The organism is Gorillibacterium massiliense (assembly GCF_000455485.1).
GTDB classification, from domain to species: domain Bacteria; phylum Bacillota; class Bacilli; order Paenibacillales; family NBRC-103111; genus Gorillibacterium; species Gorillibacterium massiliense.
The window spans coordinates 1-57,438 of record NZ_CBQR020000025.1 but is presented as its reverse complement, the minus strand read 5'-3'; the positions used below and the strand labels follow the sequence as shown (position 1 = coordinate 57,438).

The window sequence follows — 57,438 nt, the reverse complement described above, 5'->3', positions numbered from 1 at the left end:
CTCCGTAATAAACATTTGGATGACGCCGGCGATCACTACGCCAACCAAAACAAATGGGATGGCCTCCATGACCATACTGAGAAAAATAGTGTTCAACTGCAGAAACGTCTTCACACGACCGGCCTCCGAGATTCGAGAGTAGGAAAACAGAAACAAAAAATGTCCAATCCGCAAAAGACTGGACATTTATATGATATTAGTCTATCACCCTACTCATTCCTGCGCAATATACGCATGGCATTCAAAACCGCCAAAACGGTGACGCCTACGTCAGAGAAAACAGCCTCCCACATGGTCGCAAAGCCAAGAGCCGAAAGGAGCAAGAAAAATCCTTTGACGCCGAGAGCAAAGATAATATTTTGCCAGACAATCCGCCGTGTTCTTTTGGCAATTTGAATTGCTGTAGGCAAACGTGACGGCTCATCGGTCATGATGACAATATCTGCCGCCTCGATTGCGGCGTCTGAGCCGAGGCCACCCATTGCTATGCCGATATCCGCCCGGGCAAGCACCGGGGTATCGTTAATCCCGTCACCGACAAAAGCGATTTTTTCCTTCCGGGATTTTTTTCGATCCCATTCTTCAATCCGCTCCACTTTCCCCTCCGGAAGCAGTTCCGCATGAACCTCATCCATTCCAAGCTCAGCGCCTACTGCGTTCCCGACTTTTGCAGCATCTCCAGTAAGCATGATGGTTTTCTTGATTCCCAACCTTTTCAGCTTACGGATCGCTTCCACTGAGTCTTCCTTGATTTCATCTGAGATATCAATCGATCCGGCGAAGGTGCCATCGACGGCAAGGTAGACAACGGTTCCTACCGCTTCTGACTCAACACAGTGGATTCCCTCCCGCTGCATCAAACGGCTGTTGCCTGCCAGCACCTTTTTCCCTTCGAATGAAACCTGAATGCCGTAACCGAATTGTTCATCGTAATCGGTCAAGTCTCCGACTTTCCACTCCCCGTTATACGCTGCGCGAATGGATTCGGCGATCGGATGGCTGGAGTGAAACTCAGCATGGGCAGCGTATCGCATCAAATCTTCTCTTGTGAAATCACTTGCCGGGTGAACGGCGGTCACCCGAAACGTTCCCTTGGTCAAGGTGCCCGTTTTATCGAATACGACATATTTGACATCGTTCAAGGCTTCCAAATAGTTACTGCCTTTTACCAGGATCCCGGCTCTCGATGCGGCGCCAATGCCTCCGAAAAAACCTAAAGGTATGGAGATCACCAATGCGCATGGGCAAGAAATAACCAGAAAAGTTAGCGCCCGGTATACCCAATCGGAAAAGGCAGCATCCGGTACGACGAGAGGCGGGATGACGGCCAAAAGAACAGCAGCGATGACGACGGAAGGCGTATAATAGCGAGCGAATCGGGTGATGAAATTTTCGGTTTGCGCTTTTTTGCTGCTGGCGTTTTGCACTAGATCGAGAATCTTGGCGACGGTCGATTCACCAAAGGGTTTCGACACTTGCACCGTCAACAGCCCGTTTTTATTTACAAAGCCGCCAAGCACTTCTCCTCCTGCCTCCACTTCTCGGGGCATCGACTCGCCGGTCAAGGCGGACGTATCCACCTGCGAAGATCCGCTCAAAACGATGCCATCCAGCGGCACCTTCTCCCCAGGCTTCACAAGAATGACGTCCCCCACTTGTACAGCTTCCGGCGATACCTTTTTCGTTTCGTCGCCGATTTTCAAGTTAGCGTAATCCGGCCGTATATTGAGAAGAGATTTGATCGAACGCCGGGAACGGTTTACCGCCATATCCTGGAACATCTCGCCGACTTGATAAAACAACATTACGGCTACCGCTTCCGGATACTGGCCTACGGCCAAAGCGCCTACGGTTGCGACGACCATGAGGAAATTCTCGTCAAAAATTTGGCCATGCCTTATATTTTTTGCTGCCCGGAGCAAAATGTCTCCGCCTGCAAACAGGTAGGCTATCACGAAAATCCCCAGCTCTATCCATAGAGAAAATCCTGCAAACATAGCGGCAGCCGTAAGTCCTGTAGAGGCAACCAACCGGATCAGATTAACCCGAAGCCCTCCACCCTCGCCTCCATGTTCGTGGCTGTGTCCTTGTTGCCCATGGTCATGCTCTTGGGAGTGCTCGTGCTCGTGGTGATCCGAATGATGGCTACCCGCTTCCCCCGGTTCAGAGTGGCTGCTTCTCGCACCTCGCGGAATGATCTCTTCCACGCGAATATGGGATTCCAATGCCTTCACTTTTTTCTTCGCTTCCGAAAAGACGGCATCCGCCGTTGGATCCTCCGTTTTCACCATTAATGTTTTCGTCATGAAGTTGACCGAACATTCGGAAACACCGGGAATCTTTTTTACTCCTTGCTCAATCTTCATAGCGCAATTGGCGCAATCGAGCCCTTCGAGGAGATATTCTTTTTTTACGGATTGGGGAACGCTCATAAACCTTCACCTCGCGATGATTCAATTCAATATATGAACAGTTACTCATATGTTCTTACAACTCCATTATATTCAACAGCTCGCCCTTTCGTCAATCATTGGAAGCGAAACATTCCGCTTTTTGAGCAGTTTGGGTATAATGGAAGTAGTTTCTTAATTCAGGCGGTGATGAATATGCGGCCGATTCAGGCTACAGAAGAGTGCGATTCCACTTGTTCCGGCTCAGAAGCGAATTTAAGCTTAATCAAATCCGGCATGATCGCAGATAAAGCAGCAGAACAAATGGCGGACTGGTTCAAGGCTTTCAGCGATCCTACACGGATCCGCATCGTCGATGTCTTGCTGCGCAATGAGCTGTGTGTTCATGATATTACGGTACTCTTGGATATGGGACAGTCCGCAGTTTCCCATCAATTGCGGTTTTTGCGCAACATGCGGATCGTCAAAAGGCGCAAACAAGGGAAGACCGTATATTATTCCCTGGATGACGCCCATATCGAGCAAATTTTCCTGCAAACGCTACAGCATATTGGGCACGAGTAAAAAGAGCCGGCTCCCTGGTTGAAGGGTGCCGGCTCTTTTGGTCTTTTAGGGTTATTTAGATGTGGTTTTATCAGGAAGCTGCTTGACATAGCTGTCCGACAGGTTCAACAACTTCAGCATCCGGTTGTACTCATCCTCGTTGGCCGGGTTCAGGGTACCGGTATCAGATGAGGATGCATGCAGCGGATAGTGGGAGCCGTCAGAAAAGTCGATTCCCGGCAAGAACAATTCCGTATCCGACAGGAAGGATCCAGATGGCAGGAAGTGACGCATCGGCAGCAGGTTGGTGCTTTGATTCAGCAGGTCTTCGCCGAAATGAATTTGATTGTCCAGGGATGCGCCGACCAGGTTTGCAACCGTCGGGAGAATATCGATTTGCCCGCCCGTTTGCTCAAGCTCCGCTGGATAAGTAACCCCAGGTATGTGCAGCACCAGCGGAATGTTGAACATATCCGTGTAGCCGTATTCGTGTCCCAGCATCTCATCCATCAATTGTTTTTCGTTTTTGTCTAAGGAGTAGAGCGGCAAGCCTTGATGATCGCCGTAAAGCAATACGATGCTGTCATCCCAAAGACCGGAGGATTTCAAATCGTCGATGAATTTTCCCAAGGCATAATCCGAATAGTTCTGCGCTTTGATATAATTGCCGACCAGCGTGTTGTCAAACTCCTTCGGCAGCTCAATCCGGACTTTGCTGTCCGGGATATGGAACGGGTGGTGAGAGCTCATGGAAATGACTTGAGCGTAGAATGGACGATCCTCTTGATCCATTTTCACCAATTCTGGAAGAGTCTTGGTATACAGCACTTCGTCAGACGCACCGAAAGCAATATGATCTTCATCACCGAAGAAAGTTTGGTCATAGAATTTATCCCAACCGACGGCTGTATACAACTCGGATCGGTTCCAGAACTCAACAGCATTGGTATGGAAAGTGGCCGTAGTATAACCGTTTGCACTCATCAGCTTGGGCAAGCTGGGCAGTGCCTTTTCCACGGTGTGATCCGTTGCAGCTTCGTGCTTCGGAACATACAGTGATGTGTTCACCACATATTCCGCATCGGAAGTGGTGCCTTGGCCGACCATCGTGTAGAAACGGTTATAATGGAAGTTCTCGGCCGCCAGTTTATTCATATTCGGAGTGATGACTTGGCCATTAACGGTCAAGCCAATCAGGAAGTTCTGCATCGATTCCATCTGAATAATGATGACATTCTTCCCTTTTGCCGCGCCGAAATACTTCGGATTCTCAACCTTTTGAACACCCTTCAGATTATTGATGGCGTCCTGGGTGATATCCTTCATTTCTACGACCGGATCATCGCCTTTGCTGTCGCTGAAGATGGTGTAGGCTTCATAATTCAGAATCCCCATCTCTTCGGCTTTCTTATTCTCGTTCATGCTGGCACGGTTCGGCAGCACGTTGAACAAGCAAAGAACGATGGAAAGGACAAACAGGAATGTAACAACAGATTTGCGCAGCGGCTTAACCTGCAGAAGACGGTGATCTTTTTTAATCCGCGCCCAAACCAGTATGGCAGCGAAGATGATGATATCGACAAAGATAAGCAAATAGTAGGGGTCAAGGAGTGAATAGGTGCTTTCTCCTACCTTCGTTACTTTATCGGCTTGGCTTAAGGCATGATAGGTAACGATGATGCCGTAGTATTTGTAATACATAAGTACCGTAAAATAAAGCAGAGTAAACAGCAAGTTTACGATATTGTAGTAAAGCAGCTTCCGTTTCCGCGCAAACCACTCAATCAAGCAGAAAACGATCCACAAGAACGGAATCTCCGTCACCAAAGTCATGTAGGAAGCTCCGTTGTCAAACACGACAAACCAAGCCAATGCTCCCTTTAACAGCAAAATAACTGTGAACAGGAAGAACCACTTGCTCACAATTCTTTTGAGGATTGACACCCCACTCATCCCTTTCCGATCTCTATCCATCTCTATAAACCTTCTCTCCGCACGTCACGCACCTCATCTATAACAACGATAATCAGAGTATGCATATTATGGAAATTCGGCTAAGGTTCCTCGCTTATTTTAACAAATCGCTCGCAAAATGGATAGGTAAAAAATTGGTATAGCCAAAAAGACAAATGACAAATAGAAGAAAAAAATATTTCATACTTTTTATACATATATGTTGAATATGTTGGCAAAGTAGGTTAGAATAGTACCAAGATAACCCAATCCAATACATATTCAGGAGGTCTTCAATAATGTCCCATCAACTTCCAGCATTGCCTTATGAAAAGAACGCTTTGGAACCGCATATCGACGCGCTGACCATGGAAATTCACCATGACCGTCACCACGCCACTTACGTGAACAACCTGAATGCCGCTTTGGAAAACGCGCCAGAATTGCAAGGCAAAAGCGTTGAAGCGCTCATCGCCGACTTGAACAGCGTGCCGGAAGGCATCCGTACCGCAGTCCGCAACAACGGAGGCGGCCACGCCAACCACAGCCTGTTCTGGGAAGTCATCGGCCCGAACGGCGGCGGCGAGCCTACCGGTGCTTTGGCATCTGCCATTGACAGCGAACTGGGCGGCTTAGCCAAGTTCAAAGAAGATTTCGCCAAGGCCGCAACGACCCGTTTTGGCAGCGGCTGGGCATGGCTCTCCGTAAAAGACGGCAAGCTCTCCGTTACCAGCACGCCTAACCAGGACAGCCCGCTTATGGAAGGCGCTACGCCGATCCTCGGTCTGGACGTTTGGGAGCATGCTTACTACCTGAAGTACCAAAACAAACGCCCCGATTACATCGCCGCATTCTGGAGTGTTGTAAATTGGGATGAAGTAGGCAAACGCTACGAAGCAGCGAAATAATCTCTCACGCCCACGGGAAGCGGCAGCGGGATGATCTATCCCCTGCCGCTTCTTTAAATTAGCGCAAATGATCCTGCTGCCAAGGGCTGCGATTCAGGGTCCCATTCGGTGAACATTGAGGTGATAGTGATATGATGAAGGAATCAGATGAACTCTCCACTCGCTATATTGTCCTTACACTGATCAAAACCAAGGGGCCGCTTAGCGCCAGCGACATCACCAAGCAGATTGGCATAACCAATATGGCTGTACGGCGGCATTTACAATCGTTGGAGAAGGACGGACTTATCGACTCTGAGCGGATGCATCAAGCGATGGGACGGCCGACAGCCGTTTACCGTTCAACGGAAGTGGCGGAAAATCTTTTTCCGAAAAATTATCATACCCTCACACTCGATCTGCTGAAGGAGCTTGTCCAGGAAACCGGTGAAGAGATGATCGATCGGTTGTTCGAGCGGCGAAAAACCAGCCTGTACCATAAATATGAAGAGATTCGTCAAGAGGAGCTTTTAGAACAGAGGGTTGCCAAACTTACGGGTATCCAAAATGACAACGGCTATATGGCGAATTGGGACAAAACCGCTGAAGGCTTCACCATGACGGAAATCAACTGCCCCATCTCGCAAATCGCCAATCATTATGAACAGGCGTGCCGCTGCGAGCTGCAGCTGTTTGAATCCCTTCTCGATGCCGAGGTAAACCGCAGCGAATGTTTGGCCAAAGGAGGCCGCAGCTGCGTCTATCACATTCGCCCGAAAACATAAATCGCGACTCCAACGTCATCAACGCTTGAGCCGCGATTTTTTATATCCGGATTGTAAGACCCTACTCTTCCGGAAGCTTGCAGGCCTCATCCGTGCAAATACCTCCGGACGTTTCCTCATGGACAAGGACGAGCGGGTTTTCATCCTCCCAGGCCTTGTTCAAGGCGTTGAGAAACACCTCGCTGGATTGGGCGCCTGATACTGCATATTTGCGGTTAAACACATAGAACGGAACGCCGCGAATGCCCAGCGTTTCCCCTTCCTTTTCCTCCGCTCGAACATTGTCCCCATAACGTCCTTCTGCGAGAGCGGCTGCCGCTTCCTCCCCATTCAAGCCGATTTCCTTCGCAAGATCGGCTAAGTAACCACGGTCGCCGATGTTGCCGGAATCCGTAAAGACCGATTGGAACAATCGCTCGGACATCGCCTGCTCTTTGCCGTGAACGGCAGCAAAATGGGTTAGCCGATGAGCGTCAAAGGAATTTGTCGGGATATAGGTCTCAAAACGAAAATCGAGGCCGACTGTTTTTGCTTGCAAGGCCAACTGATCATTGTTTGCTTTCGCCTGTTCCAGGGTTATGCCATATTTCTGAGCGAGCAACTGCTCCATGTTTTGGTTGGTTTCTACCGGCGCATCAGGATTCAATTCGAAGCTGCGGAAAATCAGCTGGACTTTATCGCGATGAGGAAATTGCTCCAGCGCCTGTTCCAGCCTTCTTTTGCCGATATAGCAGAACGGACATAAATAATCAGACCATACTTCAATTTTCATGCGGATCCTCCTAGCGGTCGGGTTATCTTCCCTCATTATTGTCAGTTATCCATCCGGAAAAAGCAAACCAAAGAGGGCGCCAGCAGCTCAGCCTCCTTGACTTTCCCTTTCCATATGCGGCACAATTAAGACATAACAAGATGAAGGGATGCATTTTTGAGAATGGGAGAAACGCAAATCGTCAAAGATATGATTGCCGTCATGTCGAAAAACGGGCTTCGGATAACGGACCAGCGTCGTGCCCTGTCTCGTATATTTGCAGAGGCAGAGGGATACTTGTCTCCAAAAGATGTATACGAGCTGCTGCGCACCGAATATCCGGGAGTCAGCTTTGATACGGTGTACCGGAATCTCCGCATGCTGAGCGAAATGGGCGCCCTTGAGCAGTTTTACTTTCTCGATGGAGGTCTGAAGTTTACAGCTAACTGCACCACCCACCATCATCACCATCTCATCTGTGTGAACTGCGAGAAAACGTTAACTTTCGATTACTGCCCAATGGAGCAGCAGTTGAATCTTCCCGGCCGTTATAAAATCATCAACCATCGATTTGAAATATACGGCGTCTGTGAAGAATGCCAACAGGAGTCCCCGGATTCGCAAAACGAAGAATAAAGCCTGTAACTGTATAAACAAGCTTGTCATAAAAAAGAAACGGCCTGAGCCGTTTCTTTTTTCTTCTCCTGCGCTATTTGGAGTTCAGCAGAATCTGATAGGTTTTATAGCCATCCTTCTGAGCTATGTCTACGGAAAAGGAAATTTGCCCACCAGTTGCCTTATAGTTGACAGGCTGGCCGTTTACCGAAACTTTGGCGCCGCTGACTGACACGCCGCTAGGCAAAGTTACCGTGACGGTCCCTCCCTGTTTCCCGGCAATGCGGCCATCGATTCGTGTCGTTCCGGTCAGCTTTGCGCTCACTCCGAAATCTCCGCCACTCCTGGCAAGTCCAAACTGGCCGTAACGGATGCTCGTCCCCTCAAAGATAGCCAGTTCGCCCTGCTGGGCATAACCGATCTTGCCGTTAAATGCCGCAGGTCCGTCTCCGGAGGAAACATTTTGAGTCGTATCGGATTGGAAGACGTACTCCTTCCCGTTCACAATGGCGCCCCATGACGCGCTTTTGGTCTGAATCGCCTTAGGAGCGACGATATGGTGCTCATCCCCCGGACCATTCTTTATCGTATAAATATTCGGCATGGGCAGCTCATGAAAGAGCCAGGAACGGTCGATGCTTCCGGACTCGGAATTGCTCGTCCACTTCACGGAGAACGCCGCTTCCCTGCCGCTCTTATGGACATAGTCAACGCGCAAATCGTAATATTGATTCGCTTTTAGCGTAACCGGAGTGCTGGAATCTCCTGAAGAATCGGCAACCAGCTTGCCGTTTATCCATAATTTTGCGCTATCGTTCGAACTGATGCTGATATTGAACCGATAATCCTGCGAAGCCGGAGGCTTGAGCTTGCCTGTCATGCGCACCGAAAAAGGATCTGCCGAGGGGAGTTTGCCCTCCGTTATCACGGTCCAATACTGCTCAAGAGGAAACCGAGCTCGTTCCACCGTGGTCTGAGGTGAACCGGTAAAGTCAGTCGTTGAATACTTGTTGCTCAGCAAACCCGTCTCTCTGTTCGCCCAGTTGAATAGTGAATCTTTGCTGCCCTTTATATCGTCGTAAATGGATACATAGTCGTCACGCAGCATCATCACACCCCGGGAAAGATATCCGGTCTTCCGGGCATCAGAAGCATCGTCGGAATCGGCTCGATAGTATTGGGCGAAGTCAAAATCATACAATACGTTGCTCACTGTCGAACTATGAAGGCCGTAACCGCAGTTCGAACAGGCTTTACTGAGCGATAGATTGTTGATGTCAAGGTAATCGCCGTTCTCTTCTCCCCCGTTCCAGCTCCACGATTGGCCTTGGGAGGTGTAATAAAGATCCCCGTTTGAGTCAACCCCGCCCCAGCGATAATTATTTCCGTTGTTCAGCTGCTGCAGGTTCAGGTACGCTTCATGAGGCCCCCCTGCGTCATAACGCAAGATCGCCCAATAGTCTTTATAAAGCCGGGATTCCAGAACCGGTTCCTTTCCTTCTTTCCCACCGGTCAAAGTCCATAAAATGCCATCGGCCAGCTTCGGATCGCTTTTCTTCATCAATTTTGCCGTACCGTAATAGATGTTGTACCACCGACCGCCCGGCATAAGCAGTTCTTTCCAGGAATGCGCCCCTTGAGGAGGAACCATGCTTTGGCCGTCCTCGGCATCTGGCATCATGGCGTACAAGTTCCATTCCAGCCAATCCTGCGCGCTGGGGCTGTTGTAAATATCCGTACCGTCAAATTGTTTCAGACTGTAGCCTGCATTATACGCGCTCTCCATGCTGGCGTAATTGTAAGTCGAAATATTTTCAAAGAAACGGCCGCCATAAGCATTCACACCTGTGTTCGCTTTTCGTACGTATTTGTCCAGAAACTCGCTCCACATGGCAAGGAAAGCATTCTTCCAGCGCACAGCATCGGGATGCTTATCGAAAACAGCGGGAAAAAGACCGAGCCCCTGCTTATACCCGATTTCAAAATTCGGCTGTCCGCCCAGCATACTGGTATGGGGAATGGCATTGTCGTCTTCCATCAAGTATGCGGTAAAAACGAGAAGCGCCCGTGCGCGCTTGCGATCCTGCTCTGCCCAAAGGGCTCGGCTGTTGGCATAAGATTCCGCGGCAGATTCCTGATACCAGCCGAAATGATTGCCTCCTAAATCACTGGAATAATCCCAATACCGGTCCGCCAGCAGTTGATAGCGATCCAGATGCTCGCCAATCCACTCTCGGTAAGACAACTGGACATCGGCAAATTGGGAGCCGGGAATGTGCAACCCCTTGCTCAAATCTTCCGGAAAATCAAAAACCATATCTTTATACCGGTTCAGACTGAAGTCATTCAGCTTCTCAGCCAGTCGCACCTCAGGACCGCCGCCGAAGCCTCGAATGTTTTTTTCAAAATAGCCGGAGAGCGTCGATTGCACGGTGTAACTACGGGGCTGAACCGCATTGCTCCCGCTGGCGACTGCCGGATCTTTTGGCAGCTCGGCTATCACGACTTCACTGCGGGGGATGACGCCCAGCGCCCAATGGCGCTCCGTTCCAGCCAGCTGAAGCTGCATATATTTGTCGGTGGCCGTTTGATAAAAATAGAGATTTTCCGGCTTGTCCACGCCCATCCAAACATATCGAGAACTCGTCTTCCAATCCTTCAAAGAACGGACTGAGAACAAGACGGCGTTCTTTCCGCTGTCTTTCCAGAAGACGGTAGCTTTATCCAAGCCCCCTGAATTTGGATTATAGATTCCTAATTGGTAGGGGAGCTGCCCTGAGTCGTTGACGTTAGCTCCATAGCCTCCGCTTAAATTGCCGGAGCTTGCCGCCGCGTTGGCATAGCCTCCGTTCTGCATGACAAGACGTCCGTCAGGGTTGATTCCATTTAGGTATGAGAAGGAAAAGAATAGTTTGTCCTTTGTGGAAATGCCGTTCATCTGCTCATCCACCAAAATGTGCTCTTCATTATGCTCTACCGTCAGATTCATCTCGTACTTGCGCCCACCGGCTAGACTGTATGCGACGCTGTACGTGATAAACAGCGGTCCCTGCTCCAGAACTTTTCCGGTGACGGAGGTAACGGTGACGTCTGATGAGGCGGAGAGACGTCCCTTCCCCAAGAGGGAGCCGCCCTCTCGGCCCAAGGCAAGAATTGGAGCATTTGCACTGGCGAAGGATACCCCGCGACTGTAGGTCTTTGTGCCATAGGTCACAAGCACTTGCTGTTCATTAGCGGCGATGACCGCCGTACCGTTCTTATTGTCTTTGATCTTCACAAGCTGCTGAAACGCAGGCTTATAAGAGGCGTCCGCTTGGACGGCAAACACTTTGCTTGCAAATTTACGCAGGTCTGTGCGAAAACTGATGACGGCACTGACCAGATAGCCGTCTTTCTCCTTGACCTGGCTCAGCTGATAGACTAAGGGAGTCTCGCTCCCGAATTGGGTAAGCTTAAGATGTTCTTTCTTTACTTTTCCTGACGGTGGAGTGATTGGGTAGCTAATCAGCTCCTCGGGAAAATCGTAGATGCCCATATCGTCTTGAATCGTCCAGGACTTGCTCCAGACCTTACCGGCAAAAGTGAATAACTTCGTATACCCGTTATTGTTTTCATTCGTCTCGCCGATCATCCCGTTCCCGTCTGCCTTGGCGGTTATAGGCAAAGTATACGCCGCTGCGCGCCATGTTCCCTCGGCTTTGATAGTCGCCGATTCACCAGGTCTTAGTACACCCGAATAAGGGGTGGATTGCGCCAACTGAGTACCCCCGTAAGAGAAAATAACCCGCTGCCCGCTGCCCGCAAGAACAGCCGTTTTGCCTTGGTTGGTTACTTTTGCCATAAACCGGACAGCATCTCCGGCCACTGGCTTGGCAGGTTCCGTCGAAATGTCGGTGACCACTAAATCTGGAGCCGACGGGTCGGAATAGATCTCGATTTCCGAAAATTTCGGCGTATTATACTTGGCTTGCGTTACCGAGATTTTTACGTAGCGGACATTGGCAGAGGGAAAGGAGATTGTCTTCTGGTTGTCCGCATTAGAAAAGGAATAAAATGCCGACTGAACTAGCGTTGAAAAGTGGGAATTATCCGTGCTGCCTTCCACCGAAAACGTCATCTCGTACCCGTCATTGGGCAGCGTAAGAGTTGCTTTGTTGATTTTACACGTCGTTCCTAAATCAATGACTGCTGTAGCCGGAATGGAGCTTGCTTCCCAACGCGATGCTAATGAAGGGTCTCCATCGGTTAGTTTTCCGCCGTCATACCCCGTTTTGTTGCTGGAAACCGTAACGGGCTTGCCTAAAGCAACATTCGTACTGACAGATGAGGAAGCAGCCGATGTCGCCGCATGAACTTCAAGAGATACCGGCGGGGCAACAGCAGAGAGCGATACGGCTAACAAGAGGCAAAGAACGAGCGTCTGCATTCGTTTCCACATTGCGATAACCTCCTCGTTGTGCAGGTGATGGGATCTCACATCATTTCCCTCAACTGGTAGATTCAGAGTTTCACGGACCCACTCCAGTTTACCCGTTTTCTTCCAGATGGACAAATGAGAAACCCCTTTCGCGAAAAAAAAAGACGCCATGCTCAGCGCATGGGCGTCTCATTCCTATCTTGATCAACTTGCATCTTCCACCAAATCAGATGGCTCGACTTCGCGTACACGTATACGGTGAATACGCAGTTGCTCGACTTCGATGATTTCAAATTGAATGTGGCCGTAAACAATCGTCTGACCCACTTGCGGCTGTTCAGCCAATTGGTCGAAAATCCAACCGCCGATGGTGTCGATCTCATCTTCTTCAATATCGATGGCGAACATCTCGTTGACCTTCTCCAGTAAAAGCCGGCCGTCGACGATATAATGGTCTCCCACCTGTTCAAAGTCAGGCTCCTCGACCTTCAATTCGTCCTGAATGTCGCCAAAGATTTCTTCAACCAAATCTTCCATGGTGATAATACCCGCTGTACCGCCAAATTCGTCGGCAACGACGACCATCTGCACCTTGGAGCGCTGCATAACCCGCAGCACTTGGCTGACCTCCATCGATTCCGGTACATAAGGAATGTCCTTTTTCAAGCTAATGAGGTCTGTTGCGTCCCGATCCTGGCGAAGCGCGGCCTGATACAGTTCCCTTGCCATCACGTAACCGATGATATAATCCTTATCTTCGGTAGCGAGCGGAAAGCGGGAGTGGCCGCTTGTCGCGATGATTTCTAAATTTTCCTCAAAGGTATTGTCGGTATATAGACAGCTCATCATCGTTCGCGGAATCATCACTTCTCTCGCTAGCCTGTCGGAGAAGTCGAATACGTTTTCCACCAACTGCAGTTCATTTTCATTTATAAAACCGCTCTTCTGGCTTTCCTTCATCAGAATGCGGATTTCTTCTTCCGTATGGCCGGAATCCTGCTCGTTCGCAGGCTGTATCCTAAATAGCTTCAAAAACAAATTCGCGAGGCCGTTCAGTACCCAAATCGCCGGATATGCGGTACGATAGAAGAACATAAGCGGTCCGCTGAGCCAGAGTGCCGTCCCTTCCGCCTTGGCAATGGCGATTGACTTCGGTGCCAGCTCTCCAAGTACGATATGCAGCACGGTGATCACGATAAAAGCGACAGCCAGTGAAATCGGGTGCACCAGCGCTTCGGAAGCGTTCAGCTTTTGCAGAAGCGGCTCCACGATCATATGCGCAATGGCGGGTTCGCCCACCCAGCCGAGTCCAAGAGAAGCAAGGGTAATGCCCAATTGACATGCAGATAAATAGGCATCCAGATTCTCGGTTACATGCTGGGCCAGCTTGGCTCGTTTATTCCCTTCGTTCACAAGCTGTGTAATGCGAGTTCCTCTTATTTTCACAAGAGCAAACTCCGCCGCTACGAAAACGGCATTAAATAATACCAATAATACAATTCCAAGAATACTCCACATAAGGCCTAGACCATCGTCCAAACGTTTCTCCGCCCCCGTATAACGGGTTTGGATATTCACCCCCAATTTTAGTAACGACTCTATTATTATATCGTTACCTATTAGGTTCAGTCAAAATCGGTTAATTACACATAGGAATGATTAGCAGCCGATAAAGGGTAAAGAATAGGAATAATCGAAATATAGCGCATGGTAACTTCACTATAGTGCGGAATAGAGAGGGATATCCAATGGAAAACCGTTTTTTGCTGAACTCGCTGAAAATAATCGCCGTACTGCTGATCATCCTTTTGCTGTCCAAAATCAGCTTTGTGTTCAATCCGCTCATATCCGTCTTTAACATCCTGGTCATGCCGTTTATGATTGCCGGTTTCTTTTATTATATCTTGCGGCCGATTGTCCGCTATCTCGTTAAAAGAAAGATGAACAAAAGTCTTGCCATCCTGCTCATTTACTTTGTTCTGACCGGCGTCATCACCGTTCTTGCCATTGGGGTATGGCCCAAGCTGTTGAACCAGCTTCAGAACCTGGTGAATAACCTCCCAACGCTGGTGGATCAATTCCGCAACCAGATCGAGGGGCTTCAAGATAACAAGCTGCTCTCTTATTTCGGCACTAACGAAACCGAGCTTTCCACCCGCCTCTCGGGATACCTGGGCAACGGAATTACAGCGGTAACCAATTATTTATCCCGCTCCCTCTCCGTGGTCACCAATTTTATTTTCGTGATGTCTACCGTCCCTTTCATTCTCTATTATTTTCTAAAAGAAGGAGACAAGCTTTCCACCAAAATCGCCCACATTACCCCGCGAAAATATCGCAAGGACAGCCTGGAGGTGCTGGGTGAGATCGATACCGCGCTGAGCGGATATATCGTTGGCCGCGTCATCATCACGAGCCTCCTAGCCCTCATGATGTATATCGGCTTTTTACTGATCCATCTGCCATACGCCCTGCTGCTCGCTGCCTTGTCTTTGTTTTTCAACCTGATTCCGTACATTGGGCAATTTATTGGAGCCGTCCCCTGTTTGATCGTCGGCTTTATCGATTCGCCCACCAAAGCGCTGTGGGTGCTGATTGTCATCCTGATCGCCCAGCAAATTGAAGGGAACCTGCTCGCGCCCAACATCTACGGCAGAAGACTGGACATCCACCCACTGACGACCATCGTTTTAATCTTGAGTGCCGGTGACGTGTTAGGGGTGATCGGTATCTTGGCTGCCATTCCCATCTATATGACCGCAAAAGTTATCGTTGTGCGCATATATCGATTGTTTCTATCGGAAAAAGTGGAAGAGTTCGTCGATTAGCAACTTCGTCGATCAGCTTCGGCTTCCATCAGGAAGCCAGATTGCGCATACATTCCGCAACCCATTCGGCATCCATTTTCTTCAAGCGGGATTTGCTCAAGTTTTCTTTCACCAGCCAGCGTATATCCGGGTCTGAGGACGTCAGCCAATGAAAGAACAGCTCTTTGCCCGGCACCGGACATGCGGCAATGGCAACGCTCCAGCCATAACCGAGGGTTTGCCGCAGAACACGCAACTCTTCCGTTCGCCTGTTCCCTTCATCCACCAAAGACGAGGTAATGGCGTCCAGAAGCCGCACTGTCCGTTCCGCTGCGGAACGATCCTTTAATAGCGCCGGTTCGCATAAAGCAGCGACGACTGCCCGGCGCTCCAGCAAACTCCCTGTCGCCCAATCATTCATCTCTGTTAGCATTCCATGGATATCCGACTTTCCGTATAACTGAAGGGCCATACTCACTCCTTCGCGAACCCGCCAGCGTTCATCCTTGGCAAAAGCCCGGAGCCTTTTCAAATAGGAACGATCATCTTGAGCTGCCAGCTTGCCCAATCCTACTATTCCGCACATCAACACGAAAACATCCGGTGAATTTCCGTCAGGATGATTCTCCTCATAGCCGAGGAACCCAAGAAAACGTTCTTCATCCCCTTCTTCTGCTGCAGCGTACATCAGCTCCAAGTTCGCCCGTGGACCAGGTAAACCCGATTGCTGCCGCAAAAATTCATCCCATTCCACCAGTTCGTTCAGCTTGTTCTTGTATTCTTCCCGTTTCGCTGCCATGAACGACCTTCCCCCTCCTGCATTTGCATTTCCTGAATGGTTTTGTAAAATTATACCATCAAGACAAGTGCACTGCCTATGAGGTTTGTCCTCGGCGGTTTAATGGAAACGTGCCAACAAGCCTGCTATATTGGAAAAATCATCTTTTTAAGCGGAAACAGGAACGGAGGCGATTATGTCCATCTTCATCTATTTGGCAGCTTTCAGCGCCTTGATCATCCTGTTTTATCTGCTGTTTGTGTTCCCTACAATCTGGCTTAAGATCGAGCGAACTCATATCGGCACAGGAATTGGCGTAAAAATCTTACAAATCAGCGATATCCATATAGAACGAAACCGCATCAAAAGCAGGGTCATCCGCCATTACCTGCAGCAGGAAAAACCGGACATAATTTGCCTGACAGGCGACTTTACAAGGCGAGACGGAAGTTTGCTCCGGCTAATTCCCTTTCTGGAAGCAGTGCGGGACAGCGGCATCCCCGCCTATGCGGTGTTGGGCAACCACGACTACCGGTTACGGCGGCTGCAGTCCCTTTTAACCGTTTTGGAAAAGTACGGGATCGTCGTACTGCGGAACGAATCCGTTTCTTTCGATGCATTCACCTTGGTGGGGATCGACGACTATTGCAGTAAGCATCATGACTTGGCGGCTTCTTTCCGAGGCGCTCGGGGGGATAAACCTGTAATTGTTATGACCCATGATCCTAATGTCGCCTTGGAGATTAAGCAACGATTTCACTTCCTTTTGGCCGGCCATCTTCACGGGAAACAGTTCAATATTCCTTACTATTTTCGGCTTTTTCCAAAAGGCGCCCTCCCCTCCCGCGGCATTTACAAAGGGTTGCATCAACTGGAGAACGGGCCGATCTATATCTCCAAAGGAATCGGACAGACTTCACTCAACTTGCGTTTTCTTGTCCGTTCCGAAATTGCTGTACATGAATTGTAAAATCCGTTAACCCTTCTATCATCCAGCAGCTGTACGGTTTCGGCGGCGGTGGAGACCCTGGAGGCTTTGGCTGACAGCAGCAAGCAAATCAGCCCCAGAGCAATAGCTCGGAGGCTGCGTCAGCCGGCATCGCGCTTGCAGCGCTTCTACTGGCATGTCTAATCTTGACATTTAATAAACGCAAGAGACTGTAACTCGTTGCACTCGTCCGCTTGCTTAAAGCTCGATGCGTTTACCAGTCTTTGCAGACTGAAGGCTTGCCTCCAGCAACCGCATATTGGAAATCGCATCGTCATTCGCAACGATCGGCGCTTTCTCCCCAGTGACAGCCCGGGCAAAATCATCCGCCTGTAGCGCATAGCGGTTCAACTTCCCACTGATCTCTTCCCGGCGCTCACCTTGAACCGTCACCACCAGGGTGGACAGCCCTTCATCATTACGGAAGGGATGCAGCACATCGATACTGCCTGTGGAGCCGACGATCTCCATAAACTGCCGATTCGCAGTCCACATGCCGCAATCAAAAGTCAAGGCGACTCCGTCGGGAAACTCCACCAGACCGGATGCCATCATATCCACGTCGCCGTGACCTTGCGAAAACTGACCTACAACGGTGGATGCCACCGGCTCCTTGCCGGTGATCCATCTGCCTGCGCTAAGAGGATAGCAGCCGACATCATAAATCGCTCCGCCACCCCAGTCGGAACGGTAACGGATGTTGGCTGCGTCTTTATCGTTATTGTAGGAAAAAGCACCGCGAATCGCTCTTAACTGGCCGATCTCGCCGCTTGCAACGATCTCGCGGATGCGGCTCATATGCGGATGATGACGGTACATGAATGCTTCCGCCAGATGAACGCCGGCTGATCTACAGGCCTCCACCATCTTTTCCGCTTCCATCGCTGTCAAAGCCAGCGGTTTCTCACAGAGAACATGCTTACCTGCCACAGCGGCCTTCAGCGTCCACTCCAGATGAAGATGGTTCGGCAAAGGAATGTAAACGGCATCGATCCCATCGTCCGCAAGGAGCTCCTCGTAACTGCCGTAAGCTTTTTCGATTCCGAAAGTGTCCGCGGCCTCCTTCGCTTTCGCCCTATCACGGCTCGCTATTGCGGCCAATTCCCCCGTCTCTGATTGCCGGATACCCGGCATCACTTGGCTGATGGCAATATTCGCTGTACTCATGATTCCCCATCGCAATTTCATCCTGTTGTCTCCTTCTTTACAGTTCCATCCATTTGTTATTACTTCCAGCCGTAGCGAATTTCCTTCACGATATCCTGTTCAAAAATAAATTCTGTCACATCTCCCTCTTGGAATTCCGCTATACCCAAAAATGTCTTCCAGGATGTGGCATCCGGTTGACCAAGACGTCCGTATGCTTTCTGCACATCTTCACGGGTAGAACCGACATGAATGCCCCGCATCGTACTGTAGCGCGGAGAATTCAACACCAGCCGCTGGAGTCCGACCTCGCCCCATGTAATCGTCATACCGTCATAGCTCTCCGTAAGTTCAGCGATCTTCCCTTTTTTCATATTATCCTCTAATTTCTCTTTCAGCTTATTAAAAATCGGGTTCAAATTCACAATGCCCGATGTTTCAAATAGCTTATTTCCAAGAAACGGAAGTCCTCTCACGATAATGGAGTCACCGTATTCCGCCGTATCGTATAGATCGCGAATCATATCCTTCGAAAAAAAGGTTTGATCCTCGTATTTCAGAATAAATGAACCGGAAGGAGCAAGCTGATAGCCTCCGTCGACGAGAATCCATTTCCCCGCCGGCACCCGAACAGCCGTCACTTGCTCGCCTCCATCGGTTGGCTGAGGCGTATTCTCTCCAACAGGTGAAGTCACGACAGCGGAGGGAGAGGGCGAGGCGACTGGAGTGGAGGTTAGCGTACCATTTGCTGCTACTGCTTCTTTCTCTTTCTGCCCGGTTGGCTTATGCTCCCCGACATATTTTCCAGACATAAACGAAAGAGCGCAAACAAGCAAAACGCCAAACCAAATTGCAAATCGAATTGTTCGCTTCATAAAACAACCCGCCCTTGATCAGGATATCCGATTAAGATTCTCTATGCTGCTCCAATCTCCTGCTTTTTCGGACGCATAAGAAAAACCAGTATATCCCATGGAATATACTGGTTCACGTCAACCCGCTAACTATTTTGCCAGTTCCTGCTCAATAGCCGCTTTAATCGCGTTATAATCGAAGGCGTTCGGCAAGAGCTTGCCGTTAACCATAAGCTGCGGGGTACCGTTGACGCCAAGATGCCCGGCTATTTTATAATCCAGCTTTACATCGTACCCATATGTGTTATTCTTGAGGTCTTTTTCAAACTGATTGTAGTCGATTCCCGATATGTTCTTCTTCACAAAATTCAAAATGAACTTTTGAGTGGCCCAAATCTCCTTCTCGTCGCCTTGATTGGCAAAGAGCTTCGTATAATATTCCCAGAACTTGTCGTTGTTTTGCTTGGCGATGGCTTCCCCGGCACTGGCTGCGAGGATCGAATCCCGGTCAATAAAAGCATAGTTCATGAAGTAAAGCTGTACTTTGCCGGTATCGATGAAATCCTTCTGAAATTTATCCATGAATTGCTCTTCCCATTTTTTGCACATCGGACATTTGAAATCGGCGAATTCAACGACTTTAACCTTCGCGGCGGCATCCCCTTTATGAGGCTGCTTATCATAGTCGATATCCAATTTAGTGAAATCGCCTTTTATTTGCGTATAATTAGGCAATCCTTTCAACTCACTGGAATGCTGCAGCTTCACGATTACAGCAAACGCCAGAAAGACAATAATAATCCCCGTTATAATAATCGGCATTGTGTAATCCTTTTTTTTCCCGACTGTTTTTCTTTCCGTCACACTGTATTCCCCTTTATCGTTTATTTTCCATCGCTAACACTATTCTTCATCTCACGGTATTTTCCTCTGTGCCGCCAATACTGTTTTATTATGGAATTATGAACTTTGTTTCCGGGAGACGACATGCTGCCTAATAAAGAAGATCGCGATGAGAATCATTAGAAAAATCGCATATAAAACAATGAAGACCGTGATGTTGACATCCGTCTGAACCACAGACAAACTAAGGATTCCGAAGAGCAAAATACTAGACAAGTTGCCCAGGATATTCGACCATATGTAAGGAACCAGCTTGATATTCGAAATGGCAGACATAAACGAGATCACATTATTAGGAACAATCGGCACTGTTCTCAAAAAAATAATCGCCCATACGCCATACTTATCGATATAATGCTGCCATTTTCCATATTTAGCCAAGCCTTTGGCGAATTTCCGGTTGATCCAATCGGCGAAAAAAAAGCGGCAGATGAAATACACGACGATGGACGCTACCGTTCCCGCCAACCAACTGGATAATAAGCCGGCTGTAACATTCATGACCGCAATGTGGATGAAAACTAGGGTGGCAAACGGGAATACACCGAACAAGCCTTGAATAATCGCTAGTGGAATCGTTAGCAATAGTACGGAAGGGCCGCTAAGATTAGCCGTAGTCAACAGCCAGTCAATCCATTCCTCAAATCGGTAAGACATCGCAAGACTCTCCATTCTGCTAATTGACTAAGCCCTATCCTACCATATCGTATCTTGCCATTTTCCGCAATTCGACAAGCTGAAAATAAAAAACCGCCTGGAAGGCGGTGGAAATAATCGGATGTTTTATCCGGTTTCAACAACGCGATCGGCGGATTCAGCAGCGCGGCTGTCCATCACTTTTTTGATCTGGCTAACTCTGCCTTGGGAAATCCCCAGCATTTGGGCCAGTTCCTTCTGGGTCGATCCAGGGTTGTTACGCATAGCCTCGCGGAGTGATGATTCCAGATCATCGCGTTTGTGTCTCTTCTTTAAGGGTAAGACAGCTTGGCTTCGGCAATCCTCGCAAATATAGAAGTTGCGAAACAGGATCAAGTGATCCGAACTACTGCAAAATAAGCAGGCGGTGGTTCGGTATTGCCGGAGGATGACACCTGTGTCACCGTAAAAAATCTCAATTGGCGTACCTTCGGAAATTGCCATGCTGTCCCGTAATTCTTTGGGCAATACAATTCTTCCTAAGGAATCCATTTCGCGGACGATACCGGTTCTGTGAAACATCAGTCATCACCGACCCAACAAATAAATTTCCTTCCTTAGTTTTCTATTATATCTCACAAAACTGGCATTGAATAGCAGATATGCGTTCTTATTAAAAAAATGATTAGAAAATAATTAATAAAGACTTGTGCTGATTAGGAGACCCGATAAACAGAAAAAACCCGCCCTCGTCATTGGACGAGAACGGGTATTTTGAATTTACTTATTGAATAACGCGGGTACCGGAAATGAATTTCGTCTTCCAGGATCCGCTCGTCAAATCACTAGTGATAACGTCGTACTTCGGACTCAAGTTATGGATGAATTTACCATCGCCGATATAAATGCCAACGTGGCCAATCTTTCCTTTCGTTGCAACGCTGAACATGACCAAATCACCGCGTTTCAGGTCGCTGATTTTGGTAATTTTTTTACCGTAGTTCGTTTGAGCGTTGGCACCCCAGCCGATATATTTGTTAATCGCTTGTCCATAAACATACTGAGTATAAGAAGAGCAGTCAAAAATCATATTTTTCGTATCGCGTACGCCCCATTTGTAGCTAACTTTAGGAGCGATGCTCTTCGCGTAGTTTACAACTTTGGAGGCTTTCTTTTCGGCAGCCGTCACGTTGTAGGTGCTGTAATTAGCGCCGGAGGACATATACCCTTTTTTACCGTCTGTGGTCTGAACATAGAGCCAACCGTCGTTTTCCAAATAAATCACGTGAACTTTCGTTCCCGGTTTCAGCATTTTGATAACTTTGGACGGCGACGAAGTACTAGGCGTTGTACGGAAATTTACATTCGCCTCGATTTTCGTTTCATAGGTGGTGGCCGCAAATACGGAGCTTGCTGTAGCCATGAACATGACACAAGCAACGAGTAGTGCAGTAAGCTTTTTCATTACGTCATCTCCTTTTCTGACACCAAGGTTATCAAATTCTCATAGACGATTGAAACCGGAAAATCCGGGAAAATCGCTTTCTTTTCCAAAAAGTGACAAACCCGATCCGTTTAGGAGCTGCTCTCAATTGCAAAAAAATAACCGCCTGAAAACCGGTGTGCGGTTGTTCAGGCGGTATGGGTATAAGCCAACGGGGACAAGGGTTCCCGCAAGCCATCGAAATTGAAATTCCTGCGATCTATTCGTCCATCGGGTGATCGATCACGCATTCCTCCGGCTTCAACACTTTTGTCTTATATTTCCACTTGTATCCGAGCCAAAAAACGAGGAATAGCGGGATTCCGATATACGACGCTGCCAAGGTCATCCAGTCGATGCCGTCTTCGCTAAAGGCAAAATAGCCCTGTCCCACGATGACGATGGCGCACAGAATGAGGGCAAAAATCGGTCCAAAGGGGAACCATTTAGCGCGATAAGGCAGATCGGAAAGCGAATTGCCTTGGGCGAGATACGCTTTTCGGAAGCGGTAATGGCTGATGGCAATGCCCAGCCAGGCGATGAAGCCCGCCATGCCGGACGCATTCAGCAGCCAAATATAGACTTGTCCTTCACCGAAAAAGGATGCGAGAAAAGCCAGCAGTCCAAACGCGGCCGTCATGAGCAAGGCCGGGACCGGAACGCCTCTCCCGCTGAGCTTCGACAGAAACTTAGGCGCCTTTCCTTCCTTGGCGAGTACCCAAAGCATCCGGGTAGAAGCATACATCCCCGAATTCCCTGCTGAAAGCACGGAGGTTAGAATAACGGCATTCATGACCGAAGCCGCGAAGGCGATGCCGACTTTTTCGAATACGATGGTGAACGGGCTCATGGTGATTTGCTCAATGTCGCTGATCGCCAGCTTCCCGTCGTTAAAGGGAATCAACATGCCGATGACGAAAATAGCCAAAATGTAGAAAAACAGGATTCTCCAGAAAATGGTTCGGACGGCCCGGGGTACGTTTTCCTTCGGGTTTTCGCTTTCGCCGGCAGCTATGCCCACCAGCTCCGTTCCCTGGAAGGAAAAGCCTGCTGCCATAAAGACGCCTAGCACTGTCAGAAATCCCCCGTGAAAAGGAGCATCCCCTGCCGTGAAGTTGCTGAAGCCGACAGCCTTGCCTCCGACGATGCCGATAATCATGAGGACACCGACGACGATAAAGACGATAACGGTGATGATTTTGATGATGGCGAACCAATACTCTGACTCTCCGTACCCTTTGACAGAAAGCAGATTAAGGCCGAGCATAATTGCAAGGAAAAGGGCACTCCACAATATGGATGGACTGTGGGGAAACCAGTATTTCATGATCAACGTGGCGGCGGATAGTTCTGCCGCAATGGTGATCGCCCAGTTATACCAGTAGTTCCACCCGATGGCAAACCCGAAAGACGGATCGACGAACCGGGATGCATAGGTGCTGAAGGTGCCGGAGACGGGCATGTATGTTGCCATTTCTCCCAGACTTGTCACGAGGAAATAGACCATGATGCCGATCAAGAAGTAAGCTAGCAGAGCCCCTCCCGGTCCCGCGTCATGGATAGCCGTTCCGCTTGCCAGAAACAGTCCCGTTCCGATGGCTCCTCCCAATGAGATCATCGTCATGTGGCGCGCTTTTAGGCCGCGCCGGAGTTGCCCGCCCGTCCGCTCATTGGACGGTGTTACAGATTTTTGCGTCACTGCAGAAACACTCCTCATAGAATTGTGTGTTCACGTCCGGAAGGAAAGGAGTGGACAAGATGTTGAATGTGCCAGAAATAAAAAATACCGGGAAGTAATCTTCCGCGGCTCATTGTATCACTGAAACTTATCCGCATCGTGCCTTCCGAAAGATAGCGCAACATACCCGCCATGGAATAGAGCGAGTATGACAGTTCCGCTCCTTTCGGATACGGACCCAGCCTGGAGCCTGAGCAGACTCGCAAACTTCGGCGGTGATTCCATTCCCGCGGGCTCATTGGCTTGCTCTCGCCTAACCCGCCGTACTCATAATAACCGCAACCTCTACCTCATCCGTTGTCGATGAGGATTAGCTATTTAGTTGACGTAACGAAAAAAGTATAGCGTTTTCACAGTCAAAATACAAACACTAAAAGGTGAAAACTTTACACTTGGTTACATTCTTGTAGTATTAACAAGGATAAGCCATCTTATTTTTATCCGTTCACAAGAAAAAAATAAGCCCCGATTCGGGGCTGTTACGCTTTCTCAACGGTTATCCGCTCTGCCTCGCATTTGCGTATGGCAATGCGCTGTCCCATGGCATCAATAGTCATCGGTCCACCAAAAGGAAGAGCCTTTATTAATGAAACGACGGTACCTTCAACGATGCCGAGGTCGATCAAACGTCTACGTACAAGCTGGTTCATCGCTTCCAAGTTAACGATCCGCACTTTGGTTCCATTCAGGCTTTGAGCTAAGGTCATAGTAATCATCCTCTTCCGGTTGATAACGATTATCATTATAGCATGATAATAACCGATTATGCGACACAAACAATATGATTCACATCACACAATTGATAAATCTTCTCAATACGTCTGAAAACAAGCCGTTTTTCTCGCAAAAATGAAAAGAAGCCCCTTTTCAGGAGCTTCTTTTAAAACCTGCATCGAATATACCGGACTCCAAATCAGCATTAGCCGTGTTCGCTTAGTTGCCGACCACTTGATCCAGCTTGCCCTGAAGCTTCACCATATTCATTAGAACCGCCGCCGCTTCGGCTTTTGTTACGTAATCTTGCGGGCGGAAGTCCCCGCCGCTGGCGAAAATGCCCAATTGGGCTGCAAGGTATACATCCGCTTTTTTGGCGATTTTTGCAGCGTCTTGATAATTTGGCGTCACCTTCCCATTAAGCTGATCAGCCAATTTTCCATACCGTAAAATGCCGATAACGGACTCCGCTAAATCTTCCCGTGTCAGCTTTTTCTCTAAATTCGGCATTGCCGTATCCTTGGAAGGTATCCATCGGTATTGTTTAAAAGCGGAATAGGCGTTGTAATACGGGCTACTCGGGGACACCGCCTGACCATCGGTATTTTCGGCTTCCGTTACTTGTTGACCGTAATAGGAATAGTCGGGACTGAGCGCCTTGGTCATCATAACCATCCAGTCTCCCATCAGGATGGTCTCGTCAGGTTTGATCGACCCATCGGCATCCGGTTGCAAAACCCCATATTTCACCATGGCACTCAGGCTGTCGGCCGCCCAATGGCCGGCGATATCCTTCGGCTCGACACCGTTTGCATCTGATTGGGGAACGACACTCTTGCTTATCCATTTGCCGCTTACGGCATCGAGATAAGTCACGACATCGTACGGGTTATCTAGAGAACGTTCATATACGAGCTTTACCTCGTGATCGACGAATTTGGTAGTGGTGTAGTACCCACCGATGCTTAAGTAATGAAGTTTCGTTTGCAAAGCGTCCTCATACACTTTCTGCGCTTCCTCTTTCTTCATCTTGATAGCAAGCTTCGCTTCCTTTTCCCCCGGACCAGGAGTGTTGTCTGCCGAATAATTGAGGACTTTTCCCGACGAATCTACCATTACATTCACTTCTTTGCCCGATACCGGATAACCATTGAAGTAATTCCGGTACGTAAAATTGAAGCTTTCCGTGTCTGCGCTTCTCACCACCGGAACATAGCCTTTCAATTTGGTTGCCGCATCCGGATACAATCGGCTGACTAAATCGTCGGCAATGACTTGCGCTTTATCCGCGCTGATAGCCTGGGTTGACGGCTTCTCGGTTTGGGCTGCCGACTGTACGCCGGGATACGACCCGTAAAACCGCGTTTGGCTACCATTGAAAAAGCTGATAATCTGCCCTGTCAACGCATCTACGGTTGCGGAAAAGTACGCATTCGTAAACAAAGCCGGATCAGGGTTAGTCCAACTCAGAGACCAAACGGTTCGGCTCTTATCCAAATAGTACGTGCTCAAATTTTTATTCAAGCTGAAATCATCCGGTATAGAAAACACTTTTTTCACGGCTACGGCTGCTTCATCCCCGGTCAATTGACCTTTCGGCCCCGTCCCTTTCACCGCAGCGAATGGAGTTTTCGGTGCTTCGAGAGCGTATTCCCTGGGTTCGGACACGCTTTGGACCATACCCATGAAATCAATGATATCGCCGGACTTGGCATCTACTAGCATATTGCCGGCATTATCGGGTATCCAGGCGAGAATCCATTCTCTATTGGGATCTTGGGAAAAGCCAGGCTGTACATATTGGGCTGACAAGTGCAACAAACTTTTCAGCTTTTTCTCCGCGTCCTCCTTCGTTACCTTCGGAGTTGCGGAGACCGAATTATCCATCTTATAGAAACTATAATCCATCACCTTGCCATTGCCGTCCAGCGTCAAATAGATAGATTGTCCGGAATTGGGCAAGCCATTCAGCGGGACATCGAAGCTGACGCTGTAAAGCACCGGACTGAATAACGACTGGTACCGGAGATAAGATCTGCCAGGGAACTCGATTATTTTCGTGACATCGACGTTGGGCGACGCCTTTTGCACAAAGCTTTTCGCCAAATCCAAAACTTGATTGTCTGTCAGTTTGGGCGGGTAATATTGATTTTTCAATTCATCATACAGACTGCCTGACGAAAAATTGATCAAATCGCCGGTCTGGGAATCCAGCGTTGAACCGAAGCCGTAAGACCCATTGCCTCTGGTGATATTCCAATCCAATGTCCAAACGTTAGGCTGCTGTGGATAGGAATGCGGAGTGCCAAGGGTGATCTGCTGCAGCGTCGCATCCTTCAGAACATCCGGAAACAGCTTGCGCATGATCGCTTCCGCTTCTTTTTCGGATATCTTCGGCGGTAGGGATTGAACCGTTTCTACCGTTCCGGATTGCACCGTTCCCGCGGACGCGCTGCCGCTTACCGTTACTTCACCCGCTGCGATCTTAAGCATATCCTCAGGGCTCATTGCTCCTGCCGCTGCAGGCAGCAGGGTCAAGCCAAGAAGGGAAACAAGGGCTGTTTTTATGCCCATGCTGCGCCATTTGTTCACGTTCATCAATCTCATTCTCTCCTTTACCGATTGGAATCTTGCGATTACTGATCAAGGTTGGAGTCGTTTCTCGATGAATAAACAATAGATAATTCCGGCATCTTGCTGGTCATTCGATCCTCGATTTCTTTGCGCCACTTTGCTGCCCCGGGAAGCATGGTATCAGTTACCCGATCCATTTCAACCACCTGAAAGTTCCGCCAATTGTGGAAGCTGATAAAAGTCGGGGTAAACCGTACGTTTTCTATAGAGGTCGTACTCTTGTCGCCTTTTACGGTTTTGACCAAATCCACGACGGCGATGCCGCCAATCTGCCGCAAGGGTGACTTCTGCTCCTGCGCGGCGAGAAAATTGCCCAACGAATAGATAGCAAGCATCCGTTTTCCGGTTGACGAGACCACCCAATCCATCGGCTGAAGCACGTGGGGATGGGTGCCAATGACCAAATCGGCGCCAGCGTCCGCGGCGATTTGCGCCCATTTTTGCTGCTCCTGATTCTCTTCCGTCTGGTACTCAATACCGAAATGCATGCTGACGGCGACGAAATCCGCCGATTCTTTAGCAGCCGCAATGTCCTTGGCGAGCCTGTCCGGATCCAGCAGATTGACCAAATAAGGCTTGTCGGCGGGAACTGGTATGCCATTGGTGCCATAGGTATAGGCAAGAAAAGCGACCTTGATGCCGCCCCGCTCGATGATCCGCAGCCTTTGATTGTCCTCTGGGCTATCGCCGGTGCCCACGTATTCCATGCCGATTTTCCGGTACTGCCCGATGGCGCTGCGAATGGCCGCTTCTCTTCGATCCATAGTGTGATTGTTCGCCATGGACACGATATCAACACCGGCATCCTGCAAAGCGTCGCCAATCTCAAATGGACTGTTGAAGCAGGGATAATCCGACAACCCAAGCCCCTCGCCGCCCATCATACTTTCCTGATTGGCGAAGGTGATATCCACTGCCGCCAAAATCGGCTTCACCTGCCGCAGCATCGGCTTAAAATCAAATCCCCCCTTCGTCTTCGCGTCCTTCCAAACCGATCCGTGCAGCAGCACGTCGCCGATTGCCGCCAGGCTGACCCGGCTTTCTTTCTCCTGCTCTTCCTTGACCGTCGGAACAGTAGACGGGCTTGCTGCCGGTGTTGCAAGTGCTGCACTGGCCGCCGTCTCAGCAGAATTCCCGTTCTTGGTAGCTTTCGCGTTCACGGCGCATCCTGCCGTAAGCAGCACAAACAGAAGCAAAAGCATGATGCCTGAGCTTAATCTTGACTTACTCTTCACTTTACAAGATCTCCCCATTTCTTCTCTCTCTCAAGGTGTTAGACGAATAAACATGGGCAAAGTTTCAGACTTCTGGAAAAAATGTGCTTTTTCTGCTTCCGCGCTATAATGTACAATCAGATCAGGCGAAAAAAAGGAGACTTGGCGCATGAACATCATCAAAGTAAAAGACCGAGAGACGCTGGAGAAGAAGATCCCCGAGATGCCCTGGTACGTCGAAAAATTCATCAACTACAAGCTGCCGGACCTGTCTCCCTCCTCGCTCCTCGAGTACGTACGGGACTACGAAACATTCCTCTCCTTTCTTCTTGCCGAAGGACTAGCGGAGGGTGAGCGGGTCCGCGACGTTCCCATCGAGGTTTTAGAGCGGCTGCACATGGAAACCATCGATCATTTCCGCATGCATCTGGCCTCCAAAAAGGACGGCGCCAATACGAAAACAACCATATCCCGTAAGCTTTCCTCCTTGCGCTCGCTTTTTCATTATTTGAGCCAGATTGCCGAGGATGACGACTTCTACCCTCTCTTAAAACGCAACGTGATGGCCAAAGTTGAGATCAAGCGCACCCATAAACCGAAGGATACCGCCGCCAAGCTGGAGGGCAAGTTGCTGCAGGAGCACGAAATCGCCGATTTTATCCATTACATAGCTGACGGCTACCGTGAGGATGTCGCTACCAATAAACAAGCGCTCTACTTCCATGAATTGAATAAAGTGAGAGATTGCTGCATCGTCAGCTTGATATTGAATTCGGGGCTGCGGGTATCAGAGGTTATCAACTTGAACGTGGATGACTTGGATCTGAAGAAAAAGCTCGTTCATGTCTACCGCAAAGGTAAAAACGACGACACCTTCAAGACGCCTGTCTATTTTCGCATGGATGCCCTTGAGGATCTGACCCGTTACTTGGAACAGCGTTCTGTCCATTATAAGGCGCCAAAAAAAGAAAAAGCGCTGTTCCTCGCCATTCCCAACGGGGAACAGGCCGGAAAGCGCATGACAAAGCGGGCGATTCAGGAAATGGTGATCAAATATGCCAAGCGTTTCGGCAAACCTTTTCTATCGGTCCACAAGCTCCGCCATTCCTTTGCTACCGATTACTATTTGCAAAATGACCTATACCGTACCCAGGAGCAATTAGGACACGCTTCTCCGGACACGACGCAGATCTATGCCCATCTGACGGACAAAACCATGTCAACCGCCATCGATAAACGTCGCGACGAGGAATAAAACGGCTGAACTCCCGCCAATTCACCAAATCGTATTCTTATTATTGCCACAAACTGCATAGCCTCCCGGTGATGAACCTGTTATTATAAAAAGATTGGCCCCAATGCTTTGATTTGCACAACATGAGGTGACCTGCTGTGGATGCGGCGAATCGGCTGCTCAGACAAAACGTCAAAAACAACTTTAAAACCGGTATCTTTTGGGCGCTCGGCTTCAACTTCACGACGCCCTTTTTCGCTGTTGTCGCCGCACGTTTCGGCGCAACCAACACCCATTACGCTCTGTTGAATTCTGTTCCCGCCTTGCTTACGATTCTTTCAACTATTCCCGCTTCGTCTATCATTGAGCGCTTCCGCCACCAGAAGCGGATCTCGGCAGGCTTCTTGCTGCTCAGCAGGCTCTGTTACCTGTTGATCGCTCTCCTGCCGCTCTTGCCCTTCGACAGCAGGATAACCGGATTGATCTTGCTTGTTGGCATATTCAATGCCACCAGCTCCATTGTCAGCGTTTGCTGGCAGGCGATGATCGGGGAAATCATTCCACTGAAATACCGCAACAAAGTATTCGCCAAACGGAATTTTTGGAATACGCTAACCGGTATGGCCGCTACCCTTTTGGCCGGCTTTTATATCGACAGTCTTCCCTTCCCTATCGGTTACCAATCTATCTATATTCTAGGCTTTGTCGCTGCTATTTTTGAAACTTGGTATTTTTTGCGGCTTAGGGTTCCCAGCGAGGAAAGCGAACTGGCCATCCAAAGAAAAGCCGGGGAAGTCGTGCGCGGCGTTTCTCTAACGACCAGGTTAAAGGAATTTATCGGTGGCTATCGGTTTCAGGCGGACCGATCCTTCTATCTCTTCTGCCTCTGCTCGGTTATCTTCAACTTTACCTGGATTGCGGCTTGGCCGATCTTCACGAAAGTAAAAGTCGATATTTTGCATGCCAGCAACTTCTGGATCAGCATCGATACCGTTGCCGGCGCGTTAGGCTCGTTGATGGCCTTCGCCCTGTGGGCGCGCCACGCCGATTGGAAAGGAAACGGCCATACGGTCTTCCTCTCCACCTTGCTCATGTCCATGAATCCGCTCATGTGGCTGCTCGCGCATAACATGGTGTGGGTCAGCTTCATCGATATGGCAGGCGGTCTGGTTACGGCAGGGTATACCCAGTCCAGCTTCAACCGCTTGTTGGAACTGGCGCCAAAGGATGCTCGGCAAAAAGCCCTCGCCTTCTACACCAGCATCACCCAAATCTCCGCTATCATCGCTCCGCTTGTCGGTATGCGGGTCTACGAGATGATCGGGTATGAGAAAATGATGATCGTGACCACGGGGGTCCGCTTAGTAGCAGCCGTATCCTTCCTTCTGATTTTGTACCCTGCCGGTGCCGGGTTTGCCCGTAAAGCCGCCAGCCGCTTTAAACGCAACGGATAACCAACCATCAAGGATAAATTATAGTGCCAAACCTATATATTCTTTCTTATGAAGAGAAAAATCCGGACACATCCGACTCCATTGGGCGCGAGGCCTGAAACGGGGAGTCGATGCTGTCCGGATTTTTTATATGCCAACGATTCGATTTAGTGGATATCTTTCTTCTTGAAGCGGCCGCCTTTTACATCGTGGATATTTCCGATTGCTAAAAACGCGTTGGGATCCCAGTCGTCTACGATGGATTTAAGCTTAGCTTCCTCCAGCCGGTTGATGACGGTGAAGATGACTTTTTTCCCGTTGCCGGTATAAGCCCCTTCCCCTTTGAGAAAGGTTGCGCCGCGGCCCAGCCGTTGTGTCAGCGCCTTGCCGATTTCCTCGTTCTTCTCGCTGATGATCCACACCGATTTCGACTGATCCAGCCCTTCAATGGTAATATCGATCACCTTAATGGCGATATAGTAGGCAATCAAGGAGTACATAGCGTGGTCAAAGCCGAATACGAAGCTGGCGCTGCCTAAAATGAAAATATTGATGAACATGACGATTTCGCCTACGGAAAAAGGCGTTTTTTTGCTGATGAGGATAGCTACGATTTCGGTACCGTCCAAAGAGCCGCCTGAGCGGATGACGAGGCCGACCCCGGCACCAAGAATGATGCCGCCGAAAACAGCGGAGAGCAAAGGGTCGAGAGTAAGAGGTTGAACCGGAATGAGGAGCGTTGTGCCGATGGACATCAGCAATACGGCGAAAAGCGTAGAAATCGCGAAGGTTTTGCCGATTTGCTTATAACCAAGGAAAAGAAACGGCAGGTTCAATAAGGATAGAAAAATGCCCAACGGCCAGGCGGTTTCATGAGAGAGAATAATGGAAATCCCTGTGATGCCGCCATCGATGATGTTATTGGGAACCAGGAAAATCTCGAGTGCTACTGAAACGAGGGCTGCCCCGAAAGTAAGGCTGAGAATACGGATGAACAGCTCCCATCGGGACAGTTTGCGGTGTTGTCGGATTGTCGTTACGTCTTCCATCGACTCACTCCTTCTTTCATGGTCTATATTAAAAGCATACCATGTTTAGCAAACCATTAAAACCCTTAATTTCATTTTAAAAAATCTCCGAAAATGCCGGAAAACAATCGATTACGATGATTTTCTGGTTAATTTCCAATTGACAGGCAAAAACATAGTTGGTTGCAGTTCAAACGTTGTCGATTTTGTGAAGTTACAGCCGATTTTTGCGCTTGCCTGGGAAATACAAAGGACTGTTATTTCCACAGCCCTCTGGACAATTCCCTTAGCTCATGTATAATAATTAAGTTTTCATACCATCTCGGAGTTGATCGATCATGTCTGTTCGCACGAAACCGTCCACTATAACCTTAAGTCTGCTGTTGCTAGTGGGGATTATCGCCATTTCCTTTTCCTCCATCTTCATCCGCTGGTCGGCTGCTCCCATATCCGTCATTGCCATGTACCGCCTGTATCTGACCAATTTGATCATGCTGCCTTTTCTGATCAAATTTTGGCCGGAGATCAAAGCCATTCCTCTTCGCAACTGGCTCTTGCTGCTGGTAACAGGTGCAGCTCTGGGCGTCCATTTCCTCTTCTGGATGAGTTCTCTACGCTATACGTCCGTAGCGAGTTCAACAGCCATTCTTTCTCTGGAGCCTGTCCTGGTGCTGCTGGGCTCCATTCTCGCCTTCCGGCAGCGCAATCATCCCCTGGTTGTTGTAGGCATGATCGTAGCGGTAATCGGAACCGCGCTTATCGGCTGGGGCGATTTCGGTTTGTCCGCCCGCTATTTACAGGGGGATGTTCTCTCTTTGCTTGGCACGGCTGCAGTAGCGGTTCACATGCTCTTGGGACAAAAGCTGCGCGCAACCATGTCCGCTTACGTTTACAGCTTCTTTTCCTTTTTTATGGCGGCAAATGTGTTGGCTCTTTATAATCTCATTCTTGGCTACTCCTTTGGTGGCTATTCTGCCCGGGAGTGGGGGATTTTTGCACTCCTTGCTATTATCCCTACCCTCATCGGCCATTATCTCTTCAATTGGCTGCTTAAGTACATGAAAGCCTCTTCGGTTTCCATGAGCATACTAGGCGAGCCTGTCGGCTCGACGATCCTTGCCTATTTCATGCTGAAAGAATCGGTTCCCATCATTACCGGGGTAGCAGCCCTGCTTCTGCTCCTTGGCGTTTGGCTGTTCATGAAGGGCGGAGAACGGGAAAAAATCAACCTTCGTGAACCAGAAGCGGCACAGGAACAAATCGCCTAAATTGACCAAACAAAAAGCCGGAAGCGCAGATGCGCCGCCGGCTATTTTTAATGGAGAGTATGAATTTCATGTGCTTAAAAGCTACGACCGCTTATCCTTCAGCTTTCACGGTGCTAGCTTCTTTAATTTTGTACAGCCCTTGTATCAATCCGTCAGACGGGTCGCGGTTCATCAGATAAAAAGCGATCAACAAGTGCAGAGGCATCGCCACCACGTTGTTGCCTGCGGTAATGGTAGGGAATCCTGCTTCAAGCACGGGACCATGCTCGGGATGCAAATCCAGGTCTACATGCACCTCTTCCGGTGCAAACTCTTCGCGGACGCTGGTGGCACAATGAGGAACAATCACATTATCTACAAGGTGTTTGAACTCTTCTTCCGTTTGCGGCGGAGCAGGCAGCGGTCTTGGTGTTTCTTCCCGCAGCATATCAACAAAGAAAGAAGAAACCCAAAGTACCGGATTGCTATTATTGCGGAACTGGTGGATCAATTCATTCAAAAAGAATCCGGTTGCGTAAGATTTTCCGTCCTTCGCCAAGGAATAGGCTAATAGCGGTCCATACGCAGCATGCCGAGCGACCTGCCCTTCCACTTTGCACTCGGGAAACTGGTTTTGTAGAAGATCGCGGATCGATTGAAACCAGGTGTTTATCGCTTCTACTTCTTCTTTGGAAATTGTATTTTGGTCATGTTGTTCGTTTTCGTTTTGTGTATTTTGTTCATTTTGTCCGTCGTTTTGATTAGTCGTCATTCATTCTCACTCCTCATTCCCCTATTGTACACGAATGAGGACAAAGGAGCCAACTATTAAAAAGCCAGGATAGATCAGCTGGCAACCGGCTCCTTACGACGTAAAACCGCAACGGTTCCAGCAAGAAGGACCACAATGAAGAGGATTGCCGTCACTAAAGGCAATGTTACATGAGCTCCCACATGACCCTCATTAATAAACGAATAGGCATGGGAGGTCAATTGAGAAGGACTCCATTTCATGAAACGCGGTAGCGAGCTGGACACGACGGACAACACGATGGCAAATAACAGGGAAACCCCAGCCGCAGCCGCCCCGGAGCGTAATATCCCGCTCATCAACAGTGTAGCCGTTACGACAACGGTGATCCATAAACCGTATATAAGAGATCCGAGGATGACGTTGGCAAAGCTGATAGTCGATACCAGCTGAACGGTGTAATACCAGGCGCCAATCATTCCCAGCAAAAACGAAGACCAGGCCAACACCACAGCCGCAGCCCATTTGGACAGAATGTACGATGTGCGGGAGATCGGCTTAACCAGCAAATTAGCCGCCATGCCGGAAGCTCTTTCTCCGGACAACGCACTCATGACCGCCAAAGCTAAAATGAGCAATCCGACTTGTCCGAAATTCCCTAGCGTCTTTACCATCACGTCCGCCGCTGTAGGAGTGGGAAACGTAAAGCTCTCGGGCATATCTCCCGAAGCCTTGATAATCTCCGGAAGGAAATACGTGGTTACGGGCTGCATGATCCCCAGCAAGAGAAATACGATGGGCACCCACAGCATTTTGAAATTGCGACGCATTTCCATAAGTTCTTTACCAAATAGAACCAGCCATGTTTTCATTGGGTCACCGCCTTCAGGAATACATCTTCCAGCGTCGTATAAGCAGCTTCAAAGCGGATGACAGGCACGTCTTTTGCCGTCAAATCCGCCAGCAACACCCGCCGCGCCTCCACCGGATCGGTTACGCTGATGACGGCGGCGCTGCCTGAATATTCCACATGTTTGATAAAAGGCAACTGGCGGATGCTCTCCACCCAATTCGAAGTCGCATCGTCTGCGTCCACAATGAGTATAGGGCTGCGGTGCTCCCGGCGTATTTCGTCGAGAGATCCGGCCAGAACGAGGCTGCCGTTTTTCATAATGAGGATATCGTCGCTCAGCTGTTCCGCATCGTGAAGAACGTGAGTGGAAAACAGCAGCGTCGTCTCTCCTTTAATCCGGTTCATCAGCTCCAGCACTTCCCGTCTGCCTACAGGATCAAGCGCTGAAACCGGCTCATCCAATATCAGCAGCTTCGGACTATGGATCAGCGCTTGAGCGAAACCAAGGCGCTGCTTCATGCCCCCGGAATAACCGCCAATTCGGCGATTGCGGGCATCCTTCAGACCCATCAGCTCCAGTAGCTCATCTGTGCGTTTACGGAAACTGGCGGGCTTCATGCCATATAGCTTGGCGGTGAAATGAAGATACTCCTTCCCGGTCATCCAATTGAAGAAAACGGGAGTTTGTGGGAGATAGCCGATTTGCTCCCTGCGGTCCTTCCCTTCGAGTCCGGCGAAGACAATGTCTCCCTTGGTAGGCGTCAACAAGCCGGTCAGCATGTTGAGCGTCGTCGTTTTGCCTGCACCGTTCGGACCGAGCAAAGCTGTGCATTTCCCCGGCGCAAGGGAAAAGGATATGCGGTCCACGGCAACGGTATTGCCGAAATGTTTTCCTAAATTGTCTACACGAATGATCGGCTCCATTAGTCCCTTCTTCTGCCGGCGACAAAATAGGCTACCGGCCCAAAAATATTAATCGCCAAAATAACCAAAGCCCAGGCCCATTTCGGCCCTCTTGTCCGTTCACTGCGGATGCAATCGACTAGCGCGACGATCATCAGAACCATTTGCAAGATGAACAAAGGCAGAAAAAGCTGCCAATGGTCGCTTAGAAAGGTTTGTAGATCGGACGATTTATTCATTTTCATTCCCCCTTAACTTGGATAGTAGCCTAGCTCCCGCCTTTCGTACGACAAATAGATAAACGACGAAGGGAGTCGGGCATTGAATCAATCCCCAAATGCCCCATAACCACGGATAACGGCTTCTCCCGCGGGCATCGAGAAACAACCACGTTCCCTGACCGAGAAGCAGAACGCCTACCAGAATGATCGCCCAGAGGGGAAGGGCGTTCGTCTGTTCCGTCACCTGCGATCCACCCGCTTTCCCCGCCGATCTGTCTTGCGGGTAAGGGCCCCCAGCAATGCAAGCAACGGCACAAGGAGGACCGTCCCCTGTACGGCGAGAAGGGATGCGGGCAGATTCATATACAATGCGATGCTCGCGGCGATAATCACCATACCCATGGCGAGAAAAAGAACAAGCTCTCGCTTCAACTTGCGGCGTTCCACCTGCTTGTGCTCTTCCAGTGCTTGCTGCAGGCTCATGACGTCCGGTTCGGAGGCCATGTACATATCGTCAAACTTTTGCAGCCCGTCTATCAAGCGCTTTTCCAAAATGTCGTCTTTCGTCAGCATCTCTTCACGCCGGGAGCCGACTTCAGCGGCTTTTGGCATCGCGGAGACGGATGTCTGGTTCTTTTTCCGGCTCATGAAGAGTCAGCTCCTTTCGCAAATGGCTAAGACCGGCATGAATCCGGGATTTCACAGTTCCTTCGGGAATGTCCATCATATCGGCGATCTCCCGTTGGGTAAAGCCGTAATAATGTTTCAGAACGACGGGCATCCGGGTTTCCTCCGGCATTCGGCTGAGGGCGTCGAGTACATCGGACCATTCCCCGCCGGCCGCTGTCAGCCGCCACTTCATGCTCTCCGGAGAAGGTTCGGACATGCGGCGTTTTTCTTTCTCCAGCCATATCCATTCCCTCTTCTTGCGCCTTTGTGCGTCCAAATATACCCGGGTCGCGACAGCGATCAGCCAGGAAGAAAACTTGGCCCTTCCGTCAAATTGGCGGATTCTATCGACGGCCTTCAGCATCGTTTCCTGGGCAAGATCTTCCGCAGCGTTTGGGTTCATCGTCACCTTCGCCAAATACTTCAAAAGAAAGGAATAGTTCGCGCTGAGCAATTCGGACAACGACTTCGTATCTCCGCCTTTAGCCCGCTTGACCAAGTCCTGTTCATCCATCTGTTCGACTCCCTGTTTTTTTCCCTCTAGCGATAAGACGCCCGGGAGATGTGTTTCGTTCAGTGAACTTTCATTTTTTTCGTCAATGGATCAACGCCAGCATTTGCCGGACAACACGGTTGTCCCCCGCTAAACGGACGCCTTTCGCACGCATTTGTGAAGAACCGTCTCCGTCAAGAAAGATGCCTTCGCGCAGGGACGAGCCCCCTTTCTCCTTCAGAGCGGTGCGGAATTGCTCCGCTGTGCAAAGCGTCGGCGATACCACCAACCATAGCTGTCTGGCATCATCATATAAGACGGCGCTGCGCATGTGGGTTTCATCCAGTCCAGGCATATGTTCCTCTTCTGCAGCCGCATGCCAGTTCAAATCATCCTGCAAATTCATACTGATGCCACCTTGAGCCCAATAACGGTTCGTATCGGTTACTTGAAGCTCGTCCGCACTTAGCACCCTTTGGATGGAAAAACGACCGACCGACCGATCCCAAACAAGAGTGCCCCGCGGATATTTCACGTTATACCATCCGGATCCATAGCCATTTGGTTCTCCCTGGGCGGGATTATGATCATTCACAGCGATGCTAAGCATTTGTTCCCCATCGAAAAATCCGCCATTTATCCCATACTGCTTGGTGCGGATTACATTGTCGTCGATCGCCTTCAAGACGACATTTTCCGGATCGGTTTGAATGATGTGCAGCTCTACGCCATTTGTTGCGGTAGAAGTGTCGTATTTATAATGAGTCGGCAACGGATTCCGTATGTGCAAATATCCCAGAATGGCGATAGCGATCAGCAGCGCCGAAGCGGAGAGTCCTCCAACTGCTAACCAAAAAATACGATGTCTAAAGAAAGGTATGGATGGTCTGAGCTGTACAGGAGATTCAACCATGTTCAGGCCCCACTTTACGATTATTTTAGACACTATCTTCTGCATGACCGACAAATTTCCTCTTTTCAGGAAAAAAAGCCAAGATGTCCCTCGCTGTTTTCACCAGCTTGAGGACAATCCCGGCTTCTCTTTTTCTGTGAATATTCTGGTACTGACTGCGAGCATTCAGTCTTTTTCCAGCTCGATTTTCTCGGAAACGGTATCGCGGACCACAGACATCACCAGCTGCAGCAAATAGTTGATGTCGCTTTGGGACTGTTGGAATTCCTGTACGATGGGGATGGCATCCAACTCGTCTTGCAGCGCCTGAATCTCGCCTTCAATTTTCTCCACCATCTTCTTGTTGTTGAACGTTTCAAAGGCGACGATTTCTTTCTGCTTTTTCTTAATAGCATTAATCAACGTCTGAACATTGGAGTTGCCCTCGATTTGCTTTTCCGCCCGCTTGTAAAACTCGATCTCCGATGAAGTGCTCATCAGCGCGGCCAATTCCTTCGCTTTCGCTAAAATATCTTCGCGAACGATCATCTCGGTATTGGTGAATACAGGAATATCTTCACAGCCGCCTCCTGATTGGTTGTGACTGTGGTTATGATCACCTTCGTGCTTCAGGTCATGCTGTCCGCTCTTTGCTTCGCTCATCTTCATCCCCCGTTTCCTTTATCAACTAGATCGATCCTACACATCCTTAAGAAACGCAGTAACAACATCCTGGCGTCTAATCGCTAGAACGGCGAGACCGCCGGCTCTTCCAGCCATTCGGCCATAAGCAGCCAAGTCTTCGGCTGGGTAATTTTGACCATGGCCCGTTTGCCGATCAAATCCTTCGGACCGCTAAAGTGAACCAGCTTGTTGGTCCGGGTACGTGCGGAGAGAATGTCCGGATTGTACTTGCTTTCTCCTTCAACCAGAACTTCTACGACCTTTCCGGCCATGGCATCGTTGCTGGCTTTGCTCAACTCAGCCATCGCGTCGTTCAGCCGCTTCAGACGAGCTTTCTTCACCTCTTCCGGCACGTTGTCCTCCATGGCTGCGGCAGGCGTTCCTTCGCGGGGTGAATAAATGAAGGTATAGGCTGCGTCGAAACCGACCTCTTTTACAAGAGACAGGGTGTCTTCAAACTGCTCCTCCGTCTCGCCGGGGAAGCCAACGATGATATCGGTAGTAAGCACAGCATCGGGAATGGCGACGCGAATTTTGCCCACCAGCTCCAGATAGCTCTCTCTCGAATATTTGCGGCTCATCCGCTTCAGCACTTCCGTGCTGCCGGATTGCACCGGGAGATGGATATGCTCCATCAGATTGCCTTTTTTGGCCAGCACTTCAATGAGCCGGTCGTCAAAATCCCTGGGATGAGAGGTGGTGAACCGCACCCGGGGAATGTCTATTTTACGGACGTCATCCATCAGATCGCCCAATGTATAGTCGATGTCTTCAAAATCCTTGCCATAGGCATTAACGTTCTGGCCGAGCAGCATCACTTCCTGGAAGCCTTGACGGGCCAAATCCCGCACCTCGGCAAGCACGTCCTCAGGACGGCGGCTGCGTTCTTTCCCCCGGGTAAAAGGCACGATGCAGTAGGTACAGAACTTGTCGCAGCCGTACATGATGTTGACCCAAGCCTTGATTCCTTCCCGCTTCTTAGGCAGGTTCTCGATGATGTCCCCTTCTTTGGACCATACCTCGATGACCATTTCCTTGCTGAAGGCCGCTTCTTTCAAGATGTGCGGCAGACGGTGGATATTGTGGGTGCCGAAAATCATATCGACAAAAGGATGCTTGCTCAAAATACGATTGACCACCGCCTCCTCCTGAGACATGCAGCCGCATACTCCCAGCATCAGTCCGGGACGCTGCTGTTTCAGCACCTTCATATGCCCCAGCTCGCCGAAAACCTTGTCCTCTGCATTTTCCCGCACCGCGCAGGTGTTGAACAGAATGAGGTCTGCTTCCTGCCGGTCTTCCGTGGACGTGTAACCCATAGCATCCAGCAAGCCTTTTATCGTTTCGGTATCATGCTCGTTCATTTGGCAGCCATAGGTTTGAATTAAATAGCGCTTGCCTGCGCCAAACTCCCGCATCTCTTCGGGAATGGAAAAATCATAATGTACCTGAATCTCTTCTTTGCCGCGTTTTTTTGCATCCTTCAAAGAAGGCGGCTGGAAATAAGCGGAGTAGTCCTTTACGCCCGGCGCGGATTTTAAGTCCGTTGAGCTTTGGTTCTCCCTTGTCATGTTTGTCACCTCTATGGAATCGCTGTGTTTGATAAGTTTGCATACAACACCCTATTATAACATCTGGGTTGCGGCATATCCATTGATCTGGCGGCTGCTTTCGCTGCCTACGCAAAAAGGCCGCATCTCCTCCTATTGGAAGAAATGCGGCTTTACGCTTGACGATAATTAGTCGATGATTTCTGCCATTTCGCCGTTTTTCACTCCGGCTGCGTTAGCTTCATCGGTGTCGATATGCATATCGAGGGCAAAATCAGGAGAAACACGGGCAATAACATCTTCAAAAATAAGCGGACGCGTGCCGTTTACTTTCACTTTCAACTTTTGTTTATCCGCAATTCCCCATTTCTCCGCATCGGAGGTGTGGAAGTGAATGTGACGAGCAGCGACGATCACGCCTTCCTCCAGTTCCACTTCGCCGGCAGGACCTACAACTTTAACGCCAGGGGTTCCTGCGATATTGCCGGATTCCCGTACGGGAGGCTTCACGCCGATGGAAAAAGCGTCAGTTTGAGAAATTTCAACTTGGGATGCTTTGCGGGCAGGGCCCAGAATCCGAATTTTATCGAATTTTCCTTTCGGACCGATAACCGCTACGGTTTCGTTGGCGGCATACTGGCCAGGTTGGGAAAGATCCTTCATTACGGTCAATTCATATCCTTGTCCAAACAGGATTTCTATATGTTCCTTGGTCAGATGGATATGCCGGGCCGACACGCCTACGGGCACTTGTTTCACAATAATTCCACTCCTTTTACGACTGTTCGATTGGCGTTATCCATAACGCCCCTAACCTATTTTACCCCTTTTTCGGTAAAAGAAAAGGCAAAGAGGTCTCTCTTCGCCTTTTTTTTACACTGTTATTTAAATTCCGCTACCAATTTGTCGAATTGATCGGACGAGAGCATGACGTCCTGATTGGCCAAACCTTCCGGTTTGAAGCCATAAACACTGTCCTCATAGCTGGGACGGGTTTTATCCTGATAGATGAGCCCGGTGATCAAGCCTTCGGTTTCCATTAGCTTCATCATCGCTTGAGCGCGGTTGGATGGATCATAGCCCTCAAACTCGCTCACGTCATGAAGATTCTCTTTAAACCAATCGTAGGTGTTCACTTTATTGAAAGTTACGCACGGGCTGAAGACGTTGATGAACGAGAAGCCTTTGTGCTTGATGCCTTCTTCAATGAGCTCCGTCAATTGCTTCAAATTGCTGGAGAAAGATTGGGCGACGAAGGTTGCCCCGGAAGCGATAGCAATTTCCAACGGTGCCAAGGTCGATTCGATGGAGCCGTTAGGCGTACTCTTCGTCTTGAAGCCGGCAGCGCTGCGGGGTGACGTTTGCCCCTTGGTCAGACCATAAATCTGATTATCCATGACAATATAGGTCATATCGATGTTGCGGCGAATGGCATGCACTGTATGCCCCATGCCGATGGCGAAGCCGTCACCGTCGCCACCGGAAGCAAGTACCGTCAGTTCGCGATTGGCCATTTTAAGACCTTGAGCAATAGGCAGCGAGCGGCCGTGTATGCCGTGGAAACCGTAAGCATTAACGTAGCCGGAGATTCTACCGGAGCAGCCGATACCGGATACGATCGCGAGATTCTCCGGTTCCAGGCCGACATTAGCAGCTGCCCGTTGGATGGCAGCTTGAACGGAGAAATCGCCGCAGCCGGGACACCAGTTAGGTTTGACGTTATTGCGGAAGTCCTTTAGCGTTGCCATACGAACATCTCCTTGCATTCCGAGTAGATTTCTGACGGCAGGAACGGATTGCCGTTATATTTCAAGTGGCTGTGGATTTTTTCTGCGCTGCCCTGAACGTTCAGCTTGATCAGGTTAGCCAGCTGGGCGGTGGCGTTATTTTCGACGACAACAACCCGTTTGGCTTTTTCGATATAAGGCCGGAGCTCTTCAGCCGGGAACGGATGCAAGAGGCGCACCGTCACGTGGTTGGAGGTGATGCCTTCATTTTGCAAGCGAGCCCGAGCTTCGTCGATGGTACCGCCGGTAGAGCCCATGCCGATGAGAAGCACATCAGGCGTCTCATGAGGAGCGTCAACCAAGATCGGATTGGTCACCTGCAGGTTGCTGAGCTTACCAAGACGTTTATCCATCATTTTCTTGCGGTTCAGCGGGCTTTCCGAAGGGCGTCCATCCTCTCCGTGCTCAACGCCAGTCACGTGGTGGATGCCGTTTTTCACCCCGGGGATCACCCGAGGCGAAATGCAATCCTCATTAAGGGCGTAACGCTTGAACAAGCTGCCGTCTTCGCGATCCGGTACTTCCGTAACCAGCTTGCCCCGGTTGATAACGATTTTGTTATAGTCAAAAGGAATCGCCGATTGCTTGCCCAAGCTAAGCTGCAAATCCGTTACCACGATAACCGGGCACTGGTATTGCTCCGCCAGATTGAAAGCTTCAATCGTATCGTAGAAGCATTCCTCCAATGTACTGGGCGAAAGGACGATCTTCGGAATCTCACCGTGCGTTCCGTAAATCATGGCGTTGATATCACTTTGCTCCTGTTTCGTCGGCAGGCCGGTAGATGGTCCGCCCCGCTGAGTATCGACGATGACCACAGGCGTTTCCGTCATGCCGGCAAGGCCGATAGCTTCCATCATCAGCGACAAGCCGGGGCCGGCAGATGCCGTCATCGTCCGGGCACCCCCAAAATTGGCACCGATTGCCATGGTAATGGCTGCGATTTCATCTTCTGTCTGAATGACAGCTCCGCCCAGCTTCGGCAAGGTTTTCGTCATATACTCCATAATTTCCGAAGCAGGGGTAATCGGGTAGGCAGACATGAACCGGCAGCCTGCCGCAACAGCTCCCAAAGCGATGGCATCGTTGCCGATCATGAACAGCTTTTGCTTGCCATCCGCCGGCTCAAGCAGGAACTCATCCAATGGTCCACCGGCATGCTCCAGAATGAACTGAGCGCCTCTTTCGACGGCTTGAATATTTTTATCTACAACAGCGGCGCCTTTACGGCCGAACTCCTCTTGCACCGCCTTTTTGAATACATCCAGGGGTAAACCGAGCAGCGCCCAAGAAGCACCTGAGGCCACCATATTTTTCATGAGCGAGGTGCCCAGCTCTTCGGCAATCGCAGTAATCGGAACCGCAAACAGGCGGGCTTTAACGCCGTCCGGCACAACCGGAGAAAATTTCTCGTCAGCGACAATTACACCTTTATCCGTGAGCTCTTTGGCATTCAAATCGATGGTTTCCTGATCAAAAGCGACCAGGATGTCCAGGTCGTCGGATATTGCACGAATCGGTTTGGTGCTGATACGAATCTTGTTGTTGGTATGACCGCCTTTAATTCGCGATGAAAAATGCCGATATCCGTACAAATAATACCCGAGGCGGTTTAACGCGGTAGAAAAAATACGGTCCGTACTCTCCACACCTTCGCCCTGCTGTCCGCCAATCTTCCAAGACAGTTGACTTTTCACAATTTCCATCCCCTTTTGGTTGTCCACGTACCTTACTTCGTACGCCGCAAGCAAAATGGACTGTACGAAGTCTATTACCCCAATCTGAAAACATGGAAGCAAAAAATAGGTCAACCTGCACGCCAAAACTCGTCGCACTCGCTCAAGTATCAGCGCCGAGAAACACTTTGACATCCGGTTAATATTTTTTATCGGGACGTCAAGGATTTTTATCACTATTCTCACTAAAAGCTTATGAGAATCACTATTAAAAAGCAAGTGAAAATGACGATTTAAAGCATAGTTTTATTAGATGAAATTGATATCAAAATTAGATTGATTTTAATAGAATTACGTAAAATGGAAACGGTTTCTTAGCTTTTCCATTCTTTTTCAATCATTCCCTATATACATGTCAGGTTTCGGCTTAATCAACGGGAAGGTTGTTCAGCAAAAAGCTGTGCCAGTTTCTAGAAAAAAATCCTTCCACTTCCCGCTCGCTGAAGTGCTTTAGCAGCAGCTCGCCGAATGCCGGGTAATCGGATGGATTCGTTAGTCCTGGAAGTTTCTTGTCGAATCCGTCAAAATCAGAACCAAAGCCGATGTGATCCACAGCCCCGAGGGCACAGAAGCGATCCAGATGACGCAAAATATCCGTGATGACCGGCGTTTTCTCCCGGATAAACCAAGGGACAAAGGTTAGACTGATGCAGCCGTTTCTTTGTACGATCATCTGGATTTGCTCATCCGTCAGATTGCGGGGATGGTTACAAATGCTGCGTGAATTGGAGTGGGATGCGATGAAAGGACGGTTCGAAAGCTCCGCCAGTTGCCAAAACCCGTTGTCCGAGAGATGGGACACATCGAGAATGATTCCGAGCCGGTCGCACTCCGCGATCAATCGCTTGCCTGCCACCGTGAAACCACCTTGACGCGGTTCCATCACCCCGTCTGCCGCCCAGTTGGCATGGTTCCAGGTTAATCCAAGAAAACGCACGCCCAGTTGGAACAACGTTCGAAGGTTCACCAAATTGCCTTGCAGCCCCTCCGCTCCTTCCAATGACAGCACGCCGGCGATTTTACCGCTAGCCCATGACTCTTCAGCCTCTTTGACAGTTCTCACCGGCACGACTTCTCCACTTGCCAGCACTCGCTCCCGGTAGAGGTCGATCATCTCCAAAATTGGACCCATCCCGGCATCAGCGAAACGCTCCGACAAGTACAAGGCAAAAAATTGCAGCCGCAGGCCCCCTTGACGAAGCCTCGGCAAACAAACGTCAGCCCCCGTAGATTCGATCGCGAATGAAATCGTAGGATCCGCAAGCATCCGGCTCAAAATATCGCAGTGGGTATCGATCACATGCATAACCAATGTTTAACCCCCTTTGTCTCCAAATTTCTATGCACATGGAAAAACGGCTTGCGCCGTTTGAAGATAAAACTATTCATCCCAATCATTCCATGCAAGGAGCAATCGATTGTCCGCTATTAACGGGGCTCTACGATCAGTTTGATGGCTGTCCGATCTTCACCATCGATAACAATATCCGTAAAAGCCGGCACGCAGATCAGATCCACGCCGCTAGGCGCAACAAATCCGCGGGCTATCGCTACCGCTTTAATCGCCTGATTCAAGGCGCCTGCGCCAATAGCTTGCAACTCGGCGGCCCCACGCTCGCGCAATACGCCGGCCAATGCGCCGGCAACGGAATTTGGATTGGATTTTGCTGAAACTTTTAATACTTCCATGAAAAGTACCTCCTCGGGAATGGTGGTTGGGATTCCTATACCCTAATCTATTCGCCGCCTTATACGAACATACCAAGTGGCAAGCCCTTGGAGAAAATGACTTGAAATATTTTCCATGGTCTTGCACAAAAAAGAGAGCAAGCCATTAGGCCTGCTCTCTTGATCCTCTATTCCATAATGAATTGGTCTTCGTTCAAACGAATCAGCTTGATGCTCTTGGCGAGCCCAGTGGCATCGTCAGTTTCCACGGCTACGCCATGAAAATGCCATTTGCCTTCGTCGACTACAAATCGCACCGGCAGCGATGTCTTGAACTTCTGCAACACGGATTCCTTCTCCATGCCAAGGATGCCGTTCATTGGTCCGGTCATGCCTACATCGGTCACATAGGCGGTTCCACCGGGCAGCACCCGTTCGTCGTGACTCTGCACATGGGTGTGGGTACCGACAACGGCGGCTACGCGGCCATCCAGATGCCAGCCCATGGCGATCTTTTCGGAGGTCGCCTCAGCGTGAAAATCAACAAACACCGGACGTTTCCGATCCGGCAGCGATTTTAAAATATCGTCAGCTTTCTGAAAAGGATCGTCGAGTGGCGGAAGAAATGCTCGACCCATCAAATTGATCAGCACCAATTCTTTTCCATTCAATCCTTTTATCGTCGTCCAGCCTCTTCCGGGAGTTCCCGGCGGATAATTAGCCGGTCGAACCATTCTCGGTTCATCGTCAATGAAATCGAAAATCTCTTTCTGATCCCAGGTGTGGTTGCCCATAGAGATGCCGTGTACGCCCCACTCGAAAAACTCCCGAGCAATTTGACGGGTAATGCCCCGGCCGTGGGCGGCATTTTCACCGTTGACCAGAATGATGTCCGGCCGATATTTGGTTTTCAGCGACGGCAGCTGCTGTTTAAGCGCATTTCGCCCTACAGCCCCAACGATATCGCCAATAAAAAGAATGTTCATTCAGGTCCTCCTGCAGTAAAGGTATTCGGCTAACACCGTCTAATGGAAGAGAAAAGTGGCCTTACGGCCACTTTTCCTTCGCTTCATGTTATTTGGCGTATTCCACCGCGCGAGTTTCACGAATGACTGTGACCTTAATATGGCCTGGATAATCCAGTTCATTCTCGATCTTCTTCGTGATGTCACGGGCTAGGCGGAACGCTTCCGTATCGTCCACTTTTTCCGGTTGTACCATAACGCGGATTTCCCGACCAGCCTGAATTGCGTAGGATTTTTCGACTCCTTCAAAGGACTCAGAAATTTCCTCCAAACGCTCCAGACGCTTGATATAGGTTTCCAACGTTTCTCTGCGTGCTCCCGGTCTTGCTGCGGACAAAGCATCCGCTGCACCAACGAGCATCGCGATAACGGACGTCGCTTCCGTATCACCGTGGTGAGAGGCGATACTGTTGACGACAACCGGGTGCTCCCGGTATTTCTTGGCGATTTCAACGCCGATTTCCACGTGAGAGCCTTCCACTTCGTGGTCAAGGGCTTTGCCGATGTCGTGCAGAAGTCCGGAACGCTTCGCCAATGTCACGTCTTCCCCGAGTTCTCCTGCCATAAGACCTGCCAGATAGGCCACTTCCATGGAATGCTTCAGCACGTTCTGACCATAGCTGGTACGGAAACGCAGTCTGCCCAAAATCTTGATCAAATCCGGATGCAATCCGTGAACGCCAACCTCGAAGGTGGCTTGCTCGCCGTATTCGCGAATCCGTTCGTCCACTTCCTTGCGGGATTTCTCCACCATTTCCTCGATACGCGCCGGATGAATCCGCCCGTCCGCCACCAGTTTTTCCAGTGCGTTACGGGCAATTTCTCTGCGGATCGGATCGAAACCGGAGAGGATAACCGCTTCGGGAGTATCGTCGATAATAAGATCGATCCCGGTAAGAGTTTCCAGAGCCCGGATGTTTCGGCCTTCCCGACCGATAATCCGGCCTTTCATTTCTTCATTCGGCAAGGTCACGACAGATACCGTCGTTTCTGCCACATGATCAGCTGCGCAGCGCTGAATCGCCAGCGTAATGATCTCCCGTGCTTTCTTATCGGCTTCTTCTTTAGCTTGTTGTTCGATTTCCTTAATCAACTGTGCCGTTTCATGGCGTACTTCTTGCTCAACATTGGTCAGGATGATCTCTTTTGCGTCTTCCGTAGTCAAGCCGGAAATCCGTTCCAATTCAGCAACCTGGTTTTTCAAAAGCTGATCAATCTGTGCCTGGGTTTCATCGATCCGCTTCTCTTTGTTAGCCATTTGTTCTTCTTTGCGTTCCAGAGATTCTAATTTTTTATCCAGTGATTCCTCTTTTTGCATCAATCGACGTTCTTGTCGTTGTGTTTCATTCCGACGTTCGCGAATGTCTCGATCCGCTTCGGCACGAAGTTTATGAATTTCATCCTTCGCTTCAAGCACGGTTTCTTTCTTTGTAGCGTCCGCTTCTTTCTTCGCATTCTCTACAATTTGCGCGGCAGCGACTTCTGCACTTGAAATTTTCGCCTCAGCAAGAGATTTCCGGATAAAATATCCAATCCCAAAACCAAGAAGGAGGCCTCCTAAGAGAGAGATGATAACCCAGACGATTCCTAAATCGCCCATCCTGTTTCACCTCCTCGCTTCTCCTCAAGGGGTTAGCTTGGGATCCGTCATTCAATTGTCATTTTTGTGGTTGTGCGCAATCATTTTCAGCAGGCCGGCATGCATGCGGCACCCAGTCTGAATTTAGCATAGCGATTCGCAGGTTAAGGATAGAAGTAAAAATTGGCGATTTTACTTTGCGAATCTTCAAATTACATAAGATACAACAATATTTTATCCGTATAAGAAGAATGTTGTCAAGTTATTGAACTTTGCAGGGATTGAACCAAGATCGCATTCAATCTTCATTTGTACACAATTCGTCCTCGGCTTCCCCTTCGAATCCACCGGCATAATGCTTAACCACCCGGGATACGGTAGCATTTGGAAATCCTCTCCGCGCCAAAAAACCATACAGTTTAGTACGTTTCGCACGGGGCTCGCCGCTCAGTTGCCTCCATTTCTTCCCGCCAATCTCAAGAGCGTTCCGGAATTCCTCCTCCGGATCCAATCGGTCTACAGCCCGGGCGATCTCATTCTTGTCCACACCCTTCTGCTGCAGTTCCTGCTCTACCCACTTGCGTCCCTTTTTTTGCAAGTCGAACCGGTCTGCCGCCCAAAGCCTGGCGAATTCGCCGTCGTTTAAATATTGCTGCTCTCTCAATTTCTCGATGGTAGTCGCGATAAGCTCCGGTTCATAGCCCTTCTCCTTCAGTCTGCGGGCCACTTCCTTCTCCGATCGGGCGCGGGCTTCTAAATATTTAAGAGCGCTCAAATAGGCGCCGTGCTTTTCTTCTTCCAACAAAATCGCCGTGAGCTGCTCCGGTTCAACGAACTCACCTTTAAGGAGCCGATGTTTCACCATGAGATCCTCATGGACCGAAAAGCGGTAATCGCCGTTTAAATAGATATTAAACCGGCGCCGGCTTCTCTTTTGCTGCTCCACTTTCGTGATCTCTTCCGCCTGGTTGTCTACCAAAGAGCTCATTCCTCTCCTACCTTATACATTCATAGCTCATCATAGCAAATGAACAAAAGACCCGCACCTTCGGAAGGTGCGGGTCCCCATAACCGGTCTATTCAAACAGTGAAGACTCATCCTCGTCCTCGTCGTCCTCCACAACGGCTGCAGAAGAAGCTGATAAGTTGCTGTTTTCGCGAATCCTCTTCTCGATGATTTCTGCGATCTTCTTGTTTTCCTTCAAAAATACTTTGGCATTCTCGCGGCCTTGACCCAATCGCTCGCCGTCAAAGGAATACCAGGCGCCACTCTTGTCCACGATATCCATCTCGGTACCGATGTCCACCAGGCTGCCTTCCTTGGAGATGCCTTCTCCGTACATCATGTCGACATCCGCTTGCTTGAATGGCGGAGCCATCTTGTTCTTGACGACCTTGATCTTCGTCCGGTTGCCGATCATGTCGTTGCCCTGCTTAATGGATTCCACCCGGCGCACATCCAGTCGGATGGAGGAGTAGAACTTCAGCGCCCGTCCGCCCGGAGTCACTTCGGGGTTGCCGAACATGACGCCGACCTTCTCCCGCAGTTGGTTGATAAAGATGGCGATGACCTTCGATTTGTTGATCGCGCCGGACAGCTTTCTAAGTGCCTGAGACATCAAACGTGCCTGCAGACCAACGTGGGAATCCCCCATGTCGCCTTCGATTTCCGCCTTAGGTACAAGAGCCGCAACGGAGTCAATGACGATGATATCCACCGCGCCGCTGCGAACGAGGGCCTCGGCGATTTCAAGAGCTTGCTCGCCGGTATCCGGCTGAGACAGCAGCAACTCGTCAATATTGATACCCAGCTTGCTGGCGTAAGACGGGTCGAGGGCATGCTCGGCATCGATAAAGGCAGCTTGTCCGCCGACCTTTTGTACCTCGGCAATAGCGTGAAGGGCGATGGTCGTCTTACCTGAAGACTCCGGTCCGTATACTTCAATGATTCTCCCTCTCGGGAAGCCGCCGATTCCCAAGGCTATATCAAGAGCCAGAGACCCGCTGGGTACGGTTTCCACCTGCATGTGCGTGGATTCGCCCAGCTTCATGATGGACCCCTTACCGAATTGCTTTTCGATGTTGCGCAAAGCCATTTCCAATGCAGCGCGACGATCTGACAAATTGTCCACATCCTTCTTCGAATATAGTTTTATTTTACTTCATTTCTGGCCGTTTGCCAAGCGTTTTACGAACATATATTCGTAAAATATTGTTCCAAACAAAAACCGCAACAAAAGAGTATTCTTTCGTTGCGGTGCTTCCGCGCAATTTGGCTGCTTTCATTATAACCCGCTACCACTGATTCGGCAACCGTTTTCTACGCTATTGTCCTTAGTATATTGCTGTGCTATAGCGCCTTAAGCCGTTACTTGAGCCTTCTCCACAAATGATAAAGGACCGACTTGACCGCCTTCAGCTTAATCGTTTCCCGGTTACCGGAGAAACGGGCTTCGATCACTTCCGTCTCCGCCTCCTTGCTGGCGATTCCGAAATAAACCAGACCGACAGGTTTGCCTTCGGAAGGATCAGGACCGGCTACACCTGTTGCCGATACGGCATAATCCGTACCTGCCCGCTTCAGCATGCCTTCGGCCATGGCCCGAGCCGTCTCCGGACTGATCGCTCCCGGTGCTCCAGGGCCTTCCAAGAGAGCGAGAGGCACGTCCAGAAGCGCATGTTTAAGCTCGTTGGAATAGCTGACGACCCCGCCGCGAAAATGGGCGGAGATGCCCGGCAGCGTCGTGAGCAGATCCGACAACAGTCCCCCTGTGCAGCTTTCTGCTGCGGACAAGGTAGCTTGCCTGCGTGCAAGCAACCGGAACACCGCTTCTTCAATGGAAATATCCTCTTCGGCAAACAAATGTTCGCCAAGTCGTTCACGAATCTCCACCAGCGCACCCGCCATCCGTCTGTCTGCCTCTTCCTGGGAACGCGCGCGGGTCGTCAACCGAATGGTCACTTCCCCTTCTTTGGCATAAGGGGCGATAGTCACTTCTCCTTGAGCCGAAATGAGATCCAGAAGGCGATGCTCCAATGCCGATTCTCCAATCCCGGCAAACTTCAACATGATCGAATAGAGCGGAGCTTTGTCACCCATGACACCCTTTAACCAAGGAAGCCCATGATCCAAAAACATCGGCTTCATCTCTTTGGGAGGCCCGGGAAGGAGCATATACCGGGTGCCCTGATCCGTCATAGCCAACCCGACCGCCATCCCGTTGTCGTTCATAAGTGCGTCGCTATCTTCTAGAAGCAGCGCTTGTCGAGCATTGCTCTCCACCATCACCTGGCCACGTTCCTTAAACCAGGAGGTGATTTTATCCATCGACGGCTCATGGACCACTAGCTTTTTGCCAAGAAAGTCGGCCAGCACGTCTTTGGTCAAGTCATCTTGAGTCGGGCCTAACCCGCCCGTACACAGCACCAAATCCGCTCGGCTGCGGGCAATTTCCAGTGCCTGTCTCAGTCTTGCGGGATTATCCCCAACAACGGTTTGAAAATAGACGTCAATGCCGTGAATGGCGCATTGCTGCGAAAGAAATTGTGCGTTGCTATTCACGATCTGACCCAATAAAAGCTCGGTTCCAACTGCAATCAATTCTGCCTTCATGGCAAGTCCCCCTCATCCGATAAAGACGGTTTATATAAGAAAAACTGATGCTCCGAAGTTTATGCTTTTCTATATCGTAATAAAAATCCTCTTTCCTTCCGACCGCCGAGGTCAAGGTTGGGAAAGAGGAAGGTTATTCCGGTTGTTTCGGTTATTTTTCCGTATGGTTGATAATGTGCTTGTTCTTGACGAAATAGTCGATCCCGGAATAGATGGTGATGAGCGTAGCTGCCCACATGGCCACCAGGTCGAAGCGAAATCCAATGAATGTGAATGGGAAGTTGTTGATGAGCATGGCAATGATGGCGGTAATCTGCGTCGCCGTCTTCCATTTGCCCCATTTGCTCGCAGCCAGCGCAACCCCGTCAAGGGCTGCGATCTGCCGCAGCATCGTCACCGCCCACTCGCGGCTGATGATGATGATGGCCATCCAGCTTGGCAATTTGCCCAGTTCGACAAGACAGATCAGCACAGCCGTCACCAGCAGTTTATCGGCGAGGGGATCCAGCAGTTTGCCTAGATTGGTGACCAGTTTGTTTTTTCGGGCGATGTAACCGTCCAGGCTATCCGTACTTGCCGCAATAATAAATATCAAGGTTCCGATGATCTGATTGACAGTAATGCTGTAGTCGTCAATCAAGAGTTTCCCGAAATCCAATTGGACGACGAGAAAAATCACGATGATCGGCACCAGGAAAATCCGGGCCAGTGTAATTTTGTTGGGCAAATTCATGCAATTTCCTCCCCAGACAGGTCAAAATCAAAAGAGTGAGTGATTCTCACCTTGGATATCTCCCCAATTCCTTTGTTGCTTCCCGTCACGAAAACCTCGCCGTCGATCTCCGGCGCATCGTGCTGCGAACGGCCGATGTACACATCGTTGCGGCCATCGTAACGTTCCAAAAGAACGTCCAGGACTTTGCCGATTTTCTCGCCGTTCCGCTCCTGGGCGATTACCCGCTGAAGCTCCATCAAGGTGTTGGCCCGGTACTCTTTGACATCGTCTGGGACTTGATCCGGCAGCCGCACAGCAGGCGTCTCTTCTTCCGGCGAATACGTAAATACGCCTAGCCGGTCAAACTTTATTTCCTTTACAAACTCCATCAAATTGGAGAAATCCTCTTCCGTTTCACCGGGAAAGCCGACGATGATGGACGTCCGAAGGGATACATCGGGAATGCGAGCGCGGATCTTCAGAATCAATTCCTTAGCATCCTGCTGGCGCCCAGGGCGGCGCATCCGTTTCAGGATTCGATCCTCGCTATGCTGCAAAGGCATATCGATATACTTGCATATTTTCGGATTGGTCGCGATAAGTTCGATTAATTCATCTGTAAAAAAGCCGGGATAAGCATAGTGCAGCCTCACCCAAGCGATTCCCTCCACTTCACTAACCCGCTGCAGAAGCTCAGGAAGCTTGAGCTCGCCATAAAGGTCTGAGCCGTAATTGGTGGAATCCTGGGCGATCAAACTCACTTCTTTGACACCCTGCGCTGCTAAATCTTCCGCCTCACTTACGATGGATTCGATGGTGCGGCTGCGGAATTTTCCCCGCATAATCGGAATGCTGCAGAACGTACAGGCGTTGTCGCAGCCCTCGGCTATTTTCAGGTAGGCAGTATAGCGCGGAGTAGAAAGTCGACGGGGAAGCTTCTGCTCGTAGTTGAATATCGGATTCCCCACCATCACCGGCTTGCGGCCGGCTAAAGCTTTGTCCACAATGTCCGTAATATGGTGAAAATCACCGGTTCCGACGATTCCGTCAATCTCCGGCATCTCCTTCATCAGTTGTTCCTTATAGCGTTGGGTTAAACAACCGGAAACGATTAGTGCCTTCAAATTCGCGGTGTTTTTCAGATCGGCCATGTCAAGAATCGTATTGACGGATTCTTCTTTCGCCGCGTCGATGAAGCCGCAGGTGTTGACGATGATGACTGTCGCTTCTTCCTTCTCCTCCGTCAGCTCGTAGCCTCTTTCGTGGATAAGTCCGGACATAATCTCCGAGTCGACAAGATTCTTCTCGCAGCCCAGCGTAACCACTTTTATTTTTTCCGTCATAAAAAAAAGCCTCCATTGCTGTCCATGCGTTTTTGTCCGTACATTTGGCTTATATTCCTAACAAGTATACTCTAACGCAAATGGTCGTGTCAAAGCGCAAAACCCTCTGCCGGATAAGGCTTTTCGGCCTTTGGCAAAGGGTTATCTGCGGCTCGCGGAGACCGCTTAACGATAGTTGGTGTACTGGAGTTCCAGAGGAAGTTCGGCCTGATTCAACAGCTGGATCACTTTTTGCAAATCGTCCCGGCTTTTGCCGGTTACGCGAATTTGATCGCCTTGGATCTGGCTGGATACTTTCAGCTTGGAATCCTTGATAATGCCGTTGATTTTCTTCGCCATATCCTGCCCGATGCCTTGCTTCAGCTTGATCCGCTGGCGAACAGTGCCCAAGGATGCCGGCTCAACCTTACCCAAGTCGAGGTTTTTGATGGATAATCCCCGTTTGGTCATTTTGCTGTACAAAATATCAAGCACGTTCTGCAGCTTGAACTCGTCGTCGGAGAGGACGACAAGTTCTTCTTTTTCCAGGGTGATGGAGCTTTTGCTACCCTTGAAGTCGAAGCGGGTTTCCAGTTCCCGTTCCGCTTGGTTCAGAGCATTGTTCAGCTCCTGCATGTCAAATTTCGAAACGATATCGAACGAGCTATCACTGGCCATTCGTCGCACTCCCTTGTTCCAAATCGAATTGGTATTTTTCCGAGCCGCTTGAGCCCTTTAATTGTACGGGAATATCATTAACGGTGATTTCCGCGGCTTTGCCGAAGCCAAGGTTCACGTAGAGCGGATCGGCTGATTCGAAAGTTTGGGAGTCTCCCGAACTCATCGTATGGGTGTAAATCGTTTGTTTTTTACCGTCGACAACTTTGGAAACCTGCACCCAGCAATCAGCATCCTTGATGTTCAAAACGAGAACCATGCTTCCGTTGCCGCCGCTAACCAAATAATGATCCACTTTCCCGACAGTTTCCGTGAAGGTTACCGTCGCTGTTGGCGTTGGTGTTGGCGTCGGAGTAGGCGTTGGCGTTGGGGTCAGGCTGGGAGATACGCTTGAGGTAGCCAGTGAGCTTGGCCCCGGCGTTTTATTGGTGATGTGCTTGCCGGTATCCACCAGGTCTCCGCTGCCTCGATTGGAGTTGCTGGTAATAATATAATAGAGGATTCCCAGAATCAAAATGAGGAAAGCCCACAGAATGATTCCGGTGATCCATGTACTCTTACGGTCAGGGGACATCTTGGATTTCGATCGGGTACGACGCAGTACCGTTTCTTCCGCGGGTTCCGCCGTGGCGTTGGGAATCACGTTTTTGTACATGCCCAAAACTTCGCTTGGGTTTAATCCGACGGCTTCTGCATAACTCTTGATAAATGCCCGAACATAGAAATTGCCCGGAAGCACTTTAAAGTTGCCTTCCTCGATAGCTTCCAAATATCTCTTGCGAATTTTCGTTGATTCCTGCAAATCCTCGATGCTTATGCCCCGCTCTATTCTAGCTTGTTTCAGCATTTGACCTAATTCGAACACTTCGTCACCTCCAATTCATCCCTCTTTGATCCCCGTTTATGGGGCTCATCAAAACCCTTCATATTGCTCCGCCAAGCCTTCATAGGAAATAACCTCGTCCGGAGTATTCCTGAGCTCGACGATCACGTCAAAGATGGAGTAGTCATACTCCGACTCCCGAATAAAAATATCCGGGTGCTCGATCACCTTCGTAGAAGGAGCCGCCATAATATCTTGAAGCAAAGCGAAATGCTTATCGTTGGAGCGGATGGTGGAAACGATCCCGTCAATGATAAAGAGATTGTTCGGGTTCATTTCATCCTCGGAAAGCTGGCTTCGTACCGTCTGCCGCAAAAGGGTGGAGGAAACGAAGGTCCAATGTTTGCTGGCGCAAACGCTCCCCGCAATGATCGACTCGGTTTTACCGACCCGCGGCATCCCTCTAAGCCCGATCACATGATTGCCATCCCGCTTAAAAAGTTCACCGAGGAAGTCGACTAAAAGCCCCAGCTCGTCCCGGGTGAAGCGAAATGTTTTTTCATCGTCGGAATCACGCTCTATGTATCTTCCGTGCCGCACTGCAAGTATATCCACCAGTTTCGGTTCGCGCAGGGCATTGACGGTAATATTGTCTACCTTTTTTAGTAACTTACCCAATAATTCGATCTTTTCTTCATCAGTGGTTTGCAGCAGCATACCTCGGGTGCGGTCTTCTACGCCATTGATGGTGATAATGTTGATTTCCAGCATGCCCATAAGCGAAGCGATATCCCCGAGAAGGCCAGGGCGGTTCTTATGAATTTTATATTCCATATACCATTGTTTCGGTTCCATTTTGTACGCTCCATATTTTCCAGACATATCCGTTCGTTAATATTCTACAAGATAAGCCATGAACCTTCAATAGCTACACCCCAAACCAATATATAGAAGGAGTTTTCGAAAAGATCGGCTATTACGCTATATTTTACCATTATTCCAGTGATTTCAATAAAAAGAAAAACCTCCACTAAGGAGGTTTTGCAATGGAAACGGTCAGCTCACGGTTCTAAAAATGACCTTGGCCAAAACTTTCTTTTCCTCTTCATCCGCCGCTTCCCAAAGTTCCTTCAGCACGCCTTCTTCTTTATTTTGGGGATCGATTTTGGAGGCGAGAAAATCGCCGATTTCTTTTGCCATCTTAATGATGGTTTCTTCGCTCATTCCGCTGCGTTCCGCTGCGCTTACCCGTTCGGATAGAAACTTCTTCCATTTTGCGTATGATTCCAACACGGTTGCCACGTTAGGTTCCTCCTTGGAAGTGATTTTATATCTTCCTTAGTGTGGCCTGCCGCATCTCCCGCTATTCAAGGTGGCGCCTTGTCCATCTTATGTCAAGTTGAATATCCGCCGTTTGCGCCGACAATCTGCCCCGTTATGTATCCGGACTCCGGAAGGGATAAGTAATAGACCAGAGAGGCAATTTCATCGGGTCGAGCAAAACGTCCAGCAGGTATCTCCCGCTCTAGCGCTTCTTTTTCTTCGGTGCTGAAGCCGGCCATCATATCGGTATCGACGGGGCCTGGAGCGACAGCGTTCACAGTAATGCCGGAAGGCGCCAGCTCTTTGGCCAGCGCCTTGGTCAGGGCATTCAAGCCGCCTTTGGAAGCGGAATAAGCGACCTCGCAGGAAGCGCCTGCCGTCCCCCAGATAGAGGAAACATTGACAATGCGCCCATACTTCCGGCTGATCATCGTATCGAGAAACGCCTGTGTAACCATGTAGGCGCCCTTCAAATTGATATCCAGCACATGATCCCATTCATCCTCGCTCAAATCCGTAAACAATCCGTATTGGGATACCCCTGCATTATTAATGACGATATCGGGAATAAAGCCGTGATCGGCCAGCCTTTCCTTCATACGAAGGATCTCGCTCTTTACCCGAATATCTGCGCTGACCGTCATAACATTAGCCCCAAGGGCGGTACACCGGCGTGCGGTTTCATTCGCTCCCTCATGGGAGCTCTGGTAATGGATGACGATATTCATGCCAACCGTTGCAAACCGCTCGGCAATGGCGGCGCCGATCCCACGGCTTGCACCGGTAATCAAAACCGTTTGCTCGGGAAAAGGGCGGGTCATGGAGTCTCCTTTTTTAAAAGAGAAACAGCCAAGCGGTCCCATTTAAAATGCTCCTGAAGAAAAGCGTTGACCTCTTGCAAGTTAAGGGATTCATACAGTTTCACTACTTCAAACAAATCGCCGCCATGGAAAC

Annotated in this window: 55 protein-coding genes and 1 riboswitch (1 of these 56 only partly in view); of the genes, 10 read left to right on the top strand and 45 right to left on the bottom strand. The window is 49.8% G+C overall.

All coding sequences use genetic code 11. The features are described 5' to 3' along the window. Both TJ79_RS02915 and TJ79_RS02910 read right to left on the bottom strand, forming a co-directional pair. On the bottom strand, positions 1–114 hold the 5' portion of the coding sequence (locus tag TJ79_RS02915; protein ID WP_272944731.1) for a permease. It extends 804 nt beyond the left edge of the window; only the first 114 of its 918 coding nucleotides appear in the window; the start codon lies at positions 112–114; its stop codon lies off the left edge, out of view. 95 nt (positions 115–209) lie between these two features. Beyond that, a complete protein-coding gene (locus tag TJ79_RS02910) occupies positions 210–2,432 on the bottom strand; it encodes a heavy metal translocating P-type ATPase (protein WP_040948786.1) in 2,223 nt (740 codons plus the stop codon). Between the two features lie 174 nt (positions 2,433–2,606). Between TJ79_RS02910 and TJ79_RS02905 the strand changes: the two genes are divergently transcribed. Next, positions 2,607–2,975: an ArsR/SmtB family transcription factor gene (locus TJ79_RS02905; protein ID WP_040948785.1), complete on the top strand. Its 369-nt coding sequence runs from the start codon at positions 2,607–2,609 to the stop codon at positions 2,973–2,975. 51 nt (positions 2,976–3,026) lie between these two features. Here the strand turns inward: TJ79_RS02905 and TJ79_RS02900 are convergent, their stop codons facing one another. Continuing rightward, a complete protein-coding gene (locus TJ79_RS02900; RefSeq protein WP_040948820.1) occupies positions 3,027–4,907 on the bottom strand; it encodes an LTA synthase family protein in 1,881 nt (626 codons plus the stop codon). Between the two features lie 299 nt (positions 4,908–5,206). Between TJ79_RS02900 and TJ79_RS02895 the strand changes: the two genes are divergently transcribed. Together TJ79_RS02895 and TJ79_RS02890 are read left to right on the top strand one after the other, a co-directional pair. Continuing rightward, a complete protein-coding gene (locus TJ79_RS02895) occupies positions 5,207–5,815 on the top strand; it encodes a superoxide dismutase (RefSeq protein ID WP_040948784.1) in 609 nt (202 codons plus the stop codon). A 131-nt stretch (positions 5,816–5,946) separates the two neighbouring features. Continuing rightward, positions 5,947–6,579: a helix-turn-helix transcriptional regulator gene (locus TJ79_RS02890; RefSeq protein WP_337588922.1), complete on the top strand. Its 633-nt coding sequence runs from the start codon at positions 5,947–5,949 to the stop codon at positions 6,577–6,579. Between the two features lie 61 nt (positions 6,580–6,640). Here TJ79_RS02890 and TJ79_RS02885 read toward each other — a convergent pair whose 3' ends face one another. Beyond that, positions 6,641–7,351 (bottom strand): DsbA family oxidoreductase, encoded by a 711-nt coding sequence (locus TJ79_RS02885; RefSeq protein WP_040948783.1) that lies wholly within the window; start codon positions 7,349–7,351, stop codon positions 6,641–6,643. A gap of 162 nt (positions 7,352–7,513) precedes the next feature. Here TJ79_RS02885 and TJ79_RS02880 point away from each other — a divergent pair, with 162 nt between their 5' ends. Next, positions 7,514–7,966 carry a Fur family transcriptional regulator gene (locus TJ79_RS02880; protein ID WP_040948782.1) on the top strand — a complete coding sequence of 151 codons (453 nt, stop codon included), beginning with the start codon at positions 7,514–7,516 and terminating at the stop codon, positions 7,964–7,966. A 73-nt stretch (positions 7,967–8,039) separates the two neighbouring features. On the opposite strand, the gene TJ79_RS02875 is transcribed toward TJ79_RS02880, so the two are convergent. Both TJ79_RS02875 and TJ79_RS02870 read right to left on the bottom strand, forming a co-directional pair. Then, entirely contained in the window at positions 8,040–12,383 is a 4,344-nt protein-coding gene (locus tag TJ79_RS02875) for a PA14 domain-containing protein (RefSeq protein ID WP_040948781.1), read from the bottom strand. Positions 12,384–12,566: 183 nt separating this feature from the next. Continuing rightward, positions 12,567–13,880 (bottom strand): hemolysin family protein, encoded by a 1,314-nt coding sequence (locus TJ79_RS02870; RefSeq protein WP_040948818.1) that lies wholly within the window; start codon positions 13,878–13,880, stop codon positions 12,567–12,569. Positions 13,881–14,110: 230 nt separating this feature from the next. Between TJ79_RS02870 and TJ79_RS02865 the strand changes: the two genes are divergently transcribed. Further along, complete coding sequence (locus TJ79_RS02865) at positions 14,111–15,190, top strand: AI-2E family transporter (RefSeq protein WP_040948780.1); 1,080 nt, start codon at positions 14,111–14,113, stop codon at positions 15,188–15,190. Between the two features lie 28 nt (positions 15,191–15,218). On the opposite strand, the gene TJ79_RS02860 is transcribed toward TJ79_RS02865, so the two are convergent. Next, on the bottom strand, positions 15,219–15,968 hold the full coding sequence (locus tag TJ79_RS02860; protein ID WP_040948779.1) for a hypothetical protein: 750 nt from the start codon (positions 15,966–15,968) through the stop codon (positions 15,219–15,221). Between the two features lie 175 nt (positions 15,969–16,143). On the opposite strand from TJ79_RS02860, the gene TJ79_RS02855 reads away from it, so the two are divergent. Continuing rightward, the gene (locus tag TJ79_RS02855) at positions 16,144–16,917 is read left to right on the top strand and encodes a metallophosphoesterase (RefSeq protein WP_040948778.1); all 774 of its coding nucleotides are present in this window, start codon (positions 16,144–16,146) and stop codon (positions 16,915–16,917) included. A gap of 216 nt (positions 16,918–17,133) precedes the next feature. Here the strand turns inward: TJ79_RS02855 and TJ79_RS02850 are convergent, their stop codons facing one another. From TJ79_RS02850 to TJ79_RS02805, 10 genes are all read right to left on the bottom strand, one after another. Beyond that, positions 17,134–18,123, bottom strand: a complete 990-nt coding sequence (locus TJ79_RS02850) for a Gfo/Idh/MocA family protein (RefSeq protein WP_040948777.1) — start codon at positions 18,121–18,123, stop codon at positions 17,134–17,136. A 38-nt stretch (positions 18,124–18,161) separates the two neighbouring features. Next, positions 18,162–18,893 carry a hypothetical protein gene (locus TJ79_RS02845; protein ID WP_155987748.1) on the bottom strand — a complete coding sequence of 244 codons (732 nt, stop codon included), beginning with the start codon at positions 18,891–18,893 and terminating at the stop codon, positions 18,162–18,164. A 192-nt stretch (positions 18,894–19,085) separates the two neighbouring features. Beyond that, a complete protein-coding gene (locus tag TJ79_RS02840) occupies positions 19,086–19,799 on the bottom strand; it encodes a DsbA family protein (RefSeq protein ID WP_238322749.1) in 714 nt (237 codons plus the stop codon). Positions 19,800–19,895: 96 nt separating this feature from the next. Further along, complete coding sequence (locus tag TJ79_RS02835) at positions 19,896–20,495, bottom strand: TVP38/TMEM64 family protein (RefSeq protein ID WP_040948775.1); 600 nt, start codon at positions 20,493–20,495, stop codon at positions 19,896–19,898. Positions 20,496–20,621: 126 nt separating this feature from the next. Next, on the bottom strand, positions 20,622–21,026 hold the full coding sequence (locus TJ79_RS02830) for an AbrB/MazE/SpoVT family DNA-binding domain-containing protein (RefSeq protein ID WP_272944730.1): 405 nt from the start codon (positions 21,024–21,026) through the stop codon (positions 20,622–20,624). Positions 21,027–21,258: 232 nt separating this feature from the next. Continuing rightward, positions 21,259–21,939, bottom strand: a complete 681-nt coding sequence (locus TJ79_RS02825; protein ID WP_052339194.1) for a C40 family peptidase — start codon at positions 21,937–21,939, stop codon at positions 21,259–21,261. 238 nt (positions 21,940–22,177) lie between these two features. Then, positions 22,178–23,581 (bottom strand): amino acid permease, encoded by a 1,404-nt coding sequence (locus TJ79_RS02820; RefSeq protein ID WP_238322755.1) that lies wholly within the window; start codon positions 23,579–23,581, stop codon positions 22,178–22,180. A 220-nt stretch (positions 23,582–23,801) separates the two neighbouring features. Next, a riboswitch (Lysine riboswitch) is annotated at positions 23,802–23,991 on the bottom strand. A gap of 183 nt (positions 23,992–24,174) precedes the next feature. Further along, positions 24,175–24,411, bottom strand: a complete 237-nt coding sequence (locus TJ79_RS02815) for a FeoA family protein (protein ID WP_238322745.1) — start codon at positions 24,409–24,411, stop codon at positions 24,175–24,177. Positions 24,412–24,628: 217 nt separating this feature from the next. Beyond that, positions 24,629–27,007 carry a YcdB/YcdC domain-containing protein gene (locus tag TJ79_RS02810; protein WP_040948772.1) on the bottom strand — a complete coding sequence of 793 codons (2,379 nt, stop codon included), beginning with the start codon at positions 27,005–27,007 and terminating at the stop codon, positions 24,629–24,631. Positions 27,008–27,045: 38 nt separating this feature from the next. Beyond that, positions 27,046–28,278 carry a CapA family protein gene (locus TJ79_RS02805; protein WP_052339192.1) on the bottom strand — a complete coding sequence of 411 codons (1,233 nt, stop codon included), beginning with the start codon at positions 28,276–28,278 and terminating at the stop codon, positions 27,046–27,048. A 148-nt stretch (positions 28,279–28,426) separates the two neighbouring features. On the opposite strand from TJ79_RS02805, the gene xerS reads away from it, so the two are divergent. Together xerS and TJ79_RS02795 are read left to right on the top strand one after the other, a co-directional pair. After that, positions 28,427–29,512: a tyrosine recombinase XerS gene (xerS, locus tag TJ79_RS02800; RefSeq protein ID WP_040948770.1), complete on the top strand. Its 1,086-nt coding sequence runs from the start codon at positions 28,427–28,429 to the stop codon at positions 29,510–29,512. A 137-nt stretch (positions 29,513–29,649) separates the two neighbouring features. Next, the gene (locus TJ79_RS02795; RefSeq protein WP_040948769.1) at positions 29,650–30,945 is read left to right on the top strand and encodes an MFS transporter; all 1,296 of its coding nucleotides are present in this window, start codon (positions 29,650–29,652) and stop codon (positions 30,943–30,945) included. 146 nt (positions 30,946–31,091) lie between these two features. Here TJ79_RS02795 and TJ79_RS02790 read toward each other — a convergent pair whose 3' ends face one another. After that, positions 31,092–31,973 carry a YitT family protein gene (locus tag TJ79_RS02790; protein WP_040948768.1) on the bottom strand — a complete coding sequence of 294 codons (882 nt, stop codon included), beginning with the start codon at positions 31,971–31,973 and terminating at the stop codon, positions 31,092–31,094. Positions 31,974–32,290: 317 nt separating this feature from the next. Between TJ79_RS02790 and TJ79_RS02785 the strand changes: the two genes are divergently transcribed. Beyond that, positions 32,291–33,220, top strand: a complete 930-nt coding sequence (locus TJ79_RS02785; protein ID WP_040948767.1) for a DMT family transporter — start codon at positions 32,291–32,293, stop codon at positions 33,218–33,220. A gap of 91 nt (positions 33,221–33,311) precedes the next feature. Here TJ79_RS02785 and TJ79_RS02780 read toward each other — a convergent pair whose 3' ends face one another. From TJ79_RS02780 to miaB, 10 genes are all read right to left on the bottom strand, one after another. Next, positions 33,312–33,971, bottom strand: coding sequence for a hypothetical protein (locus tag TJ79_RS02780; RefSeq protein ID WP_040948766.1), 660 nt, complete (start codon positions 33,969–33,971; stop codon positions 33,312–33,314). Positions 33,972–34,045: 74 nt separating this feature from the next. Next, on the bottom strand, positions 34,046–34,822 hold the full coding sequence (locus tag TJ79_RS02775) for an ABC transporter permease (RefSeq protein WP_040948765.1): 777 nt from the start codon (positions 34,820–34,822) through the stop codon (positions 34,046–34,048). Next, a complete protein-coding gene (locus tag TJ79_RS02770) occupies positions 34,819–35,727 on the bottom strand; it encodes an ABC transporter ATP-binding protein (RefSeq protein ID WP_040948764.1) in 909 nt (302 codons plus the stop codon). The genes TJ79_RS02775 and TJ79_RS02770 overlap by 4 nt, the downstream gene beginning before the upstream one ends. After that, positions 35,727–35,945 carry a PLD nuclease N-terminal domain-containing protein gene (locus TJ79_RS02765; RefSeq protein WP_040948763.1) on the bottom strand — a complete coding sequence of 73 codons (219 nt, stop codon included), beginning with the start codon at positions 35,943–35,945 and terminating at the stop codon, positions 35,727–35,729. The genes TJ79_RS02770 and TJ79_RS02765 overlap by 1 nt, the downstream gene beginning before the upstream one ends. Continuing rightward, positions 35,938–36,171 carry a hypothetical protein gene (locus tag TJ79_RS02760; protein WP_040948762.1) on the bottom strand — a complete coding sequence of 78 codons (234 nt, stop codon included), beginning with the start codon at positions 36,169–36,171 and terminating at the stop codon, positions 35,938–35,940. Before TJ79_RS02760 ends, TJ79_RS02765 begins: the two co-directional genes overlap by 8 nt. Next, the gene (locus TJ79_RS25630) at positions 36,168–36,575 is read right to left on the bottom strand and encodes a YxlC family protein (RefSeq protein WP_052339191.1); all 408 of its coding nucleotides are present in this window, start codon (positions 36,573–36,575) and stop codon (positions 36,168–36,170) included. The genes TJ79_RS02760 and TJ79_RS25630 overlap by 4 nt, the downstream gene beginning before the upstream one ends. Next, positions 36,523–37,110 (bottom strand): RNA polymerase sigma factor SigY, encoded by a 588-nt coding sequence (sigY, locus tag TJ79_RS02750; protein ID WP_040948761.1) that lies wholly within the window; start codon positions 37,108–37,110, stop codon positions 36,523–36,525. Before sigY ends, TJ79_RS25630 begins: the two co-directional genes overlap by 53 nt. An 82-nt stretch (positions 37,111–37,192) precedes the next feature. Then, positions 37,193–38,047 (bottom strand): hypothetical protein, encoded by an 855-nt coding sequence (locus TJ79_RS02745; RefSeq protein ID WP_155987747.1) that lies wholly within the window; start codon positions 38,045–38,047, stop codon positions 37,193–37,195. A gap of 120 nt (positions 38,048–38,167) precedes the next feature. Further along, entirely contained in the window at positions 38,168–38,530 is a 363-nt protein-coding gene (locus TJ79_RS02740) for a YlbF/YmcA family competence regulator (protein WP_052339207.1), read from the bottom strand. Between the two features lie 197 nt (positions 38,531–38,727). Beyond that, entirely contained in the window at positions 38,728–40,236 is a 1,509-nt protein-coding gene (gene miaB, locus TJ79_RS02735; RefSeq protein ID WP_040948760.1) for a tRNA (N6-isopentenyl adenosine(37)-C2)-methylthiotransferase MiaB, read from the bottom strand. Here miaB and TJ79_RS27880 point away from each other — a divergent pair. Continuing rightward, positions 40,235–40,408: a hypothetical protein gene (locus TJ79_RS27880; protein ID WP_238322743.1), complete on the top strand. Its 174-nt coding sequence runs from the start codon at positions 40,235–40,237 to the stop codon at positions 40,406–40,408. The two genes, miaB and TJ79_RS27880, sit on opposite strands and share 2 nt — an antisense overlap. Here the strand turns inward: TJ79_RS27880 and pduL are convergent. From pduL to ymfI, 17 genes are all read right to left on the bottom strand, one after another. After that, a complete protein-coding gene (gene pduL / locus TJ79_RS02730) occupies positions 40,405–40,977 on the bottom strand; it encodes a phosphate propanoyltransferase (protein WP_202903271.1) in 573 nt (190 codons plus the stop codon). The two genes, TJ79_RS27880 and pduL, sit on opposite strands and share 4 nt — an antisense overlap. Before the next feature lie 119 nt (positions 40,978–41,096). After that, positions 41,097–41,963, bottom strand: a complete 867-nt coding sequence (locus TJ79_RS02725; protein ID WP_040948758.1) for a 2-oxoacid:ferredoxin oxidoreductase subunit beta — start codon at positions 41,961–41,963, stop codon at positions 41,097–41,099. Next, positions 41,951–43,699 (bottom strand): 2-oxoacid:acceptor oxidoreductase subunit alpha, encoded by a 1,749-nt coding sequence (locus tag TJ79_RS02720; protein ID WP_040948757.1) that lies wholly within the window; start codon positions 43,697–43,699, stop codon positions 41,951–41,953. Before TJ79_RS02720 ends, TJ79_RS02725 begins: the two co-directional genes overlap by 13 nt. A gap of 406 nt (positions 43,700–44,105) precedes the next feature. Next, on the bottom strand, positions 44,106–45,044 hold the full coding sequence (locus tag TJ79_RS02715) for a dipeptidase (protein ID WP_040948811.1): 939 nt from the start codon (positions 45,042–45,044) through the stop codon (positions 44,106–44,108). Between the two features lie 122 nt (positions 45,045–45,166). Further along, complete coding sequence (locus TJ79_RS02710; protein WP_005550495.1) at positions 45,167–45,427, bottom strand: stage V sporulation protein S; 261 nt, start codon at positions 45,425–45,427, stop codon at positions 45,167–45,169. 167 nt (positions 45,428–45,594) lie between these two features. Then, on the bottom strand, positions 45,595–46,392 hold the full coding sequence (locus TJ79_RS02705) for a TIGR00282 family metallophosphoesterase (RefSeq protein ID WP_040948756.1): 798 nt from the start codon (positions 46,390–46,392) through the stop codon (positions 45,595–45,597). 88 nt (positions 46,393–46,480) lie between these two features. Then, the gene (gene rny, locus TJ79_RS02700; protein ID WP_040948755.1) at positions 46,481–48,031 is read right to left on the bottom strand and encodes a ribonuclease Y; all 1,551 of its coding nucleotides are present in this window, start codon (positions 48,029–48,031) and stop codon (positions 46,481–46,483) included. A 277-nt stretch (positions 48,032–48,308) separates the two neighbouring features. Next, complete coding sequence (locus tag TJ79_RS02695) at positions 48,309–48,998, bottom strand: regulatory protein RecX (RefSeq protein ID WP_040948754.1); 690 nt, start codon at positions 48,996–48,998, stop codon at positions 48,309–48,311. An 88-nt stretch (positions 48,999–49,086) separates the two neighbouring features. Next, complete coding sequence (gene recA / locus TJ79_RS02690) at positions 49,087–50,133, bottom strand: recombinase RecA (protein WP_040948753.1); 1,047 nt, start codon at positions 50,131–50,133, stop codon at positions 49,087–49,089. A 245-nt stretch (positions 50,134–50,378) separates the two neighbouring features. After that, positions 50,379–51,623 (bottom strand): competence/damage-inducible protein A, encoded by a 1,245-nt coding sequence (locus tag TJ79_RS02685; RefSeq protein ID WP_040948752.1) that lies wholly within the window; start codon positions 51,621–51,623, stop codon positions 50,379–50,381. Positions 51,624–51,774: 151 nt separating this feature from the next. Continuing rightward, positions 51,775–52,356, bottom strand: coding sequence for a CDP-diacylglycerol--glycerol-3-phosphate 3-phosphatidyltransferase (gene pgsA / locus TJ79_RS02680; RefSeq protein WP_040948751.1), 582 nt, complete (start codon positions 52,354–52,356; stop codon positions 51,775–51,777). Continuing rightward, positions 52,353–53,681: a 30S ribosomal protein S12 methylthiotransferase RimO gene (rimO, locus tag TJ79_RS02675; RefSeq protein WP_040948750.1), complete on the bottom strand. Its 1,329-nt coding sequence runs from the start codon at positions 53,679–53,681 to the stop codon at positions 52,353–52,355. The genes pgsA and rimO overlap by 4 nt, the downstream gene beginning before the upstream one ends. A 165-nt stretch (positions 53,682–53,846) precedes the next feature. Next, the gene (locus tag TJ79_RS02670; RefSeq protein ID WP_040948749.1) at positions 53,847–54,338 is read right to left on the bottom strand and encodes a YajQ family cyclic di-GMP-binding protein; all 492 of its coding nucleotides are present in this window, start codon (positions 54,336–54,338) and stop codon (positions 53,847–53,849) included. Further along, positions 54,328–55,203, bottom strand: a complete 876-nt coding sequence (locus TJ79_RS02665) for a helix-turn-helix domain-containing protein (RefSeq protein WP_040948748.1) — start codon at positions 55,201–55,203, stop codon at positions 54,328–54,330. Before TJ79_RS02665 ends, TJ79_RS02670 begins: the two co-directional genes overlap by 11 nt. A gap of 48 nt (positions 55,204–55,251) precedes the next feature. Next, positions 55,252–56,016 carry a YmfK family protein gene (locus TJ79_RS02660; protein WP_040948747.1) on the bottom strand — a complete coding sequence of 255 codons (765 nt, stop codon included), beginning with the start codon at positions 56,014–56,016 and terminating at the stop codon, positions 55,252–55,254. A gap of 201 nt (positions 56,017–56,217) precedes the next feature. Next, entirely contained in the window at positions 56,218–56,463 is a 246-nt protein-coding gene (locus tag TJ79_RS02655; protein WP_040948746.1) for a DUF3243 domain-containing protein, read from the bottom strand. A gap of 92 nt (positions 56,464–56,555) precedes the next feature. Continuing rightward, positions 56,556–57,305: an elongation factor P 5-aminopentanone reductase gene (ymfI, locus tag TJ79_RS02650; RefSeq protein WP_040948745.1), complete on the bottom strand. Its 750-nt coding sequence runs from the start codon at positions 57,303–57,305 to the stop codon at positions 56,556–56,558. Positions 57,306–57,438: the final 133 nt, after the last annotated feature.

Excerpts from the sequence above, each read along its gene's own strand:
- TJ79_RS02725 (WP_040948758.1), bottom strand. The coding sequence starts at position 41,963 with ATGGCAACGCTAAAGGACTTCCGCAATAACGTCAAACCTAACTGGTGT.
- xerS (WP_040948770.1), top strand. The coding sequence starts at position 28,427 with ATGAACATCATCAAAGTAAAAGACCGAGAGACGCTGGAGAAGAAGATC.
- TJ79_RS02860 (WP_040948779.1), bottom strand. The coding sequence starts at position 15,968 with ATGGCAGCGAAACGGGAAGAATACAAGAACAAGCTGAACGAACTGGTG.
- TJ79_RS02705 (WP_040948756.1), bottom strand. The coding sequence starts at position 46,392 with ATGAACATTCTTTTTATTGGCGATATCGTTGGGGCTGTAGGGCGAAAT.
- TJ79_RS02780 (WP_040948766.1), bottom strand. The coding sequence starts at position 33,971 with ATGACGACTAATCAAAACGACGGACAAAATGAACAAAATACACAAAAC.
- TJ79_RS27880 (WP_238322743.1), top strand. The coding sequence starts at position 40,235 with ATGTTTGTCACCTCTATGGAATCGCTGTGTTTGATAAGTTTGCATACA.
- TJ79_RS02820 (WP_238322755.1), bottom strand. The coding sequence starts at position 23,581 with ATGACGATGATCTCATTGGGAGGAGCCATCGGAACGGGACTGTTTCTG.
- TJ79_RS02745 (WP_155987747.1), bottom strand. The coding sequence starts at position 38,047 with ATGCAGAAGATAGTGTCTAAAATAATCGTAAAGTGGGGCCTGAACATG.
- TJ79_RS02660 (WP_040948747.1), bottom strand. The coding sequence starts at position 56,016 with ATGGAACCGAAACAATGGTATATGGAATATAAAATTCATAAGAACCGC.
- TJ79_RS02900 (WP_040948820.1), bottom strand. The coding sequence starts at position 4,907 with ATGAGTGGGGTGTCAATCCTCAAAAGAATTGTGAGCAAGTGGTTCTTC.
- pgsA (WP_040948751.1), bottom strand. The coding sequence starts at position 52,356 with ATGAATTTGCCCAACAAAATTACACTGGCCCGGATTTTCCTGGTGCCG.
- TJ79_RS02785 (WP_040948767.1), top strand. The coding sequence starts at position 32,291 with ATGTCTGTTCGCACGAAACCGTCCACTATAACCTTAAGTCTGCTGTTG.
- TJ79_RS02825 (WP_052339194.1), bottom strand. The coding sequence starts at position 21,939 with ATGAAAAAGCTTACTGCACTACTCGTTGCTTGTGTCATGTTCATGGCT.
- TJ79_RS02870 (WP_040948818.1), bottom strand. The coding sequence starts at position 13,880 with ATGTGGAGTATTCTTGGAATTGTATTATTGGTATTATTTAATGCCGTT.
- TJ79_RS02885 (WP_040948783.1), bottom strand. The coding sequence starts at position 7,351 with ATGAAAATTGAAGTATGGTCTGATTATTTATGTCCGTTCTGCTATATC.
- TJ79_RS02715 (WP_040948811.1), bottom strand. The coding sequence starts at position 45,044 with ATGCATGTGATCGATACCCACTGCGATATTTTGAGCCGGATGCTTGCG.
- TJ79_RS02850 (WP_040948777.1), bottom strand. The coding sequence starts at position 18,123 with ATGAAATTGCGATGGGGAATCATGAGTACAGCGAATATTGCCATCAGC.
- TJ79_RS02685 (WP_040948752.1), bottom strand. The coding sequence starts at position 51,623 with ATGAAGGCAGAATTGATTGCAGTTGGAACCGAGCTTTTATTGGGTCAG.
- TJ79_RS02770 (WP_040948764.1), bottom strand. The coding sequence starts at position 35,727 with ATGGAGCCGATCATTCGTGTAGACAATTTAGGAAAACATTTCGGCAAT.
- TJ79_RS02710 (WP_005550495.1), bottom strand. The coding sequence starts at position 45,427 with ATGGAAGTATTAAAAGTTTCAGCAAAATCCAATCCAAATTCCGTTGCC.
- TJ79_RS02865 (WP_040948780.1), top strand. The coding sequence starts at position 14,111 with ATGGAAAACCGTTTTTTGCTGAACTCGCTGAAAATAATCGCCGTACTG.
- TJ79_RS02845 (WP_155987748.1), bottom strand. The coding sequence starts at position 18,893 with ATGTCTGGAAAATATGTCGGGGAGCATAAGCCAACCGGGCAGAAAGAG.
- TJ79_RS02670 (WP_040948749.1), bottom strand. The coding sequence starts at position 54,338 with ATGGCCAGTGATAGCTCGTTCGATATCGTTTCGAAATTTGACATGCAG.
- TJ79_RS25630 (WP_052339191.1), bottom strand. The coding sequence starts at position 36,575 with ATGAGCCGGAAAAAGAACCAGACATCCGTCTCCGCGATGCCAAAAGCC.
- TJ79_RS02880 (WP_040948782.1), top strand. The coding sequence starts at position 7,514 with ATGGGAGAAACGCAAATCGTCAAAGATATGATTGCCGTCATGTCGAAA.
- TJ79_RS02830 (WP_272944730.1), bottom strand. The coding sequence starts at position 21,026 with ATGGATTCCTTAGGAAGAATTGTATTGCCCAAAGAATTACGGGACAGC.
- miaB (WP_040948760.1), bottom strand. The coding sequence starts at position 40,236 with ATGACAAGGGAGAACCAAAGCTCAACGGACTTAAAATCCGCGCCGGGC.
- TJ79_RS02695 (WP_040948754.1), bottom strand. The coding sequence starts at position 48,998 with ATGAGCTCTTTGGTAGACAACCAGGCGGAAGAGATCACGAAAGTGGAG.
- TJ79_RS02740 (WP_052339207.1), bottom strand. The coding sequence starts at position 38,530 with ATGATCGTTCGCGAAGATATTTTAGCGAAAGCGAAGGAATTGGCCGCG.
- TJ79_RS02890 (WP_337588922.1), top strand. The coding sequence starts at position 5,947 with ATGATGAAGGAATCAGATGAACTCTCCACTCGCTATATTGTCCTTACA.
- TJ79_RS02910 (WP_040948786.1), bottom strand. The coding sequence starts at position 2,432 with ATGAGCGTTCCCCAATCCGTAAAAAAAGAATATCTCCTCGAAGGGCTC.
- TJ79_RS02895 (WP_040948784.1), top strand. The coding sequence starts at position 5,207 with ATGTCCCATCAACTTCCAGCATTGCCTTATGAAAAGAACGCTTTGGAA.
- TJ79_RS02855 (WP_040948778.1), top strand. The coding sequence starts at position 16,144 with ATGTCCATCTTCATCTATTTGGCAGCTTTCAGCGCCTTGATCATCCTG.
- rny (WP_040948755.1), bottom strand. The coding sequence starts at position 48,031 with ATGGGCGATTTAGGAATCGTCTGGGTTATCATCTCTCTCTTAGGAGGC.
- TJ79_RS02810 (WP_040948772.1), bottom strand. The coding sequence starts at position 27,007 with ATGAACGTGAACAAATGGCGCAGCATGGGCATAAAAACAGCCCTTGTT.
- TJ79_RS02775 (WP_040948765.1), bottom strand. The coding sequence starts at position 34,822 with ATGAAAACATGGCTGGTTCTATTTGGTAAAGAACTTATGGAAATGCGT.
- TJ79_RS02815 (WP_238322745.1), bottom strand. The coding sequence starts at position 24,411 with ATGATTACTATGACCTTAGCTCAAAGCCTGAATGGAACCAAAGTGCGG.
- ymfI (WP_040948745.1), bottom strand. The coding sequence starts at position 57,305 with ATGACCCGCCCTTTTCCCGAGCAAACGGTTTTGATTACCGGTGCAAGC.
- TJ79_RS02905 (WP_040948785.1), top strand. The coding sequence starts at position 2,607 with ATGCGGCCGATTCAGGCTACAGAAGAGTGCGATTCCACTTGTTCCGGC.
- TJ79_RS02835 (WP_040948775.1), bottom strand. The coding sequence starts at position 20,495 with ATGTCTTACCGATTTGAGGAATGGATTGACTGGCTGTTGACTACGGCT.
- sigY (WP_040948761.1), bottom strand. The coding sequence starts at position 37,110 with ATGGATGAACAGGACTTGGTCAAGCGGGCTAAAGGCGGAGATACGAAG.
- rimO (WP_040948750.1), bottom strand. The coding sequence starts at position 53,681 with ATGACGGAAAAAATAAAAGTGGTTACGCTGGGCTGCGAGAAGAATCTT.
- TJ79_RS02875 (WP_040948781.1), bottom strand. The coding sequence starts at position 12,383 with ATGTGGAAACGAATGCAGACGCTCGTTCTTTGCCTCTTGTTAGCCGTA.
- TJ79_RS02765 (WP_040948763.1), bottom strand. The coding sequence starts at position 35,945 with ATGAATAAATCGTCCGATCTACAAACCTTTCTAAGCGACCATTGGCAG.
- TJ79_RS02790 (WP_040948768.1), bottom strand. The coding sequence starts at position 31,973 with ATGGAAGACGTAACGACAATCCGACAACACCGCAAACTGTCCCGATGG.